Origin of the sequence: Stenotrophomonas sp. 2619, from assembly GCF_040548725.1 — a bacterium.
Classification (GTDB): Bacteria; Pseudomonadota; Gammaproteobacteria; order Xanthomonadales; family Xanthomonadaceae; genus Stenotrophomonas; species Stenotrophomonas maltophilia_AP.
In genome coordinates this window covers 113,007-168,843 of record NZ_JBEPSF010000007.1, presented here as the reverse complement: position 1 = coordinate 168,843, position 55,837 = coordinate 113,007, and the positions used below count along the sequence as shown (strand labels likewise).

The following is a 55,837-nucleotide window of genomic DNA, read 5'->3' as shown; positions in this document are numbered from 1 at the left end:
CGCCGTATGGCACGGCCACCGTGCTGCCGCGCGCGCGCATCCGCTTTGCCGCGTTGACCAATTTCGCCGGCGTGCAGGCCTTCGACTACCAGGTGTGCGACGTGGCCGACCCGGCCATGTGCGCCACCGCTACGGTCACCGTGACCGTGGAGCCGAACGTGCTCACCGTGGTGGATGACGCGATCACGGTGAACAGCACCGCGCCCGTGCAGATCGACGTGTTGGCCAACGACAGCGCCCGCAGCGCACCGCTGGACCCGGCCTCGCTGCAGGTGGTGACCGCACCGGCCCACGGCAGCGTGCAGTGCGCCAATGGCCTGTGCAGGTACACGCCCACCGCAGGCTTTGCCGGCACCGACAGCTTCCGCTACCGGGTCTGCGATGTGTCCATTCCCACCGCGCTGTGCGCCGACGCCAACGTGGCCGTCACCGTGGCCGGCCAGCAGGCCGTGCTGCGCCTGACCAAGGTGGCCGCCAAGCGCAGTGCGCAGATCGGCGACCTGGTGCGGTACACGGTGACCATCGACAACGTGGGCGAGGTGGATGCCAACGGCGCCACCCTGCTGGACACGCTGCCGCCGGGCTTCACCTTCGTCCGCGGTGGCTTCGCGGTGCAGGACGCCGACAACGATGCACGCACCAGCGGCGTGCAGCCGCTGCGCATCGACGGCATCGACATCCCGGTGGGCGAGCGCGCCACGGTGGTGTACTACCTGCGCGTCGGGGCGGGCACCGGCACCGGTGCGCACACCAACCGCATCACCGCCATCGATGGCGAGAACCGCAGCATCGGCAACGTGGCCTCGGCCGACGTGGACATCACCACCGATCCGCTGCTCGACGAGAGCCTGATCATCGGCAGCGTGTTCGACGACCGCAACGGCAACGGCGTGCAGGATCCGGGCGAGCGGGGCATCCCCGGCGTGCGCGTGGCAGCGGTGGAAGGCCTGCTGATGGAGACCGATGCCTACGGCCGCTATCACCTGGTGGGAATCCCGGGCGGCCAGGCACGCGGGCGCAACTTCATCCTCAAGGTGGATCCGTCCACGCTGCCGAGCGGGGCGCGCTTCACCACGCCCAACCCGCTGGTACGGCGGATCACGCCCGGGCTGCCGGCCCGCTTCGACTTCGGCGTGCGCATGCCCGATGGCGCGCTGAGTAGCGCATCGCCCGGCGACGCGACGGCGCCCCGGCCGGTCCGGATCGACCTGGGCGACGCCTTGTTCGCGCCCGGCAGCGCACGCCTGGACGCCAGCCGCGACGCCGTGCTGGACAAGGCGGCACAGGCGCTGGTGACGCGCGGCGGCGGCCGTGTGCTGCTCACCGCGGCCCCGGGCCAGGAGGCGCTGGCCCGGCAGCGTGCACAGGCGGTACAGACGGCGCTGGCCACGCGCGTGCCGGCGGCGATTGCAGCCGCCAGCTACATCGAGGTCGTGGGCGGCGACGGCAGCACGCTGCACCGGCTGCGGCTGGACGATCCACCCGAGCCTCCTCCCGGCGCGGACCGCACCAACCGGGAGGGGCGTTGACCCATGGATATCACCCTGAGCAGACCCTCGACCTGGACCGCGATTCTTCTTCGCCGTGCGCCGCTTGCGCTGGGCACTGCGCTGTTGCTGGCTACCGTGCCGGGCATGGCCCAGACGGCGTTGCCGTCCACTGCACCGGATGCGATCCGCTGCCAGGACGACAGTTGCCGCAGCGACGACGGCCTGTTGCTGCGCATCGGCGATGACGATGCCGCGGTGCTGCCGTTGCCCGGCCGCGTCGATCCGCGCGCGGCCACTGCGGTGCCGCTGGCACCGGCCACCACGCCGGATGTTGCCGGTCCCGGCGGCCAGTTCATGGCCGAACTGCCCAACGGCGGCGTGGTGTGGGCCACCGAAGATCCCACCATGGTGCCGCCCAGCCTGAGCGTGCAGGCGGCGGCCACGGTGCCGTTCGAGAACGGTCGGGTGATTCGCCCGCTGCGCTTCCACAGCTACAACAACTACGCCTCCTTCATCCAGAAGCTCGAGGTGACGCTGTACCGCGGCACCGACACCGACCTGGTCACCCCGCTGGCGCGGATCCCGTTGCCGGCCGATTACGTGGGCGACGCCGAATGGGATGGCACGCTGCCCGAGCAGATCAAGCTGCGTACTGGCGATGACCTGATCTACGTGGCGCGCGCCTACGGTGCCGGCGGCGCGTTCGATGAGACCCGCATCCAGCGCATCCAGCTGGTGACCCCGGCCGACTTCGACCGCGGCCTGCAGGTCACCCGCGAGAACGTGCAGAAAACCCTGGGCCAGGCGCTCGACGGCGACAGCGCGCAGGACCTGCAGGTCAGCAACAGCATCTACGGGCAAAGCACGTTGCGCCTGCAGAACATTCCCATCCATGGCTCACGCGTGCGCCTGTATGGGCGCAACCTGGAACCCAACAGCCGGGTGCGCATCAACGGCCAGGACTTCCCGGTGGACCTGGAGCAGAAGTTCGCCGCCGAGTTCCTGGAGCCGGTGGGCCAGCACCGCTACGACGTGAGCGTGGAGGCACGCGATGCGCCCTCGGCGCAGCGCCAGCTGGACGTGGACGTGACCGGTCGCTACCTGTTCCTGGTGGCCATCGCCGATGTGACGCTGTCCAGGAACAGCGCCAGCGGCAACGTACAGCCGCTGGCCGCCGACGACCGCGACACCGACGGCTTCCTCAGCGACGGCCGGTTGGCCTTTTATCTGAAGGGCAAGATGCGCGGTAAGTACTTGGTGACCGCACAGGCCGATACCCAGGACCGCGAGCTGAAGTACCTGTTCCGCGACTTCACCCAGGCCGATGCACAGGACGTGTTCCGTCGCCTCGACCCGGACCTGTACTACCCGGTGTACGGCGACGATTCCACCACCTACCGCGACGTGGATACGCAGGGCCGGTTGTACCTGCGCGTGGACTGGGACCAGAGCCAGGCACTGTGGGGCAACTACGCCACCGGCATCACCGGGACCGAGTACGGCCAGTACGTGCGTTCGCTGTACGGCGGCGCGTTGAACTGGCGCTCGCTGGAGGCCACGCCATTGGGCGAGGCGCGTTCGCAGTTCAAGGTGTTCGGCTCCGAAGCGCAGTCGGCACCGGGGCACAGCGAATTCCTCGGCACCGGCGGCAGCCTGTACTACCTGCGCCACACCGACGTGCTGCCCGGCTCGGAGCAGGTGGTGCTGGAAGTGCGCGACCGCACCACCGGGCGCACCGAGACCCGCGCCACCCTGCAGGAGGGCGTGGACTATGAGATCGACGACCTGCAGGGCCGCCTGATCCTGACCCGGCCGTTGGCCCAGCTCACCCGCGAGAACGTCCGCAGCATCACCCGTGACATGCCGCTGGACGGGTACGACCAGCTGCTGCTGGTGGATTACGAATACGTGCCGCTGGGCTTCAGCAGCGACGACGTTACCTACGGTGCGCGCGGCCGCCAGTGGATCGGCGACCACGTGGCGATCGGCGGCACCTGGATCGACGAAAACCGCAGCGGCGAAAACTACAGCCTCAAGGGCGCCGACCTGACCCTGCAGGCCGGGCGCGGGACCTACCTGAAAGTGGAACAGACCCGCACCGATGCCACTGCCGCACCCGTCTTCTATTCCGACAACGGCGGCCTGAGTTTCATCCGCCGCAACCCGTACGAAGGGCGACGCTCGGGCACGGCCAGTGCGGTGGAAGCGCGCGCCAACCTGCGCGAGCTGGGTTGGACCGCACAGGACTGGAGCGTGGGCGCGTGGTGGCGCGACGTGGACGCCGGCTTCTCGGTGGCCCGCCAGGACACCGGCCAGCCGATCCAGGAGTACGGCGCGGAGTTCCTCGGTTACCTCACCGACGACTTCAGCCTGTACGGCCGCCACACGCGCACCGAGCAGGGTGAGTTGGCCCTGGAGCAGAGCCAGCTCACCGCCGAGTGGCGGCTGGGCAACGACGGCCAGCTCACCGGTGAACTGCGCCGCGTGCGCGAGGAACAGGCATTGCAGGACGTGTCGGCGATGCTGGCGGCAATCGGCTACCGGCAGCGCTTCGGGTCGTCGTGGGAGTTGTACGGCACCGGCCAGGTGACCCTGGACGATGACGGCGGCGCGTACGAGAAGAACGACCTGCTCACCCTGGGCGCGCGTTACCTGTTCGGCGATCGCAGCAGCGTGGGCGCCGAAGTCAGCGGCGGCAGCCGCGGCAACGGGGCCAAGGTGGACGCCGAGTACCGCATGGCGCCGGACCACAGCCTGTACGGCAGTTACAGCTACAGCACCGACCGCACCGGCACCGACCCGCTGTTCGACACCGGCCTGCAGAGCGGCTGGACGCTGGGCCAGCGCTGGCGCCTGAGCAACCAGGTCAACGTGTACAACGAAAGCCAGTACCTCAAGGACCGCCGCCAGGACAGCGCCGGGCTGGTGCACACCTTCGGCATGGACTTCTATCCCGCGCAGGGTTGGAACCTGGGCTTCACCGTGATGGACGGCGAACTGGAGTCCACCGTGGGCCGCATCGACCGGCGCGCGTACAGCGTCAGCGGCGGCCGCACCGACGCGGTGGCGCAGTGGAACAGCAAGCTGGAGTACCGCCGCGACAGCGGTGCCGAGCAGCGCGAGCAGTGGGTGACCACCAACCGCCTGCTGTACAAGCTCAACGAAGACTGGCGCTTTGCGTTGCGGGCCAACTACGCCGACACCGACGACCGCATCAACCCGGTGGCCGACGCCAAGCTGGTGGAGACCAACATGGGCTTTGCCTGGCGGCCGCACGATGCTACCGGCTGGGCGGGCTTCGGCAAGTTCACCTATCTCTACGACGTGGCCTCGCTGGGCCAGGAAGGCGGCAACCTCTACGACCAGCGCTCGCAGGTGCTGTCGCTGGAGGGCATCCGCCAGCTGGGCGCGCGCTGGGAAGTGGCGGCCAAACTCGCCTCACGCTGGGGCGACTACCGCACCGGCCGCGGCGAAGGCGCCTGGCTGGACAGCCGCGCCGACTTCGCCGCCCTGCAGCTGCGCTACCGCCTGTTCGAGAAGTGGGAAGGGCTGGCCGAGCACCGCTGGCTGAAGGTACGCGACGGCGGCGTCCGCAAGGGTTGGCTGCTGGGCGTGGACCGCCGGGTGGGGGAGAACTTCAAGGTCGGGGTGGGCTACAACTTCACCGAGTTCAGCGATGACATGACCGAGCTGAAGTATGACCAGAAGGGGTTCTTCTTGAATATGGCGGGGTATTACTAGGCTTCGTCCTTGTCGTGCCTGCCACGCATCCGTCTTCGTCATTGTCTGGCCTGCCACGCATGGCGTGGCACTACCGGAGATGGCGGCTTCGGCGAAGAGGGCGGCTTCGGCGGTCGGCTTCGGCGCGCGCGCGTAGCGCCGGGCTCTGCCCGGCTGGGCCACCGGGATGTCTCCGGCCCGTAGCGCCGGGCTCTGCCCGGCTGGGCCGCCGGGATATCTCTCGCCCCGTCGTAGCGCCGGGCTCTGCCCGGCCAAGGGCCACCGACCCACCCGGTCCTCGCTCCCGCGCCGGGCACCGCCGCCCCCTGGCCCGTCGGGCTGAATGCCTGCCAACACTTTCGGCCTGAATGGGGGCGAGGAACGGGCCGTTCAGCGGAAATCGACGCTTCTGCGCCGTATTTACTCGATCAAGTAATTGATTTGAAACGAGTTTTCGTATTTTCCCAACCCTCTCGCCACTGTCATCATTTCGCGGTACGTTATCCAGGTAATCAGTGCCATCGTTGCATGAACAGAACGCTGGAACTTCTTTCCCCTTTAGCAGTCCAAGTTTCAGACTGCTAAGATGAGCCCTATGAGCCAGAACACGTCTACTGCCCTTGTGGCAAACAATCTCCCGATTCCCAGTGCGCTCGGTTCGCTGGACGCCTACATCGGTGCCGTGCACCAGATCCCGGTGCTGTCGGTCGATGACGAGCAGGACCTGGCCCGCCGCTTCCGCGACGAGCTGGACCTGGACGCCGCGCGCGAGCTGGTCCATTCCCACCTGCGCTTCGTGGTGCACGTGGCCCGTGGCTACAACGGCTACGGCCTCGCCTTGGGCGACCTGATCCAGGAAGGCAACATCGGCCTGATGAAGGCGGTGAAGCGCTTCGACCCGGACATGGGCGTACGCCTGGTGTCGTTCGCGGTGCATTGGATCCGTGCGGAAATGCACGAGTTCATCCTGAAGAACTGGCGCATCGTGAAGGTCGCCACCACCAAGGCGCAGCGCAAGCTGTTCTTCAACCTGCGCAAGTCCAAGACCCGTCTGGGCTGGATGAACGCGGCGGAAGTGCGCGCGGTGGCCAAGGATCTGAACGTCTCCGAACGTGAAGTGCTTGAAATGGAATCGCGCCTGTCCGGCCGCGATATCGGTTTCGATGCGCCCAGCGACGAAGACAACGAAAACGCCCCGCCGTCGCCGGCTGCGTACCTGGTGGCCGACGCGGAAGATCCGTCGATGGCCTACGAGCGTGCCGACAGCGAAGACAACAAGCTGCAGCTGCTGCGCGAAGGCATGGCCGAGCTGGATGCGCGTTCGCGCGACATCATCCGCCGTCGCTGGCTGGACGCGGACAGCAAGGTCACCCTGCAGGAACTGGCCGACGAGTACGGCGTGTCGGCCGAGCGCATCCGCCAGGTCGAAGCGAACGCGCTGAAGAAGATGAAGGCGCTGTTTACCGCGTAATGCGGGGCGGCGTTGAGGTGATGAAAGGCCCGGCACTGCCGGGCCTTTTCTTTTCTGGAAGCGCTACGCCTATGTGGGGTCGCTGATCTGTCCGACAGCAAGATGTGCCCTATGCTGATGATCACACCGTACCACTCAGTGGCACGGTATGATCATGCAGCGTGTCTTCCGTACCCGGAGCTTCAACCGCAGCCTGCGACGGCCTGCGCTGACCGACGCGGTGTTGTGCCGCGCGGTGGAGGAGATGCGCCGCGGGCTGGTGGATGCTGACTTGGGCGGCGGCATTTTCAAGAAGCGGGTCGCCTTGCCGGGTCGTGGAAAGCGCGGCAGTGTACGGACCATCATTGCGGCCCCACGGGGCAGTCATTGGTTCTTCCTTTTTGGCTACGAAAAGAACGAACGCGCGACAATCAGCCGTACGGAGCGGGATGTGCTCCTGCTGTATGCAGCGGAATTTTTGGGAATGGGCTCGACACAGTTGAATCACGCCGTGGAATGCGGGGATCTGCAGGAGATCTGTCATGACAAAGGCATCTGAACCCAGGCGCGCGAAGAGCAGGCTTCTGAAGGAGGTACACGATGCTGCCGTGCACCTGCATGCGCATGGCGTCATCGACAAGCGCCGGTTGAGCAGCTACGAAGCGCTTTGCCTGGAGCCGGTGCCCGTGTACAGCAGCGCCCAGATCCGCGCGCTTCGCACGTCGCTGGACCTCAGCCAGCCGGTATTCGCCGGCGTTCTCAACACCAGCGTTTCGACCGTCCGCAGCTGGGAGCAGGGTGACAAGAAGCCCAGTGGGCCATCGCTGAAGCTGCTGAACCTGATTGACCGCAAAGGTCTCGACGCGGTCCTGTAACGCAACGGCCCGGCAATGCCGGGCCGTTGGTGTCACACGCTCCACGCCATGCGTGGATCAGCGCGGCCTCACTTCTCCCGCGCGATTGCCCGCCAGCCGATGTCGGTGCGGTGGAACTCGTTGTCCCAGGTCACCTTCGCCACGCCCGCATAGGCGTTGGCCTGCGCGTCGCCCACGCTGTCGCCCAGCGCCGCCACGCACAGCACCCGGCCGCCGGCGCTCACCACCTGGCCCTGCGCATCCAGCGCCGTGCCGGCATGGAACACCTTGGCCGTGGCCGGCACCGCGTCCAGCCCGTGGATCACATCGCCGCTGATCGGCGTTTCCGGGTACGGCTTGGCGGCCATCACCACGCCCAGCGCCGTGCGCGGGTCCCACCGGGCCTCTACCTCGTGCAGGCGTGCGTCGATTGCCGCCTGCACCAGTTCCACCAGGTCCGACTGCAGGCGCAACATCACCGGCTGCGTTTCCGGGTCGCCGAACCGCACGTTGAACTCGATCACCTTCGGCGCGCCGCTGGCATCGATCATCAGCCCGGCATAGAGGAAACCGGTGAACGGAATGCCGTCGGCGATCATGCCCTGCACGGTCGGGTTGACCACCTCGCGCATCACGCGGGCATGCACCTCATCGGTGACCACCGGGGCCGGCGAGTACGCGCCCATGCCGCCGGTGTTCGGGCCGGTGTCGCCGTCGCCCACGCGCTTGTGGTCCTGCGAGGTTGCCATCGGCAGTGCGGTGGTGCCGTCCACCATGGAAATGAAACTGGCTTCTTCGCCATCGAGGAACTCCTCGATCACCACGCGCGCACCGGCGTCGCCGAACGCATTGCCCGACAGCATGTCGCGCACCGAGTCTTCGGCCTCGGCCAGGGTCATCGCCACGATCACGCCCTTGCCCGCGGCCAGGCCGTCGGCCTTGACCACGATCGGTGCGCCCTTCTCGCGGATGTAGGCCAGCGCCGGCTCGATCTCGGTGTGCACCGCATAGAACGCGGTCGGGATGTTGTGGCGGGCCAGGAAGTCCTTGGCGTACGCCTTGCTGCCTTCCAGCTGCGCGGCGGCGGCGGTCGGCCCGAAGATGCGGTGCCCGGCGGCACGGAAACGGTCCACCACGCCGGCCACCAGCGGTACTTCCGGGCCGACCACGGTCAGGCCGATGCCTTCGGCGGCCACCAGGGCCAGCAGCCCGTCCAGGTCGGTGACCTTGACCGGCACGTTGCGGCACTTGGCCTCGGTCGCGGTACCGGCGTTGCCGGGTGCCACGATCACTTCCTCCACCGTCGCGGACTGGGCCAGCTTCCAGGCCAGGGCGTGTTCACGGCCGCCGGCGCCGATGACCAGGATCTTCAATGCAGTTCTCGCGTGTGGGGGGCAGACCCGCGATTTTACGCGGTGTCGGCCGGCCCTGCATGGGCGTGGCCGCCCGACCGGGCCACCTGGTGCAGCGGCGCCCGGTTACTCGGCGCAGCCCGCGCGCTGCAGTTCCGTCGGTACCGCGTAGCGGCGCGCGCCCGCATCGAACGCGATCAGGTCGTAGCTGTGTGCCGGCCCGGCGCAGTCCTGCCCACGGCTGCGCACGGTCAGCGGCCAGTACCCGTCCACCGCGTCGGCGGCGCCCACGGCGATGCTGAAGTCGACATTGAACGGGGTGTCATCGCAGCCCTTGCCTGCGTCGCCGCAGGCCCGGGCAGCGCTGTTGTCGATGTGTTCGCGCAGCAGCGCCACCTCGCGCAGGCGGTTGGCGTGCACGGCCACATAGGTGCGCGAGGCGAGGGTGACGCCCCGCTGGATCTGGCCATGGGTGATGCGGAACGCGTGGCGGTGCGGGCCAAGCTGCTCGAGCTCGACCGTGCCCGGCGCGCCCCTGCGACCGTACTGGCCCTGCAGGCGCTGGGCGATCACCAGCAGCGGTGCTTCGGTGGTACCAACGGCCGGACCATCGCGCAGCACGTACAGGTCCAGCCGACCCGGTTCCACGCGGGCGGCGGCGTCCAGGGTCTGGCAGACCGCCAGCAGCGTCTGCACCTGCCCATCGGTATCGCGCGTATCACGGGCACACACGCTGCGCGTGACCGGGCGCAGCGCCTCCACCTCGGTGTCGTCCCACTGGTCCTGCCACGGCGCGTCCAGCCGGGCGTTGTCGCCATAGCGCGCATGCAGGAAGCCCAGCAGGCGCTGATCGGCGGTGCCGCTGACCTCCAACGTATCTTCCACCTGCGCGGTGCTGTCGAGCACGCGGCGTGGCTTGCCGGCGTCGGAAGAGGGCGTGGCATCGCCGCACCCGGCGAGCAGGAGGAGCAATGCGGCGGCCAGTGCGAACGGGCGCAGGCAGGGAGAAACGCTGCAGGTCATGACCGACCCCTGTCCTTCTTCCCTGTCACGGCAAGACGATTGGCTTCCGCTTGCAGTTGATGCAGGTCATTGTCCGCTTCGGACTCGGCAAGCAAGGCAGCCACTGAGCGTCTGCGGGCATCGAATGATGCATATCGGGCAGAGATTTCTTCTTCCATCTGCAGGTGTGAAACCTGTCCAGCGTCGCCAAGAATCGCACGCTCATTGAAGTCCAGGAATCGATCTGTCTGCTTGATCCAATCTGCCATTCGAGTTTCGACGCGCCGCTCGGCGCGGTCTTCAGCGAAATCCAGGAACATGGTGACCAGGCGATTGAGCTGATCAAGTTCATGTTGATCTAGATAGTTCTTGGACACCAGCGCGTCCGCCTTGCGCGGTTGGCCCCCAACCCAATGCGTCAAGCCCATGTGGGCCGCATCTGGATCCGCCCGCTGCAGTATCAGCTGAGCTGCCGTTCGACCCGTAACCGCGTACACCAGTTTGTTCTGAATGGTGGCGAAGAAGGTCCGGGCGGTTTCTGCAGTGCCGTCGTAGTCGCTGCTGCTGGCTTTGAAAAGATCGCGAAGCGTCAGGTAGAACCGCTTCTCCGAACTTCGAATATCGCGGATTCGGAGTAGCAGGTCATTGAAATAGTCCGCGCGTTCGGCATCCTTCAGCCGTTGATCGTTGAGAAGGAAGCCCTTCACCAGATAGTCGGCCAGGACCGAACCTGCCCATCGTCGGAACTGGACGCCTCGCGGAGAGCGCACCTTGAAGCCTACGGCCATGATCAGCTCCAGGCGGTAAGTCTTCACATTCCGGCGGACCTCGCGGCTTCCTTCCTGCCGAACCTGTAAGTAATCCTTACAGGTTGCCTCTTCTTCGACCTCGCCGTCGGCGTAGATGCTTCGAACATGCTGGGTAATGTTCTGTGGTGTGGTATCGAACAGCGTCGCCATCTCAGCCTGGGTCAGCCAGACGGTACCGTCTGCTGCTCGCAGGTGAACATCGGTACGCCCGTCGTCCGTGCGGTAAAGGATCAGTTCGCCGGTGCTAGTGGTCATCTGCTCACCTTGGCCTTTGTGCGGGATCTGCACTCTGATCACTGTCACAAGATTACAGATTACCCGTGGAAATGACGCGCTCCCCGGCGGCGCAGCCCCATCACTCGCACCCTTCCCGGTTCAAGACATCCGGGAAGGCGTAGGTCCAGGTCTTCGCGTCCAGGGTGAAGCGATGCTCGCGCCGCACCTGGGTAGCGCCACAGCCCAGGCCGGTTTCCTCGATCACCAGCGGCCACTGCCGTGCGGCCGGGTCGCGGCTGTCGAAGGTAAGGGTGAAATCGAGATCGAACAGGCGCGTCCTGCAGTCCGGTTCGGCGTCGGCAGCATCGCAGTCGTAGGCACCGCTGTTGTCGATGTGGCTGCGCACGCCACCGGCCTCCACCAGCCCGTTCGGGCCGGGCAGCACCAGCGTCTGGGTGATCAGCGAATAGCCCTGGCCGAACCAGCCATGTTCGATGCGGAACCCGTAGAAGTCGCTGCCGGCGCGGATGATCTGCACCGTGCCGGGCTGGCCCTGGCTGCCGAAGTTCTGGCCGGTCAGTTCGGCGGCCACGGCGAAGCGGTCGCCCTCGGGGCGCAGCACGAAGAAGTCGATCGCGCCCGGGTCCGGGTGCGCGCCGTCCAGCGGCCAGCCGCAGACGGCCAGCAGCTGCTGCCAGCTGTCGCCCGTCACCACCGGTTGTTCGGCGCATACGCGCCAGTCGGTGGGGCGGATGTCGCCGTCCTGGCTCCAACTGCCCCGCCAGGTGCCGCCCAGTGTGGCGGTCTTGCCGTAGCGTTCGCTCAGAAAGGCCTGCAGCCGCGCGGTGCGGCTGACGTGGGCCACCGGTGCGGCAGGCGTCTGCGCCGCCACGGGGGCGGCCGGGGCCGCCGGTTCACTGGCCGGGGTGCAACCGACCAGCGCGGCCGCACTGGCAATGGCCAGCGTGGCGAGGGTTTTCATGTGCTGCGGGGACATCCGTGTCGCTCCAGGGGTCAGTGGCGGAAGTGGCGTACGCCGGTGAACACCATGGCCAGGCCGTGTTCGTCGGCGGCGGCGATCACTTCGTTGTCGCGCATCGAGCCGCCCGGCTGGATCACCGCCTTGATGCCGGCCGCAGCGGCGGCATCGATGCCATCGCGGAACGGGAAGAACGCATCGGAGGCCATCACCGAGCCTTCCACCACCAGGTTCGCGTCGGCGGCCTTGATGCCGGCGATGCGCGCCGAGTACACCCGGCTCATCTGCCCGGCACCCACGCCGATGGTGCGGTTGTCCTTGGCATACACGATGGCGTTGGACTTCACGAACTTGGCCACCTTCCAGGCAAACAGCAGGTCGGCGAACTGCTTGTCGGTGGGAGCGAGCTTGCTCACCACGGTCAGTTCGTCGCGCGCCATGCCACGGTTGTCCGCGCTCTGGATCAGCAGGCCCGAGCCCACGCGCTTGGTGTCGTAGTTGTTGCGGCCCTGCCCATGCGGAATGCGCAGCACGCGCACGTTGGCCTTCTTCTGCGCGTATTCCAGCGCCGCCGGTTCGTAGTCCGGGGCGATCAGCACTTCAACGAACTGGCGGTCCAGGATCACCTTGGCGGTGGCGGCATCCAGCGGCTGGTTGAAGGCGATGATGCCGCCGAAGGCGCTGGTCGGGTCGGTGGCGTAGGCCAGCTCGTAGGCATCGCCGTTGCCGGCACCCACCGCCACGCCGCACGGGTTGGCATGCTTGACGATCACGCAGGCCGGCGCGTCGAACTGGCGCACGCATTCCCACGCCGCATCGGCATCGGCCAGGTTGTTGTAGCTCAGCTCCTTGCCCTGCAGCTGCTGGAAGGTGGCCAGCGTGCCCGGCACCGGGTACAGGTCGCGGTAGAACGCGCCGCTCTGGTGCGGGTTCTCGCCGTAGCGCAGGTCCATCACCTTCACGAAGCTGGAATTCATCTGCGCCGGGAATTCGCTGCGTACCGGCACGGCCGCATCACGGGCGGCAACGGCCGACAGGTAGTTGCTGATCGCCGCGTCGTACTGGGCCACGCGGTTGAACGCGGCCACCGAGAAGGCAAAGCGCTTGGCGGCCGAGAGCTGGCCGTCGTTGGCGTCCAGCTCGGCCAGCAGCTCGGCGTACTGCGACGGGTCGGTGGCCACGGCCACGCGCGCGAAATTCTTGGCGGCCGAGCGCAGCATCGCCGGACCGCCGATGTCGATGTTCTCCACCGCGTCGTCCAGCGTGCAGTCGGCCTTGGCGGTGACCGACTCGAACGGGTACAGGTTCAGCACCAGCAGGTCGATCGCGCCGATGCCGTGTTCGGCCATCACCGCCTCGTCCAGCCCGGCGCGGCCCAGCAGGCCGCCGTGCACCAGCGGGTGCAGGGTCTTGACCCGGCCGTCCATCATTTCCGGGAAGCCGGTGACGTCGGACACGTCCTTGACCGCCAGGCCGGCGTCGCGGATCGCCTTGGCGGTGCCGCCGGTGGACAACAGCTCCACGTTGCGCGCCGCCAGGGCGCGGGCCAGGTCGATCAGACCGGATTTGTCGGAGACGGACAGGAGGGCCCGACGAACGGGCAACAGATCAGCAGTCATGGGGACAGGGCAATCGGCAGCGGAGCGGGGCCGATATTGTAGGCGGTGGGGGCCGGTGGCGGGCGCCGCCCGGCCGATATTGCCCTCGGCTGCCGCATCCGGCACACCTGCCAGGCCCCGCAGGCTGGCGGCGCTGGGGTAGGCTGCGCGCTCTGCCAGGGATTTGCAGGTCCGGATCGTGTCGACAGCAACATGGAAGGGGCCGCTGCTGGCCAGCCTGGTGGCGTGGGCCGGGACCGGCACCGCCGTGCAGGCGCAGGAGACGGTCCGCGGGGCGGCCGACGCGCCGGTGCAGGTCGCGGAGATCGCGGCAGTGCCGGTGGCGGTGGATGCCGCCCGCGGGGCCAGCGCACCGGCCGATGCCGAGGGGGCCAGCAGTGACGACCTCGAGCAGCGCGCCTACCAGGCCTACGAAGACCAGGATTGGCCCGAAGCCGGCCGGCTGATCGCGCAGGCCATCGCGCTGGCGCCCGACCAGGCCGGTCTGTACCGCCTGAAGGCCTACATCGCCGCGGCGACCGGCGACGACGCCGGGGTTCTGTCGGCGGCTGCGCAGGCGCTGCAGCGCGATCCGGGCGATGCCGAAAGCCTGCAGCTGCGTGGCAGTGCGCGGGCCAAGGCGGGCGATGCGCAGGGGGCGTTGTCCGACTATGCCGCGGCCTTGCAGGCGGGCTGGCATACCAGCGGCTTCTTCCGCAATTACCTGTACGTGCTCAACCAGCAGCAGGCCAACGCGCGCATGCTGGAGGTTTACGCGGCCTACGAGGACGCCTACCGCCGCGACCCGGAGGGGACCGGGCTGCACCCGGACATTCCCTTCCATGCCGCGCAGGCGTATCAGCACCTGGGCCAGCCCCGGCGCGCGCTGGCGCTGCTGGACCAGGCCATCGCGCAATCACCGCAGGTGGCCGGCTACTACGGCAACCGCGCGCTGGCCCAGCACGCGCTGGGTCGCTCCAGCCAGTCGCTGGCCGACGACGCCCGGGCGATGCAGCTGGACCCCACCGAGCCGCTGTATCCGTACAACCGCGGCGTGACCCGGCTGGACATGGACGACGCGGCCGGGGCGCTGCAGGACTTCAAGGCCGCCGTGGCGCTGGGCAAGGACGACGCCGACACCTGGCTCAACATCGGTGTGGTCCAGGAACGGCTGGGCCACACGCGCGAGGCGCTGGCCGCCTACGACCGGGCGCTGGCCAAGGCGCCGGGCAATGCGAAGGCGCTGACCAACCGCCTGTCGCTGCTGGGCAAGGCGGGCAAGGGCGATGCCGCGGCGGTAGCCGCGCAGGCAGCCAGCCTGCCCACCGAAAAGCAGGCGCAGCTGCTGTTCAACCAGGGCCAGGCGCAGACCCGGACAGGGCAGTGGCAGGCCGCTGCGGATCTGTTCGCGCAGGCGGTGCGGCTGGATCCCGGCCTGGACACCGCCTGGCTCAACCTGGGCGTGGCGCAGGCCCGGCTGGGTCAGCACCAGCGGGCACTGGACACCTTCAACGACTACATCCAGCGCGCCCCGCTCAAGACCTTGGGCCTGCTCAACCGCGCCAACGTGCTGCACGAACTGGGTGACGACGGCGCGGCCGAGCAGGACCTGCTGCGCGCCGCGCAGCTGGAGCCGGGCAACCTCGACATCCAGCAGCGCCTGGCCAGCCACTACAGCCGCACCGGGCAGACCGACAAGGCGCGGCGCTACTACGCCCAGCTGGTGAAGCTGCCCGGCAACCTGTCGCCCGATGCCTTCATCAACTACGCGGCGATGCTGCTGCAGCTGGGCGATAGCCGCGAGGCGGCGGTGGTGGCTGCCAACGGCGTGGCCCGTTTCCCGGACGACTACGGCCTGCGCGTGAACCTGGGCAATGCGTTGGGCGACAGCGGCCAGCACCCGCAGGCGGTGGAGGCCTACCGCGCGGCGATGCGGTTGCAACCCGCGCGTCTGGATGCGCACTACAACCTGGGCAACCTGTACCTGCAGCAGCTCAAGCAGCCGCGCAAGGCCGTGCAGGAATACCGCACCGCGTTGAAGCTGCAGGGCGATCCTGCGTTGGACGCGTCCGGCCAGCGCGAACAGCGCATGGGCATCCACCTCAACCTGGCCAGCGCACTGGCCGACACCGGCGACAGGGACGCCGCGCGCGGCGCACTGCAGGCCGCCATCGATGACGCGCCGGACGATTACCGGCCGTGGTTCAACCGCGCTGCGATGGCCCTGTCGGCCGGCAACCCGGCGGCGGCCACGCCCGACTTCGAGGCGGCGTGGCTGCGCCTGGATGCACTGCAACGCGCGCAGGCGCAGCCTGACCCTGTGCTGCAGGAACATGCCGGCTACGTGCTGTTCCATCTGGGCCGCACCGGCGAGGCGGCCATCCGCATGCAGCAGGTGCTGCAGGCGCAGCCGGACAACATCGACGCGCAGCGCAACTATGGCTACATGCTGCTGGACCTGGGCCGGCCACAGGATGCGAAGCGGTTGTTCGACCAGGCCTTTACCCGCGAGCCGGACGAGGTGGACGGCTGGCTGGGCATGCTGGCCTGCGCGATGCTCGACAGCGACCCGGCGCAGCTTGGCCGGCTGAAGCGACAGTTCGCGCAGCGCTTCGGCACGCGCTATGTGCTCGCGGCCGGGCTGCCGGCGCAATTGATGCGCAGCGAAGGCTACTGGTACTCCGACCGCTTCCTGCAGCTCTGGCAGCAGCTGCTGGTGGCCGAGTGAGTCGATCGCGTCGGCAGGCGTTTCCCAGCATTGGCGCGGACAGGTAGATTAGCGAACGTCAGGAGGACAGTACGGCATGTCGATCTATGCATTGAAAGGGCGCTTCCAGGATCTGCTGCGCCCGGGCGTACGCGGTCTTTACCGCGCAGGCATCACCGCCAATACGGTCACGGTGCTGGCCGCGGTGGTGTCGTTGCTGGTGGCCGCCGCCGTGTGGCGGTGGGCGCCCGCGCGGCCGCTGCTGTACCTGGCGCTTCCGCTGTGGATGCTGCTGCGCATGGCGCTCAACGCCGTGGACGGCATGCTCGCCCGGGAATTCGGCCAGCAGTCGCGCTTGGGCGCCTATCTCAACGAGTTGTGCGACATCGTCGCCGACGCTGCGCTCTACCTCAGCCTGCTCAGCCTGCCGGGGGTGAATTCCACCGCGTTGTGGGCGCTGACGTGGATGGCCGCGGTTTGCGAGTACGCTGGCGTCCTGGGCGTGATGGTGGGGGCCAGCCGGCGCTATGACGGGCCGATGGGCAAGAGCGACCGGGCGTTTGTGATTGGGCTGATCGGCGTGCTGCTCGCGCCGGGCTGGATCGACGGCGGCGTCGTGGGAGGGATCGCGTGGGCAGCGGCCGCACTTTGCGTGCTGACCAGCTGGCGGCGCGTTCGACAAGGATTGGCGGAGATCGGCTGACGTGGCCGCATCCCGTCGGATGCATAACGGAGTGATGCATGCGCGCACAGCAACACCTGCAGTTCCACAGTTTCGATGGCCAGCCGTTGTTCTACCGGCATTGGTCGGCCAACGGGTTGGCGGCCACGCGCCGCGCGGTGGTGCTGCTGCATCGCGGGCATGAGCACTCCGGCCGGGTCGCCCACCTGGTCGATGAGCTGGACCTGCCCGACACCGATGTGTTCGCCTGGGATGCGCGCGGCAATGGCCAGTCGCCCGGCGAGCGCGGCGATGCGCCGGGTTTCGAGGCGCTGGTGCGCGACCTCGACAGCTTCATCGCCCACATCGGCCAGCAGCATGGCATCGCCGTGCAGGACATCGCGATCATTGCCCAGAGCGTGGGCGCGGTGGTCGCCGCCACCTGGGTGCACGACTACGCGCCGCCGCTGCGCGCGCTGGTGCTCGCGTCACCGGCATTCAAGGTCAAGCTGTACGTACCGTTGGCGGTGCCCGGCCTGAAGCTGATGCAGAAGCTGCGCGGCAACTTCTTCGTCAACAGCTACGTCAAGCCGCAATGGCTCACCCATGATCCGGAGCGGGTGGAAAGCTACCGCACCGACCCGCTGATCACCCGGCCGATCTCGGTGCGCGTGCTGCTGGGCCTGTACGAAGCCGCCGATCGCGTGGTGGGCGATGCGCAGGCCATCACCGTGCCCACCCAGCTGCTGGTGTCCGGGTCGGACTTCGTGGTGCACCGCGCGCCGCAGGATCGCTTCTACGAGCGGTTGTCCTCGCCGATCAAGGAACGCCACCTGTTGCCGGGCTTCTTCCACGACACCCTGGGCGAGCGCGACCGTGCGCCGGCCATCGCGGCCATCCGCCGCTTTGTCACCGAGCGGTTCGAGCAGCCGCTGGTGCGGCCCAGCCTGCGCGATGCGCACCGGCACGGCCCCACGTTCGACGAGGCGGAAATCCTGTCCTGGCCGCCGCAGCGCAACAGCGCCAAGGACCTGTACTGGCGCTTCACCCGGGCCGGCCTGCGCTTCGGCGGCACGCTGTCCGAAGGCATCGCGCTGGGCCTGGAAAGCGGCTTCGATTCGGGCAGCACGCTGGACTACATCTACCGCGACAAGGCGCGCGGAAGTGGCCCGCTGGGCCGCATGATCGACCGCAACTACCTGGACGCGATCGGCTGGCGCGGCATCCGCATCCGCCGCACCCACGTGCGCGAGCTGCTGCAACTGGCCGCACTGCACCTGCATGGCGAAGGGCGCCCGGTGCGTGTGCTGGACGTGGCTGCCGGGCATGGCCGCTACGTGCTGGACGCGCTGGCGCAGGGCGAACAACGCGCCGATGCGATCACCCTGCGCGACTTCAGCGAACGCAACGTTATCGACGGGCGCAGGCTCATCAGCGAATTCGGTGCCGATGACATCGCCACGTTCGAACAGGGCGATGCGTTCGATGCGGCGTCGCTGGCCGCACTGCCGGTGGCCCCCACGCTGTCCACGGTGTCGGGGCTGTACGAGCTGTTCGCCGACAACGACGCGGTGCTGCGCTCGCTGCAGGGCATCGCCGCGGCCATGCGCGAAGGCGGCTACCTGGTGTACACCGGGCAGCCGTGGCACCCGCAGCTGGAGTTCATCGCGCGCGCGCTGACCAGCCACCGCGAAGGCGCGGCCTGGGTGATGCGCCGGCGTACCCAGCAGGAAATGGATGAACTGGTGCGCTTGGCCGGGTTCGAGAAGGTCACCCAGCGCATCGACCGCTTCGGCATCTTCACCGTGTCGCTGGCGCGCCGGGTGCTGCCGTGACCGAGGGCGTGCGGCCCTGGCGCCGCGCCCTGCTGTGGCTGGCCCTGCTGGGGCCGTTCTTCTTCCTCAGCTACGGCCTGGCCAACGCGATGGCCGGGCGCCTGTCCTACGTGCCGTCCATCGTGTTCGACTGGGAAGCGGCCATTCCGTTCCAGCCGTGGACCATCGTGCCGTACTGGTCCATCGACCTGTTCTACGTGGCCTCGTTCTTCATCTGCACCCAGCGCGCCGAGCTGGACATGCATGCACGCCGGCTGCTCACCGCGCAGCTGTTGTCGGTGGCGTGTTTCCTGCTCTGGCCGCTGCGCTTCAGCCTGGAGCGCCCGGAAACGTCCGGCGTGTTCGGCTGGCTGTTCGATGTGCTGCTGGGCTTCGACAAGCCGTTCAACCAGGCGCCCTCGCTGCACATCGTGCTGCTGGTGGTGCTGTGGGTGCGCTTCCAGCAGCACCTGCGTGGGTGGTGGCGCGCGGCCCTGCACGTGTGGTTCGCGTTGATCGGTATTTCGGTGCTGACCACCTGGCAGCACCACTTCGTGGACGTGCCCACTGGCGTCGCCGTGGGCTGGCTGTGCGTGTGGCTGTGGCCGGCGCACGGGCGCTCGCCCTTGGCCCACTGGCAGTGGGCGCAGGACGGCACGCGCTGGCGGTTGGCAATGCTGTACGGATTGGGCAGTGCGTTGTGCGCGTCGCTGGCGCTCACCTTCAGCGGCTGGGTGCTGTGGCTGGGCTGGCCGGCGCTGTCGCTGGCGCTGGTGGCGCTGGGCTACGCCGCGGTGGGCACGGCGGTGTTCCAGAAGCAGGAAGACGGCCGGCTGAGCATGGCCGCGCGCTGGTTGCTGGCGCCATACCTGCTGGCCGCCTGGCTGAATTCGCGCTGGTGGACACGGCACGCGCCGCAGCCGCAGCTGGTGATCGATGGCGTGTGGCTCGGCCGCATGCCGGCGGCGGGTGTGTCCCTGCCGATGTCGACCGTGGTGGATGTGTGTGCCGAACTGCCGTTCGCGGGCCAGGTGCGGCACTACCGCAGCGTGCCGATGCTGGACTTGGCCACGCCTACGCCGCAGGACCTGCAGCGTGCTGCCGAGGCCATTGCCCACGGCCATCGCCGTGGGGACGTGCTGGTGTGCTGCGCGCTGGGGTATTCGCGCAGTGCGGCAGCCGTGGCCACGTGGCTATGCCGCAGCGGGCATGCCGACAGTGCCGACGCGGCCATCCGCCTGCTGCAGCTGGATTGCCCGCACATCGTGCTGCATGACCGGCACCGCGATGCGATTGAACAGGCCGTGCGCGACGCCGCCGCGGCCAACGGAAGCACACAGGTGAGCGCATGAGCATGTTGTTCCAGTTGCGGGTCATGACCGCCGTGCTGCGCCAGGCCCGCATGGCCACCGGCCTGTCGGTGTTGCTGGCCGGTGCAGCGTTGGCGCTGCTGTGCCTGTCGATGCCGCCGCTGGCCGTGGCAGTGCCTGCCCTGGTATCGCTGCTGGCCGGCGCGGTGCAGGCGTACTACGCCACCCGGGTCAGCTTCGATGCGGCATTGCTGGAGGCGTTGCAGGTCAGCCATCCCGACGCCGCGCCCGGGGTGATCGATGACGTGCTGCAGAAGCTGGGGCTGCGCGAGGCGACCACCGCCACGCGCGGCTGGCAGCCGCGCTGGCAGGGCATGCGCCGTCTGCTGCGCTGGCAGCTGCTGGCGCTTGGCGCGCAGGCGCTGTGCCTGCTGGGCGCGCTGGTAGTGAAGACGTTGCCGTGATGACACCACCGCCCCCCGCACGGATGCCTGCCCATGTTTGCTGACCTTATCGCGCGCGGCTGCAGCTTTGCCATCCGCGCGCTCACCGGTGCGCGCGCGCTGTGGCAGGGCTGCGCCCCGTCCAGCGACCACCGCGTGTACTACGGCAACCACGCCAGCCACGGGGATTTCGTGCTGATCTGGTCGGCGCTGCCGATCACCCTGCGCCGCCAAGTGCGGCCGGTGGCCGCGGCCGACTACTGGCAGCGTGACGGCCTGCGCCGCTATCTGATCCACGCGGTGTTCAACGGCGTGCTGATCGAGCGCGACCCGGCCAAACGCCATGAAGACCCGATCGCCTGCCTGTGCCAGGCGGTGGACGAAGGCAATTCGCTGATCCTGTTCCCGGAAGGCACGCGCAATCCCGACGAGGGCGTGCTGCCGTTCAAGAGCGGCATCTACCACCTGGCCCGGCAGCGCCCGGAACTGGAGTTCGTGCCGGTGTGGATCGACAACCTCAAGCGGGTGATGCCCAAGGGCCGCTGGCTGCCGCTGCCGCTGCTGTGCACCACCACCTTCGGCGAGCCGCTGCGGTTGAAGGCCGATGAAGACAAGGACCGCTTCCTGGAGCGTGCGCGGCTGTCGCTGATGGCGCTGGACCCGCAGCCGCGCAGGGAACGCGCATGACCGCCTGGCTGTCGACACTGGCCACCGACGTGGCGCAGTTGTCCACGCACGCGCAGACGCGCCTGCTGTTTGCCGGCATCGCAGCCGTGCTGGTGGTGGCCACGCTCATCGCCGAAACCCTGCGCTGGCGCGCGCGACATGCGCCCAGCAGCGTGCTGGCCAACCTGGTCTCGCGGATCCGCGCGTGGTGGGTGATGGCGGCCGTGGTCGCGCTGGCGTTCTTCTTCGGGCGCACCGGCGTGGTGTTGCTGTTCGCGCTGGTGTCGTTGTTCGCGCTGCGCGAGTTCATCACGCTCACCCCCACCCGAGCCGGCGATTACTACGCGTTGCTGGCCGCGTTCTACGTGGTGCTGCCTTGGCAATACTGGCTGGTGTGGACCGACTGGTACGGCATGTACACCTTGCTGATTCCGGTCTACGCGTTCCTGTTCCTGCCGATCCTGGCCACCATCGGCGGCGACACCACCGACTACCTGGAGCGGACCTCCAAGGTGCAGTGGGGGTTGATGATCTGCGTGTTCTGCATTTCACACGTGCCGGCGCTGCTGAACCTCAAGTTGGCCGGGGTGGACCCGGCGCGCAACCTGCTGCTGTTCGCGTTCCTGGTGATCGTGGTGCAGTCCTCGGATGTGCTGCAGTACATCTGGGGCAAGTTGATCGGCAAGCGCCTGATCGCGCCGAAGCTGTCGCCGTCCAAGACCGTGGAGGGCTTCATCGGTGGCGTGCTGTCGGCCAGTGCGCTGGGCGCGGCCCTGTGGTGGCTGACCCCGTTCACGCCGTGGCAGGCGTTCGGCATGTCGCTGGCGGTGAATCTGATGGGTTTCTGGGGTGGCCTGGTGATGTCGGCGATCAAGCGCGATCGCGGCATCAAGGACTGGGGCCACATGATCGAGGGCCACGGCGGCATGCTCGACCGACTGGATTCGGTGTGTTTCGCCGCGCCGGTGTTCTTCCACCTGGTGCGGTATTTCTGGAGCGCGTGACGGCCAGCGCCGTTCGCCCGGACCGGTAGGCATCGACCGTTGGTCGATGCACGGCATCAGGTGGCGATGCCGTATTCCTTCAGCTTCTTGCGCAGCGTGGCGCGGTGGATGCCCAGCATGGCCGCGGCGCGGCTCTGGTTGCCTTCGCAGTGGTTGAGCACTTCCACGAACAACGGGATTTCCATTTCGCGCAGCACGATCTCGTACACATCGTCGGCATCGCAGCCATCCAGGTCGCGCAGGTAGCGTCGGACCGATTGGGCCACGTGTTCGCGCAGCGGTGGCTTCGGCGCGCCACGACTATTGTCAGGACGAGAAAGGACAGCGTTCAAGGAGGTTCCCGGTGCAGATGCCGGGGCGGACAGCAGCCCCGGTCGGAGAATTGTAGGGGGCCAGTCTAGCGCGTGCGTGGGCAGGCTGCCACGCTGGACGCGCCAGGCACGGCTACTGGAACTCGAAGGTGAATGCGACGGTGGAGGCGGCGGGCTCGCGTACGCGGAACGCAATCTGCGCGCTTTGGCCGGGTTCCAATACGCTGTTGGCGTCCAGCGAACGGTCCAGGTAATCGTGCGGGGCAAACACCCCGGTGCCGATCACGCGGCCGTCGGCATCGGACAACGACAGCCGCAGCGCGGGCCAGGCCTGGGCCCAGCGCGCATCATTGCGGAAGCTGGCCTGCACCTGCAGTGCACCGGGCTGGCCCGGCACCGGGCGCACGTCGCGGCTGATCATGCTGAACGCCGCCGGCTCCTGCCACGCAGGCAACGTGCAGCGCAGCACGCTGCACAGCCCGGCAATCCACGGCCGGCTGCCGGCATCGGCGGCCAGGCGCGCGCGGTCCGCCACGGCGATCTGCAGCCCCAGCAACAGCATCAGCCCGGCCAGTACGCCCCATTGCCAGCGCGGGGTGTGCAGGTGCGTGGCGCGCAGCCGCATGAAGCTGGGTGCGGCGGTGCTGCCTGCGCCGATCACCGGTGCAGGCACGCCCAGGTTGCCGTCGTCGTCGGCCGCATCCTGCTGCGGCATCGGGTCGCTGGCGACGTACGCGGTGTCATCGTCAGCGCTGGCCGTCGCGTGCGCCGATTGCCGTTGCGACACGTCCGCCGCGCGCTGCTCCAGCTCATCGCGTTCGGCCGCCGGCGGATCGAACACCGCCACCTCCGGCGGGGTGATCTGCGCAGGCGTATCGCGCGCCGCGTCGTGCACGGCGGGCGGTGCGTCGTCCGGCTGTGGCCGCTCGCGCGCGCCATCGTCCGGGCTCGCGCGCAGGAAGGTGGCCAACGGGCGGCGAGGGGGCGGGGGCGTAGGCTCGGTCATCGATTCGGGGCCGGGCGGCAGGGTCGCGCCCATTCAAGCACGTTCACGACGACTCAGGCGCGGCGCACGCCGGTGATGCGCATCCAGTCTTCGTCCTGCGCGGTTTCCAGCTGCTCGAACCACGGCGCATAGCGCACCAGCAGCTCGTCTTCCTGGCCGTGCAGGATGCCCGACAACGCGATGCGCCCACCGGGTGCCACGCGGGCGGCCAGCACGTCGGCCAGTGCATCCAATGCCGAGGCGAGGATGTTGGCCACCACCACCGGGTAGGTGGCCGGCGGCTCGTCATGCGGCAGGTAGACCTGCAGGCGATCTTCCAGGCCGTTGCGCTGCGCGTTGTCGCCGGTGGCGATCACCGCCTGCGGGTCGTTGTCCACACCCACGGCACGCGCCGCGCCCAGCTTCAATGCCGCCAGCGCGAGGATGCCCGAGCCACAGCCGAAATCGAGCACGGTCTGGCCGTCCAGCACGCCGTCGGCGGCCAGGCTGTCCAGCCAGCGCAGGCACAGCGCGGTGGTGGGGTGGGTGCCCGAGCCGAACGCCAGGCCCGGGTCGAGCCGGATCACGGCGGCGTCGTCGGCCTGCGCGGCCTCGGGCAGGTCGTGGTTCCACGGCACGATCCAGGTGCGCTCGCCGAAGGCCATCGGCTGGAACTGGTCCAGCCACGCGCGCTCCCAGTCTTCATCGGCCACGGCACGGAAGCTGGCATCGGACCAGTCCAGGCCCGGGTCGAACGCCTCCAGCGCGGCCAGCAGCGCCAGTGCGTTGGTCTCGGCCGCGAACAGTGCGGTGAGGACCAGGTCGTTCCACAGCGGGGTTTCGCCCACGCCCGGTTCCAGGATGGCGCGCTCGTTGCTGGTATCGGCATCGGCGTCGAGCAGGGTCACCGCCAGCGCGCCGACATCGTCCAGCGCATTTTCGTAGCGGGGCTGGGTGGATTCGCTGCAGCGGAGGGTGAGTTCCAGGAACGGCATGGGAAGAATTACCTGCGGAAAACCGTGAATGCTAGACCATTGTGGGGGCCTGCGGCCCGTGCGGCGCCCCGGTCCAGTCTCGCGAGGTGGCGAGAATGCCCCGACCACGCAGTTCAGACACGGCCCGGAGGGCTTGCTAAACTTGGCCTTCCGCTGCCCTACGGGCATCTTCCGGTCCTGCGCATGGCGCTCGTGCCTACCCTCAAAACCTGGTTGCTGGTCGTACCGGCCCTGGCGTTGCTGGGGGTGGTGGGCTATCGCGCCGGTGGGCATGTGCGGCATGACGACGCGGTGCCGGGCACGGTTGACGACACCCCGGTGTCGCTGGTGTCGGCCGCGCCGATGCAGGCCCAGCAGCTGGCACGCCAGTTGCTGTCGAGCGAGCGCGGCACCGCGGTGGCGTCCGGCCTGCCGCTGGATATCCGGGCCGACATCGAAGGCGATACCGATCTGTTCGCCTATGCCCAGCGCCTGCAGCTGCAGGCCGCCAACGGCAACGCCGAAGCGGCGTGGATGGTCAGCCGGGTGTACGACTACTGCGCCATCTATGCGATGGACCCGGGCGGCTACCAGTTGGACAACGCGTTGTTGAACGGACTGGGGCTGACCGCCGCGCCGGCCATGGTGCAGGCCCGCGAGCGCGTGGCGCGTCGCTGCGGCGGCTTCGTGGCCAGCGATGGCCTGGGCCGCCCGTTGATCCTCGCCCAGCGCCAACAGGCGGCCAAGGCCGGCAACCTGGCGGCCGAGGCCGCGTTGTTCGCCGACGGCCAGCCGTTGATGACCACCCCGGAATATCGCCGGGGGCTGGTCGAGCGGGTGCTCGATTCCCGCGACCCGGAAGCCTTCATGGCGCTGTCGCCGGCAATGGGGCAACGCGCCAGCGGCGACCGTGCGCTGGAGGGGCTGGTGTCAGGGGACCAGTTCAGTGAACTGGCCTGGCGGCTGGGTGCATGCCAGCTGGGCATGGCCTGCGGGCCGGACAGTGTGCTGATGAACAATTTCTGCGCGAACGGTGGGATCTGTTCGCAGGACGGTGGGCAGGATTTTGCCACCTTCGTCTATGACGCCGCGGTCTCGCGGCAAGGTGCGGGGACAATGAAGGCTTTGGTTGAAGAACTGATCAAGAAGAGGAAAGGGCGATGAATTACCGTCGATTCCTGCACGGTGCCAAGTTCTGGTTCTGGGTGGTGTTGTTCGTGGCCTATTCGGCCGGCGCGGTCGGGCTGGTGATGATCGATACCTATGAGGATCGCTATCGCAACCTGTCCAAGGTGCAGTTGACCTCGGTGAAGACGCAGGAAGACGTGCGGCGCGCCGGTGCCAGCCAGGTGGCTGCGGTGTACCGCGCGCAGAGCGGCATGCCGTTCGCGTCGCTGCCCACCGGCAGCACCTTCCAGGTGGTGTGGCCCGATGGTTCCACCGAGACCATGATGATTGTCGACCCGACCTCGTCGCTGGGCGTGGCGCCGGTCAAGAACAGCCAGGTGACCGCGGCCAACGCGCCGCGTTGATGCCTGCCGCTGCGCGGGGCGTCGTCTCGATGCCCCTGCTGCAGGGTGGTTTGCGTGGTGGGTCGGCACGGGTCCGCAGCGCGCGCTGAGCGCGGCTGCGTGGCCGATCGGATTCGGGGCATGCAGGGCGAACACGTGCGGATGCCGCGCCGGGCGTGATCGCCTCGTGGACGCCAGTGCACGCGGCCTTCGCCCAAGGCTCTCGGCTGTTTCACGCGATGTCGCGCAGCCTGCGCACGTCAGCTGCATTCGCAGCGCACGTGCCGGAGAAACCTGCCCCATGAACATCAGAGGCGAATACGCCAGCCCCGAACCACAGGCCACCGCGACGGTTGCAGTGGTCACCCCGCCCCCCGTTGCACCCCACGACAGCGCCACGTCCTGGGGCGCGATCTTCGCCGGTGCCGCCGCGGCCGCCGCGCTGTCGCTGGTGTTGCTGATCCTGGGCGTCGGCCTGGGGCTGTCATCGGTCTCGCCGTGGGCCTATGAAGGCGTGTCGGCCGAGGCGTTCGGCTGGTCCAGCATCGCCTGGCTCACTTTCACTGCCATCGCCGCCTCCGGTCTCGGCGGCTATCTCGCGGGCCGCTTGCGCAACAAGTGGAGCAACCTGCACGGCGATGAGACCTACTTCCGCGATACGGCGCACGGCTTCCTGTCGTGGTCGGTGGCTACGCTGCTGACCGCCGGCCTGCTCACCACCGCCATTGGCGGCGTGCTGGGCGCTGGCGCCAGGGTGGCCGGTGCCACCGCAGGCGCTGCTGCCACCACCGCCGGTGGCGTGGCTGCCGCTGCCGGTCCGGCCGCCATGGGCGGCGACAACGGCGACCTGCAGTACTGGGTGGATGGCCTGTTCCGCGCCAATCCAAATGCACCGGCCGCACCGGCCGCGCCGATGGGGCCGCCGCCGGCACCCGTTGCCGGTGCTGCACCGCCGGTGCCGCCGTCGCAGGCCGGCACTGCCGCGCCGCCGCCGCGCCCGATGCCGGGTGCAGAACGGGGCCCGGGTCCGGGTCGGGGTGACGTCCGTGGCGAGGTCAACCGCATCGTGGTCAACAGCCTGAAGGGCGATGCGATGGACCCGGCCGATACCCAGTACCTGGCGCAGCTGGTGGCCAACCAGACCGGCATGAGCCAGGCCGAAGCGCAGGCCCGCGTGACCGACATGCAGACCCGCCTGCGCGCCTCGCTGGAGAAGGCCAAGAACGACGCCAAGCAGGCGGCTGACGACGCCCGCAAGGCAACCGCCTACGCCGCGCTGTGGCTGTTCATCACGCTGCTGATCGGTGCCTTCAGCGCCAGCCTGTTTGCTACCTGGGGCGGCCGCCGCCGCGACCTGTAACCCATCGCTCAACGAGGAGGATTCACCATGAGATACCTGCTGCTGTGGTTCCTGGGCATTCCGATCCCGATCCTGCTGCTCATCGCGCTGTTGCGTTGAGGAAGGGGTACCGACCAACGGTCGGTACCTACCGGGGTTGGCGATGCGTACCGACCAACGGTCGATACGCACAACACCGCCCGCCTGCATCACATTCCGGGCAAACAAAAAGGCGGGGCATATGCCCCGCCTTTTTGTTGTAACCCACTACCGCGCGATCAGGTCAACGCAATCGACTTGTTCTTGCGTTCGGCCAGGCGCTTTTCCAGGTAGTGGATGTTCTGCCCACCGGCCTGGAAGCCCTTGTCACGCATGATCCGCTGCTGCAGCGCCACGTTGGTCTTGATGCCATCGACCACCATCTCGCTCAGCGCCACGCGCATGCGCGCGATCGCGGTTTCGCGGTCTGGGCCGTGCACGATCAGCTTGCCGATCATCGAGTCGTAGTTCGGCGGCACGCGGTAACCACTGTAGATGTGGGTATCCACGCGCACACCGGGACCACCCGGCGGATGGAAGGCGGTGATCTGGCCCGGGCTCGGCACGAAGGTTTCCGCGTCTTCGGCGTTGATGCGGCATTCGATCGCGTGGCCGGTCAGCACCACATCGCTCTGCTTGATGGTCAGCTTCTGGCCGGCAGCAATGCGCAGCTGTTCGCAGACCAGGTCGATGCCGGTCACCATCTCCGTCACCGGATGTTCCACCTGCACGCGGGTGTTCATTTCGATGAAGTAGAACCGGCCGTCTTCGAACAGGAATTCGAAGGTACCCGCGCCGCGGTAGCCTATGCGGATGCAGGCTTCCACGCACACCTTGCCGATCTGCTCGCGCATTTCGTCGGTGATGCCCGGTGCCGGTGCTTCTTCGACCACCTTCTGGTGGCGGCGCTGCATCGAGCAGTCGCGCTCGCCCAGGTGGATGGCGTTGCCCTGGCCGTCGGCCAGCACCTGGATCTCCACGTGGCGCGGATTCTCCAGGAACTTCTCCATGTACACCTGGTCGTTGCTGAAGGCTGCCTTCGCTTCGGACTTGGTGGTTTCAATGGCCGCCTTCAACGACGCCTCGGCGTGCACCACGCGCATGCCGCGACCGCCGCCGCCACCGGATGCCTTGATGATGACCGGGTAACCGATCTCACGGGCAATCTTGGTGTTGGCCACAATGTCGTCGGTGAGCGGGCCGCCCGAACCGGGCACGCACGGCACGCCGGCGGCCTTCATCGCACGGATCGCTTCCACCTTGTCGCCCATCAGGCGGATGGTGTCGGCCTTGGGACCGATGAAGATGAAACCGGACTCTTCCACGCGCTCGGCGAAGTCGGCGTTCTCCGACAGGAAGCCGTAACCCGGGTGGATGGCCTGGGCGTCGGTGACTTCCGCCGCGGCAATCAGCGCCGGGATGTTGAGGTAGCTCTCAGACGACGGTGCCGGACCAATGCAGACCGACTCGTCGGCCATGGCCACGTGCTTGAGGTTGCGGTCGACCGTGGAATGCACGGCCACCGTGCGGATGCCCAGGGTGTGGCACGCGCGCAGGATGCGCAGCGCGATTTCCCCTCGGTTGGCAATAACGACTTTGTCGAGCATGGACGAGTCCTTAGCCGATCACGAACAGCGGCTGGTCGAATTCGACCGGCTGGCCGTTTTCGCCCAGGATGGCGACGATGGTGCCGGAAACATCGGCTTCGATCGGGTTGAACATCTTCATCGCTTCGATGATCGCCAGCGTTTCACCGGCCTTGACGGCCTGGCCGACCGACACGAAGGCCGGCTTGTCCGGCGAAGACGACGCATAGAAGGTGCCGACCATCGGTGCGCGCAGCACGTGGCCGTCGGGCAGGGCGTTGCCGGCCTTGGCGGTGCCGCCGGTGGAGGCTTCGGTGGGCGACTGCATCGGCATCGCCGGGGCTGCGGCGGCCTGCGCCGGTGCGGGCGCCATCATCATCTGCGGGGCGGCCTGCATCATGCCGTAGCCGGAGACCGGGGCGCGCGACAGGCGCACGGACTCTTCGCCTTCCTTGATTTCGATTTCGGCGAGGTTCGACTCTTCCAGCAGGTCGATCAGCTTCTTGATTTTGCGGAGATCCATGGGGGCCTCTTGGCTCGTGGTGTCAGTGTGGTGGGAAGCGCGGTGCGCTCGGGTCAAAGCAATTCGTAGAAATCGCGCAACTGGCGGATGCGGTCGCGCGTGAGGGTGGTCAGGCAGCGCATCTGTGCGCCGTTGCGCGCGGTGCCGTCGGAGTTGAACAGGTAGACCGCGTCGCAGTCGTGGTCGCGCAGCTGCACCCAGGCACGCTGCGCCAACACCAGCTGCTGCTCGGCGTTGCGGCACCAGCTGCAGGCACCGCCGTCGGCCGGGGAGCGCAGCTGCTGGCGCGCCTGCGCATACACGGCATTGAGTTCGACGTCGGCAGCGGCGGCCACGTCCGAGGCGCACAGGTCGCTCTCCATCGTGGTGGTCGGCTTGGCGCAGTCGATGCCTTCGTCCTTGCGATCGAACGCCGCGGCGCTGGCGCACAGGCCGGCCGACAACGCCACGCAGGCAAGGGCGCGCAGCAGCGTCATCAGGCGCGCGCGCCCTGCAGGCGGGTCAGGGCGGCATCCATCGCATAGCGGTAGCTGTCGGCGCCGAAGCCGCAGATCACGCCCACCGCCTTGTCGCTGAAATAGCTGTGCTGGCGGAACGGCTCGCGCGCATGCGGGTTGGACAGGTGGATTTCGATGAACGGCACGTCCACCGCGGCCAGCGCGTCGCGCAGGGCCACCGAGGTGTGGGTGAACGCAGCCGGGTTGATCAGGATGAAGGCGGTGCCGTCTCCGCGGGCGGCCTGCACGCGGTCCACCAGGTGGTGTTCGGCGTTGGACTGCAGGCTCTCCACGGCGTGCCCGGCGGCGTGCGCCTGGGCCAACAGGGCCTGGTCGATCTGCGCCAGCGTGGTGTGCCCATACACCCCCGGCTCGCGTGTGCCGAGCAGGTTGAGGTTGGGGCCATGCAGGACCAGCAGTTTCGCCATGGGTGCCACGAAGCGGGAAAGGGCGAAGTCTGGCGGAACCTGCTGATGGTGTCCAGTTCGGCGAAGTTACGAGCGTTTCAATCGCTTGTTTGAAACATGCTGCATTCCCCTGCCCGCCGACATTTCACAGTGCGCGTCCCCCGGGCTTGACCTTCCCAGCGTTGGAACCCCCACGCTTTACTCACCCTACCTTCTTCAAGGGGCAGCCCGATGGCTTCCACCGCACTCCAGAACGACACCCGACTGACCAAACCGCTGGGCGGGCGACTCAGCCTGCCGGTCAGCGGAATGACCTGCGCCTCCTGCGTGGGGCGCGTGGAACGCGCCATCAGCGCCATCCCCGGTGTGAAAACGGCCTCGGTCAACCTTGCCACCGAGCGTGCCGACGTCACCTTCATCGGGGCGGCCGATCCGCAGGCGGTTGTCGAGGCGATCGAACGTGCAGGCTACGCCGTCCACGAAGAAACCACCGAGCTGGCGATCCAGGACATGACCTGCGCGTCCTGCGTGGGTCGGGTGGAGAAGGGCCTCCGGCAGGTGCCCGGCGTCATCGAGGCCAGTGTGAACCTGGCCACCGAACGTGCCCGCGTGCGGCATCTGGCGGGCGTGGTCACCATCGCCGACCTGGAGGCGGCCATCGAAAAGGCCGGGTACACCTCGCGCCGGGTAGCGGCAGCCGCTGGCGGCGCGGGCGACCAGGAGGCCGAACGCCGCGAGGCCGAAGGGCGCGAACTGCAGCGCTCCCTGCTGATCGCCGCAGCGCTCACCCTGCCGGTGTTCATCCTTGAGATGGGCTCGCACCTGGTGCCGTCCATGCATCACTGGGTAGTGCACACGCTGGGCCTGCAGACCAGCGGGTACATCCAGTTCGCGCTGGCCACGCTGGTCCTGTTCGGGCCCGGGCTGCGCTTCTTCCGCAAGGGCGTCCCGGCACTGCTGCGGGGCGGTCCGGACATGAACTCGCTGGTGTCGGTCGGCACGGCGGCAGCGTATGGCTATTCGGTGGTGGCCACCTTCGCGCCCGGCGTGCTGCCGCAGGGAACGGCGAACGTCTATTTCGAAGCGGCCGTGGTGATCGTTACGCTGATCCTGCTGGGGCGCATGCTGGAAGCCCGGGCCAAGGGGCGCACCTCGCAGGCAATCAAGCGGCTGGTGGGCCTGCAGGCCAAGACCGCACGGGTCGAGCGCAACGGCGCCACCGTGGAGATCCCGCTGGAGCAGGTGACCACCGGCGATGTGGTGCTCGTGCGTCCGGGTGAAAAGGTTCCGGTCGATGGCCAGGTGGTTGAGGGCGCCTCGTATGTCGATGAGAGCATGATCACCGGCGAACCGGTGCCGGTGTCCAAGGGGGTGGGCGCCGAGGTCGTCGGCGGCACCCTCAACAAGACCGGTGCCTTCAGTTTCCGTGTCACCCAGGTGGGCGCCAATACGGTGCTGGCGCAGATCATCCGCCTGGTGGAAGAGGCGCAGGGGTCCAAGCTGCCGATCCAGGCGATGGTCGACAAGGTCACCATGTGGTTCGTGCCGGCGGTGATGGCCGCGGCCGTGCTGACCTTCCTGGTCTGGCTGGTGTTCGGCCCGTCGCCGGCGCTCACGTTTGCATTGGTCAATGCAGTGGCCGTGCTGATCATCGCCTGCCCGTGCGCGATGGGGCTGGCCACGCCAACCTCGATCATGGTGGGCACCGGCCGCGCGGCGGAGCTGGGGGTGCTGTTCCGCAAGGGCGAAGCACTGCAGGCACTGCGTGACGTCAGCGTGGTTGCACTGGACAAGACCGGCACGCTCACCAAGGGGCGCCCCGAACTGACCGACCTGGTGCCGGCCGACGGCTTTGCGTATGACGAAGTGCTGGCGCTCGTGGCGGCGGTGGAAACCCGTTCGGAACACCCGATCGCCGAAGCGATCGTCGCCGCTGCTGGACAGCGTGAGCTGACGTTGGCGCCTGTTGAGGGCTTCGAGGCGATGCCGGGGTACGGTGTAACCGCGACGGTGTCCGGCCGAACGGTTGCAGTGGGTGCCGACCGTTTCATGACCCGGCTGGGTCTTGATGTCAGCACGTTCCTGCCGGCGGCGCAGCGGCTGGGTGAAGAGGGCAAGAGCCCGTTGTATGCGGCTATCGATGGCCGCCTGGCCGCGGTGATCGCGGTGGCCGACCCGATCAAGGACACCACCCCGGAGGCGATCCGCGCGCTGCACGCGCTGGGCCTGAAGGTGGCCATGATCACCGGCGACAACGCCGCCACCGCGGCAGCCATCGCGCGGCAGCTGGGCATCGATGAAGTGGCCGCCGAAGTCCTGCCTGATGGCAAGGTGGCCGCGCTCAAGAAGTTCCGCGCCAACGGCGCGCGGGTGGCCTTTGTCGGCGATGGCATCAACGATGCACCGGCGCTTGCCGAAGCGGATGTGGGCCTGGCCATCGGCACCGGTACCGACGTCGCCATCGAGGCGGCCGACGTGGTGCTGATGTCCGGCGACCTGCGCGGGGTGACCAACGCGATTGCACTGAGCCAGGCGACCATCCGCAACATCAAGCAGAACCTGTTCTGGGCGTTCGCCTACAACGCCGTGCTGATTCCAGTGGCGGCCGGCGCGCTGTATCCCCTCAACGGCATGCTGCTGTCGCCGATCTTTGCCGCTGCGGCAATGGCGCTCTCCAGCATCTTCGTGCTGGGCAACGCGCTGCGGCTCAAGCGCTTCCGCGCGCCGATGCGCATCGAGGCCACCGCATCGAGCCCGGTGAACGGCCATTGATGCCGGGCACGCGCAATTGTCGCCCGGACGCCAGACCCGCCTGAAGGAGGCCGCCATGGTCATCACATCCCAACCGCCCGTCATTCTTTACACGACGCCCGCATGCCCCGACTGCCATGCGCTGAAGGCCTGGCTCGATCGTGAGGGGATCATCTTCGACGAGCGCGATCTGTCCATCCGCGAGGTCATGGAGGAGGCCAAGGCACGCACGGGCGTGCGCGTCGCGCCGATCACAGTGGTGGGTGATTCGGTCTTCTACGGCACGTTTCTGACGCAGAAGCCGCTGTTGACCGTGGCGCTCGGCCTGACCGGCCGGCCATGATCCTCCAGCGCGCCAACCGGCCCACGGTGGCGCGCAAGTCGCCGCGCTTCGGCATGGATACGCCCGCCTCATCGTGCGTGCGCAACGCCACGGCAAGCACGACGTAAGGCAGCGCGGCACTGCATTGACGTGATCCATACCGAATCGCGGTTGTGGGGCCTGCATGTGCGCGTTGTTGCGTGCCTGTGGCGTCGACAAGGTGAACGGAACCCGAGGGACAGACCGATCTCCACGTCTGTTGATTGACATTGCCACGCTGTCAACGCCCAACGTGGCCAGCGCACCACTCAATCAGGAGATCAACATGCTTCAGTTCCACATTCCAAACATGACGTGCGGTTCCTGCGCCAGGCCGGTGAAGGACGCTTTGCTGAGCGTCGACCCCCTGGCGCAGATCGAAACCGACACCCCGGCGCGACAGGTACGGGTAGAAACGGCGCTGGACGAAGCAGCCTTCCTCGCCGTACTGGCAGAGGCTGGGTACCCCCACCAGCCGCTGGCAAGCCGGTAAGCCCTACCTACGGAGAAACGTCCCATGTTCATGAAACAGCTTCTCACCTTTGGCGTGGCTGCGATCGGTACGGCGGCATTGCCAGCCTCGGCCTCCGCTGCAGCCTTGAAAGGTGCGTTTGCGCTTTCGGGAACGACCGAACGGGTCAGCGCCGAACTTTCCATCGAGAAAACCGGCGCGCTTTCCCGCGAGTTGTTGATCACATTCGCCGACAAGACCACGGGCAAGCCCATCGTGCATTTTGACGAAGAGCTGACCCAGCCGCTGCACGTCCTGGCCACCGACAGCACCTTCTCCAGCTTCCTGCACGAACACCCGGGCAAGGCAGGGCCGGACGGTCGTTTCCGGGTCGCGATGCACTTCCCCAAGGCTGGCGTTTACCACGTCTTCGCGGATGCGGTGCCCACCGGGCTGGGGCAACAGGTGGTTCGCTTCGACGTTTCCGTGGAGGCAACCGCCGGTGCGGAAGCCGTCGCGCCGCTCACGGCGCCCAAGGAAGGGACCGATGGACCCTATACGGTCCAGTTGGAGCAGTCGGGTCTGCAGGCCGGCAAGGAGAGCATGGTGCACCTGACGGTTCTGAAGAATGGAACGCCGGCGCAGGACCTGGGCCTCTACCTTGGCGTGCCGGCGCACGCGGTGTTCGTGGGCACCGATGACCTGGCGTATGTCCACGCGCATGCGATGTCAGCGGGTGCAGCCAACGCCGCGCACGGGTCGCACGGCTCGGCGCACGACCCGGCGGGCCCGGTCAGCGCACAGATGATGCTCCACGCAACGCCGCCTCACGCGGGTCGCTATGCACTCTGGATCCAGTTCATGGCCGACGGTGACATCCGAACGGTGCCGTTCGTTGTCGATGTTGCGCCGGGCGCGTGAGCAACGGGCGGTAGCGTCGCCCTGGCCGTGGTTGGGGAATTCCTGGCCACGGCATGCCGGCGGGGAGACAATCGATGGCGGGCATATGCCTTCAGCAGGAGAGCGCATGAACGCCGTCATCTACCACAACCCCAATTGCGGCACCTCGCGCAACACGCTGGCGATGCTCCGGCACGTGGGCATCGCGCCGGAGGTCATCGAGTACCTCGTCCACCCACCGAGCCGCGCGCGCCTGATCGAACTGATTGAAGCAGCCGGCCTGGGCGTTCGTGATGCGATCCGGCAAAAGGGCACACCCTATGACGCGCTCGGGCTGGGCAACCCTGCGCTCGACGACGACGCGCTGCTCGATGCAATGCTGGCCCATCCGATCCTGATCAACCGGCCATTCGTGCAGACGCCATTGGGGACCCGGTTGTGCCGCCCCTCGGAGGTCGTTCTGGAGATCCTGCCGCCGATGACGCGTTCTTTCACCAAGGAAGACGGCGAGGTGATCGAGGCAGGGCAAGGCGGCTGAGCGATCACGATGCAGCAAACGACCAAAGGGTTGCCATGACCATCGGGGGTTTCCGCTGCGCGCCCGGTGTACCAGCATCGCGTCCAGGCAAGGCACCCGCCATTGCAGGGAGGCAGCATGATCGGACGCATCGGCGGTATCTTCATTCTCGGGCTGTGCAGTGCCAGCGCGCTGGCCGCCGCATCGGGCTACCAGCCCTCCTTCCACCCGGAGCAGTTGAAGGGCCCGCCGGCGGGCCGGCCCAACGAGGTGCTGGTGCTGGGCTCGCCGCATCTGTCGGGGTTGCCGGACACCTTCGCACCGGCCCAGCTGGAACCGCTGCTGGCGCGTCTGGCCGCCTGGAAGCCGGAGGCGATTGCGGTTGAGGCCGTGCCCGGCCTGCAGTGCGATTACATGCGCCGCAATCCCGCGCGTTATGCCGACAGCGTCAGCAGCTACTGCGTGGATACCGGTCCGGCGCAGGCCGCAACCGGCCTGGACGTGCCCGCCGCCAACGCCGAGGCCGAGCGCCTGCTGGCACAGTGGCCCGCCACTCCCAGTGCGGCGCAGCGGCGACGGCTGGCAGCGGTATGGCTGGCCGCCGGTGAGCGAAACTCCGCGGTGGTGCAATGGCTGCGCCTGCCCGCCGAACAACGCATTGCTGCCGATGGTCTGACCGAGGCGCTGGTGGCCTTCCTGGACCAACGCCTGCAGCGGCGCGACGAGTCCGTGCTGGTGGCCGCCACGCTGGCCGCACGGCTGGGGCTGGAGCGGGTGTGGGCGGTGGATGACCACACCGCCGATTCGCCCACGCCGAAGGAGGTGGAGAAGGCGGCGGCGGATGCGATCCGGAAGGCGTGGGACAACCCGCATTCCAAAGCCCGCCACGCGGCGGACGATGCGCTGAACGCCACGTTGACCCAGCCGGACGGCATGCTCACGATCTACCGAGCGTACAACACCCCGGAAAGCGCGATGCACACCTACCGCAGCGATTTCGGCGCAGCGTTGGTGGAGCCTTCGCCGCAGGCGTTTGGCCGCAACTACGTGGGCTACTGGGAAACCCGCAACCTGCGCATGGTCGCCAACATGCGCGACGTGCTGGGACAGACCCCCGGCGTGCGCATGCTGACCATCGTCGGCGCGTCGCACAAGCACTACTACGAGGCCTACCTCCACCTGATGCACGATGTGCAGCTGGTGGATGCCGAAGCCGTGCTGCGCTGACGCCGCACGCATCTGGTCAGCACACGCGCTACCGGCGTTGGGACACGACGGTAGCGCGGCGTCCATGGGTGGTTGTCACGCGACGGCTCGGCTCCCGGGACAACTTCCGGCCTATATCGCGGGCTTCCATGGCCATGCTAGGTTGCGCTGCCCAACACTGCCGTGGGCATCCATCCAGAGGCCTGCCGTGCGTGTCAGTCGATCCGTCCTGTTGATTGCGATCATCGCCACCGCGTGGGCCATGCAGCCCTCCGTCGGCCGCGCCCAACCCGCCCGTACGTCACCCGCAGATCGCCACGCGCAGGTGGATGCCCTCTTTGCCCCGTGGAACAGCACCACCACGCCAGGCTGTGCGGTCGGAATCTCCCGCGACGGCGTGCTCGATTACGCGCGCGGTTACGGCATGTCCTCTCTCGAGTACGACATCGCCCTCTCCCCGGAATCGATCTTCCTCGTCGGGTCGGTCTCCAAGCAGTTCACCGCCTTCTCGATCGCCCTGCTGGCGCAGGACGGCAAGCTGTCGCTGGACGATGACATCCGCACCTACCTGCCGGAGATGCCGGATGTTGGCCACAGGATCACCATCGCGCAGCTGATCCACCACAGCAGTGGCCTGCGCGAGCAGGGGCAGTTGCTGTACCTGGCCGGGTGGCGCAGCGACGACGTCATGACCCAGCGCGACATGCTGGCGATTGCCACCCGGCAACGCGGGTTGAACTTCACGCCGGGCAGCGAGACGCTCTACAACAACCTGGGCTACACACTGTTGGCCGAGATCGTGCAGCGCGTCTCCGGCAAGCCGCTGTGGACCTTTGCCGATGAGCGCATCTTCAAGCCGCTGGGCATGACCGACACCCACTTCCAGGACAACCACACCGAGATCGTGCGGGGGCGGGCCGCAGCGTACCAGGCCGATGGAAAGGGCGGCTGGACGATCAGCATCCCGGCATCGGACTACTACGGTCCAACCGGTCTGTTCAGCACCGTGGGCGACCTGCTGAAGTGGCAGGCCAACCTCGTCGACGGGCGCGTGGGTGGGACAGCCCTGGTGGCGTCCCTGCAGCAGTCGGCTGCGCTGGACAGCGGCGCCGCAAGTGGCTACGGCGGTGGCGTGTTCGTGCAGACCTACCGCGGCCTGCGCACGATCGGCCACGATGGCCTGCATGCCGGTTACCGGGCCGACGCGGTGGCATTCCCCGACCAGCGGCTGGCGATCGTGACGCTGTGCAACGGCAGCACGGGCACACCCACCGAGCTCAACCGGAAGATCGCGGCGGTGTATCTGGGGGACCAGATGACGCCCATTGCCTCCCCGGTGAAGGTGCCGGAAGCAGCGTTGTTGCCGCTGGCGGGCTTGTATTGGAGTGCAGTGACCGACGAGGTAGTGCGGGTGGAAGTGAAGGACGGTGCACTGCGTCCGTTCGGCGCGTCGACGCCTTTGGAAGCACTCGGCGGTGGGCTGTTCCGTTCGGGTGAGGTGGCGCGATGGCAGTTCGGCACCGCCACCCCGGCGCCGCATGGCACGCGTGAGCTGCGCATCTGGGATGCCTGGCCCACGCCGCGTGTCTTCTCGCGCGTCAACGCGCCGATGCCCACTGCCGGGGCGCTGGCGGCATTGGCAGGGCAGTACCGTATCGACGAGGTCGGCATGACCTATACGGTGCTCATGGTGGACGGCAAGCTGGCCGTGCGCTGGCCGCGCCAGAGTGACCTGGTGCTCGACGCCGTGGGCGGTGACCGCTTCGTCAGCGGTCCATGGACGGTGACATTCACGCGCACGGCGCAAGGGGCGGTGGATGGCTTGACCCTCACCGCGCGCCGGCTGCGACGCCTGCGGGCCGAGCGGATCACCACGCCCGAGGTGCCGGCGGTAGCGGCTACCCGCATAGGCGCCGGGCACGCGCGCTGACGCCCGATCCTCCACCGCCGCCGGACTGGCTTATGATCCACCCACTTCAACTCCTGCACCGGCATCATGGACCGATCCCGTACGCACCTTGCTTGGCCACCGCGCGTGTTGGCCGTGCTTGCGCTGCTGCTGTGCTGCACCGCGCCTGCGCTGGCGCAGACGGCACGTAAACCCTCACCGTACGAGTACCGGCCAGGCAGCGAGGCCGCTGCAACGCCCACCGAAGGGCCGGACTACCTGTCGCGCATCGACAACCGCGCGCAGTTCATGCAGCTGGCCCGTGTCTACAACGCCGGTACCGCGCTGGAGATGCCGCACCTGATCTTCGTGATCGACCGGCAGAACGCCGCGCGCATCTACTACATCAACACCCCGCGCATTGCGCTGCACGAGCAGTTCGTGCGCCGCCAGCGGCTGGTGCGCAGCCTGGACAAGGCCACGCTCAACGCGCAGTACCGTGACCCCGAGCGGCGGTTCCTGTTTGGCACGCTCAGCTGGCAGCGCGATCTGCCCGGCTACACCTACGAGTTCTGGGAGGGCGACAAACTCACCGCGCCCCTGCTGCGGCAGACCGACGCGGTGGTACGCGCGTCGTTCCGCGAGCCGATCCGCTTCAAGACCAACTCCACCCAGCACGAGCAGCTGGCCACCGCCATGGGGCTGGCTTACGTCAGCCAGGAAGCGCTGCTGCGCGAGCAGCGCTTCCTGCCGTTGAACACCGGCCGCGCCGAGGGGCGGCTGCGCATCGTGCGCTCGGAGGCGCAGCTGCGCACGCTGTCACCGGGCGACATCCCGGTGCTGGACGAGGTGCCCATCGCGCTGGCACCGGTGGCCGGCCTGGTCACCCAGCGTCCCTCCACCCTGCTGTCGCACGTGAACCTGCTGGCCAAGGGCTGGGGCATTCCCAACCTCTACCTGCGCGACGCCCAGGCGGCCCTGCGCCCGTACGACGGCCAGTGGGTCGCCCTGGAGGTCACCCACAACAACTACCAGGTCACCCGCCTGACGCGCCCGGCACGCACGCCGTCGGCCCCGGCGGCGCGCCCCACGGTGCGCAACCTGCCACGCCCGGACCTGAGCGTGGTCGCGCTCAAGCCGCTGGCCGCGCTGCGCGCCCGCGACAGCGGCCACTGTGGGGTGAAGGCGGCCAACCTGGGCACGCTGAAAACCGCGCTGCCGCCCGCCGCGCGCGTGCCCGACGGCTTCTGTATTCCGTTCGCCCACTACCAGGCGATGATGCAGCGGCTGCACATTCCCGAGCGCCTGCAGGCGCTGCAGCGTCGCCCCGGCTTCAGTACCGACGCAGCCATCCGCCGGGACGCGTTGGCAGCGCTGCGTGCCGAGATCGCCAACGCCGCACCCGATCCAGCCTTCGTGCGCAGCCTGGACAGCCAGTGGCGGGGGCAGTTGCAGGCCAGCGCGGTGTTCGTGCGCAGCTCGTCCAACTCCGAGGACCTGCCGGGTTTCAGCGGCGCCGGGTTGTACACCACCGTCCCCAACGTGACCCGCGCCGACGACGTAGCCAAGGCCGTGCAGACGGTGTGGGCGTCGGTGTTCAACTTCGAGGCGTACGAGGCCCGGACGGCCGCCGGCCTGCGCCAGGACGCGGTGGCCATGGCGGTGCTGGTGCAGCGCGCCGCGCCTTCGGACAGTTCCGGCGTGATGATCACGCGCGACCCCTTCGACGCTGCCCGCCGCCACATCACCTACATTTCGGCCAAGCGCGGCCTGGGCATCCGCGTGGTGGAAGGCAAGCGCCAGGCCGAGCAGGTGATGTACTCCACCTGGTCCAAGGCGGTGCAGGTGCTGAGCCGGTCGGCGGAAGATACCCAGCTGGTGGCCAACGCGGCCGGCGGTGTACGCGAAGTGCCCATTACCGGCTCACGCCAGGTGCTTACCGACGCGCTCATCGCGCGGTTGGCCCGGGTGGGCGCCAGCACCAAACAGGCGCTGGGCGGCGTGGACCAGGATATCGAGTGGGCCGTGGTGGGCGATGAGGTGCTCATCCTGCAGTCGCGGCCGTACGTGGATGGCAGTGCGCGGTAACGGTGCACTGGTGTGCACCGGTTGAACCCCACAACAGGAGCATTAGATGTCCCTACGAAGCATTCCGCTGATCACATTCTTCATCGCGCTGGTGGTCTGTGCCCCGGCACGGGCCGGACGCAACGTGGCCAACGATGTCCAGGCGATCGAGCACGTGATGGACGCGTTCCAGGCAGCGCTGATCCACAAGGACAAGGCGGCCTACATGGACCTGTTCTTCTCGGACGCGCCCGCCGATATCGGCTGGCAGTTCGTGTCCGAAGATGTTCGCCTGGCGAAGATCCGCACGACCAAGCCCGACGCGATCAAGGCGCGCCATCTTCCGTCGAACACCTTTGTCGCCCTGATCGACGAAGTGGTGGCGACCACCGAGCCGCGCGCGGAGGAATTCTCCAACGTGAAGATCGACACGGACGGTGATGTCGCGTCGGTGTCGTTCGATTACCGGTTCCTTGCCAACGGCGCGACGACCAACTGGGGCAGGGAGATGTGGCAGCTGGTGCGAACCGAGCGCGGCTGGAAGATCTTCTCGGTGGTGTACTCGATCCACGACAGATTGAGCGTTGCAGGCGACAGATAATCCATTCTGTTGGCTGCGCCAGCATGGGCGCAGTGCCGCCCTTGCATGGTTTCCCGCGATGGTGCCATTCGGCCCATCGCCCGGCTCAAAAGGAAATGTTGATGCATGCACTTGACCGCTCCCAGAAGTGGTACGCCGATCAGTGTGATGGGGACTGGGAACATTCCTTTGGCATAAGGATCGACACGCTGGATAACCCGGGCTGGACGCTGACCGTGGACTTGACCGATACGGCGCTTGAGCACACACCCTATACCCCCATCCACCGGGGTGATTCGGAGGCGAGTGCGGATTGGCTTTACTGCAAGGTGGCTTCGGGCAGGTTTGAAGCCGCCGGTGGCATTGCATGCCTGCCAGACATGCTGGAGCAGTTCCTTTGCTGGGCAGGTTACTGAGCGTGCTGTCCCGCTGGCCTTTGGGGCCGCTGACCAAACGTCCACGTACGGCTTAGTGCACGCCTGTGCGTTGCGGGGAACTCAATCCCCTCTTCAACGTGCAGGAACACATGCATGACGCCACGAACGGTCAGGGTTCCTGGTAGTCGCTCTCATCGTAGTTGCCCATCACCGTGCAGGTCAGCGACGAACTGCCTTCGCCCTGCATGAGCTCACCCATCGTCGTCGTGCGTCCAGCATTGGCTGCGAGCTTTGCCGCCTTGCGTACAGCAGCGGCGCTGGCGTTGAACGCGGCGGTGTAGCTTTCGCCCAGTTCACCGTCCGGATCGATATAGATGGACACCTCGCGTACCGGCAAGCCGAACACGGTAAAGGGGGCCGGGGGCGTGATCGGCGTGAACTCACCGGACGCGCTGCGGGCAAGGGCCTTCCACGCAGCACTGTCCGTGTCGGGTTGCGTCCTGCATTCCAGGGCAGCCTGTATCGCCGGGGCAACGGCACGCCATTGCGCGGCATCGAGCGCCTGTGCCGCCGGGGCGGCGAACAGGCCAGCAAGCAGCGGTGCGATGTACTTCACGCGGGCACCGCGCGACTGCGTCATCCATTGACCAACGATCATTCCCTGTTACTCCGGTTGCGCTTCAGGGTGTCAACGCCGACGGACCACGATGGTCGCTTCCCTGGCTGGCCAAGTTTACGATCTGTGCTTGAGCCGGCCAACCTTTCGGTGAGCACGCCATGGCAAGGACCTGTGAATCTTCCCTGCACCGCAAGCAGCTGCTCGCAAGCGATGTGGCGGCCTGTTACTACTGCTTCGCCGAATTTCCGCCTGCCGCGGTTGTTGCGTGGTGCGACGGCCAACAGCAGGATCAAACCGCACTGTGCCCACAGTGCGGAGTGGACGCCGTTGTGGGGTTCACCGGCACCGTGGATGTGGCATGGCTGCGGCACGCCCATGAGCAGGGCTTTTCATAGAGCGCCGCCGTGCGCCCACCCGACCGGTCAAGCTGTGCCCGGATCGATGCGCGGCACCTGACGCAATCAACGTCATCAAGACCCCATCGAACAATCCCGCCGCATCAACAAAAACTAGCGATTGCCCATCCTCAACATCAACGCACATGGTGGTCACCGGAGCGTAGAAACGCCTCATGCGCGAAAGTTGGACGTCCTTTGTCGGGAGGGTGGCTAATACAACACCCTCGTGGAAATACGCCCGCTGGGACGGCACGACGGGCCAGCCGCATCGCGCGGCTGACCCGCCATGTGCCGTTGGACTCAGGCCGCAGGATGGGTGTGGTAGATCTTGCTCACCACGGTCCAGCGACCGTCCACCTTGAGCAGGTTGAAGAAGTCGGTGAAGCGGTAGCCGGAGATGCCATCGGTATCGATGCGTGCGCTGGCCGCGGTACCGACGATGTCGATGCGTGCGATGGCGGCGCGTGCATCGGGCGACGGACGGAACGCGGTGTCGATGGTGTCGAACAGGCCCTGGATGGGACCGCCCACCAGCGCGTTGTCCGCGTCCACGCCGAAGATCGTCGCCTGCGCATTGAAGGCCGGCTTCATGATGCTGCTGTTGGCTTGTTTGCCGCCTTCGTTGTACTGGTTCAGTACCTCGACGATGGCGGTGTAGTCCTGCACGTAGGTTGCATGGGTCATGGGAATTCCTTTACGGGGGTGGAGTTGCAGGGAGGGAACGGGGTGGCCGGCGAGGGTGCGCCGGGCGCGGCCGGCATGCGTCGTGGATGCAGGGCACCAGCCGGCAGGCACCGGTGCGGGTAGGGCGATCAAGGTGAGGCGGGTGGCCAGTCGGTGTAGCCGGCGGCACCGCCGCCGTAGTAGGACGCGCGCGGTGCGACGGCCAGCGGCATGCCGCGCTGCAGGCGTTCCACCAGGTCCGGGTTGGCGATGAACAGACGACCGAAGGCCACCGCATCAATACGGCCTTCGGCGCGGCGCGCGATGGCCAGGTCGAGGTTGTAGTTGTTGTTGCCGATGAAGGGTCCGTTGAACTGCGCACGCAGTGCATCCAGGTCCACGCCGTCGGGAACGCTGCGCGAGGTGGCCGTGGCCCCTTCGACGAAATGCAGGTAGGCCAGATTGAAGCGGTTGAGCTGCTGGATCAGATGACCGTAGGTGGCCATGACGGTGCTGTCCGGCGGGGTGTTGCCTGCATCCGGGGTGACCGGCGACAGGCGGATGCCCACTCGATCGCTGCCCCAGATGTCGACCACCGCCTGGGTGACTTCAAGCGTCAGCCGGGCGCGGTTTTCGATGGAACCGCCATAGCGGTCGGTGCGGTGGTTGGTGGAGTCGCGCAGGAACTGATCAAGCAGATAGCTGTTGGCGGCGTGGACTTCGACGCCATCGAATCCGGCGCGCTGCGCATTGCGTGCGGCGAGCGCGAACTGCGCAACGATGCCGGGCATTTCATCGGTGTCCAGCGCGCGCGGCATGGATACCGGCACGAAGCCGTCGGTGGTGTAGGTATCGCCTTCGGCCTGGATGGCAGACGGCGCAACCGGGGCCTGGCCATTGGGCTGCAACGCCACATTGGAGAAGCGACCCACGTGCCAGAGCTGGCTGACGATCTTTCCGCCCGCGGCGTGCACCGCGTCGGTGACCTGCTTCCAGCCCGCTACCTGTGCCTCGCTCCAGATGCCCGGCGTGGCGGCGTAGCCACGGCCCTGGGGGGAAATGTTGGTGGCTTCGGCCACGATCAGCCCGGCGCTGGCGCGCTGCGCGTAGTAGGTGGCGTGCAGGTCGTGGGGCACGCCGTCTTCGCCGTAGCGGCTGCGGGTGACCGGGGCCATCACGATGCGATTGGCCAGCTGGAGGGCGCCCAGGGCAGTGGGCGAGAACAAGTCGGTACGGGGGCTGATGTCTGTCATGAGAGGTTCGAGATAATTGACCGGTCGTCTAGTAAATGGGCAAAACAACATCACGCCAGCAGGCGGCGCGATGCGGCCAGAGCGGTGTCGAACGCGGCGGTGGAGTCGTTGAGCTTGGCCAGCAATGACGCGCCCAGCCACAGCTGGTAGAGCGCTTCGCCAAGCTCGGCTGCCGGCACCGTGGTGGGAATGGAGCCGTCGGCCTGGCCGTGCTCGGTGCACCGGGTGATGCGCTGGATGATGGCGTCGGTGCCGGTCCTGAGCACCGAACGCATGTCATCGGAGAGATCGCACATCTCCGGCCCCAGCTTGACCACCAGGCACTTGTCGTCCGGGAAGTCGGAGCCCTGGGTGTCCTTCCAGTAGGCGAAGTAGGCCATCAGGCGCTCGGCGCCGGATCCCCCCGCGCCCAACAGGCGGTCCACCGTGGCCAGGTAGGCGGAGAAGTACTCATCCAGCAGCGCCAGGCCGAACTCTTCCTTGGATTTGAAGTAATAGTAGAAGGACCCCTTCGGTACCTCGGCAGCGGCCACAACCTCGGCCAGACCCACGGCGGTGTAGCCCTTGCGGGTCATCAGCGCGCGGGTGACGTCGAGGATGTGCTGGCGGGTTTCATGGGCGGGCTTCTTCATGGCCGCTACGATACGCAGAAACTGACCAGTCGTCTAGTAAGTCGGATGGGAGGTCTCTGTAGTGTTCAGGATCACCCTCCGGGTCACAGCGGCAGCCACCTTGCTGCCAGCGGCCGGGGCGCTGGACGGCTACTGGTAAGACCCCGCCGCCGCGTCGAGCGCGTTCATCAGGTGGGCTTCTTCAAGCGGCTGCGGCGATTGGCCCGCCTCCATCTCCCACACCTGCAGGGGCGCGTTGCGTTCGGCGAACATCCTGACGATGTCGCGGATCTCGCTGTCACGCTGCACATGGTCGTTGCCATACAGCGCGCAGGTGTAGAAGGTGCCGCTGCTCCCCTGCGCCAGGTGCCCGCGTACATGCGCCAGCGGAAGCGCCAGCCGGCGGTGCAGGAATGCCACCAGGGGCAGGTCGGTGGTGGGCAGCAGGGAGGCGAGGGCGATCTTCATGCGCAGCAGTATGACCGGCCGGATCACCCAGGCGGCGCTGCTAAGATCGGCACCTCGATCGATTCCCTGCCGATACCTCCCGTGCTTTATCACCTGAGTCTGAAAGGCAACGACTCGCACATGATCGGCTCGTGCGACGAAGTGGACCCGAGCAGTGGCGTTCCCACGTGTTCCACCTGCGGTTACCGCACCGATCCGGACTTCACCAACCCGGGGTTCCGGTTGCGCAGGCGTCGCCTGGACCTGTCCTGTTGCTATGACGGTGCGGTGATTGTCAGCGACCGCTTTCGCGCCCTCCATGCATCGCTGGGTGGACGCAACCTGCGCTTCGTGGACCTGCCGAAGGCGCCCGGTTTCTACCACCTTACCTGCATCACGCCGGTTGCCCTGGACTATGCCGCCATGGGCACGCAGTGCCTGCGGCTGTGCGCCGGGTGTGGCCGCCACCTGGATGTTGTGGGCTGCGGCACCATCGTGCTCGCTCGCGATGCGGCGCTGGCCGACCATGAGCTGGCGTTCTCGGACCGGTACTTCGGCTCGCACAACGAGGCCATCCCGCTGCTGATATGCGGCGAAAGGCTGGCCAAGGCACTTGCCGACGCGGGTGTGGCCGGCATCGATACCTGCGAACCGGTGATGCGCCAGGATGCGGTGGGAACGCTCGAAGGCCTTGAATCACCCTGACGCGTCGCGCTGTGCCGACCGTGTCTGGAAACAGAGGTTCCGGCACGTGCGTGGCTGACAGTTCGCGTCGCGGGACAACGCATCCGCTGGCCGATACGCGACGCGCGGCAGGCGTGGCCGCTTCGGTCCGAAGCCAACGTTGTTATCGCAGCCACGCCATGAAGATGCTCACGCGCGGCGTGATGTTCGCTCAGTAGCACGCGTTCTCATGGAGACCGAAAGAGTGAAGCTGAAGCGATGAAGATCGCTCTTCACGCTCTCTCCACGTCTTCCAATCGCAGCTGAAAGCCGGTCATGGCTCTGGCGAAAAGGCCGCTATAGTCCGGGTTCCCCAGACGAAGGAGGGAGTGCAATGTTCCTCACCAAGCAACAGCTCAACGCCGCCCGTACGCTCACCGTGGCAATTGTCGCCACCGTCGGTCTCAGTGCTTGCGCCACCTATAAAGACGAATTTGCAACGATCAACTCACGCCTCGACCAGCTCGACGTAAAGGTGCAGGGTGCGGCCCAGAGTGCCGAGTCTGCCAACCAGTCCGCACAGCAGGCCAACCAGCGTCTGGATCAGATTGAAGGCCGCGTCCAGCAGCTTGAAAAGGCACCTCGCCGCACGCCGCGCGGTTAACCGGAATCGGGTTCCGGTGGCCGTTGCAGGCCACCGGCGTCCCGTGATCACACCGTTTTCATAGCAAGGAACTGTCCCATCCTTACGTATTCATCTCCTGCATTCCGGGCTGCAGCTGGCGCGCTGGCGTTGGCATTGGCATTGGCCAGCACCAATGTCGCCCATGCCAAAGATTCCGTTGCCGAGCCGGTTGCGGCCGTCGATGAGCTTCCGCAAGGCCAGGAAGTGTCCGACACCGTGATCGAGCTGGCGGGCTGGGTTGTCGCAAGCAAGGACAGCCAGGGCTATCCGTTCGCGGTGCTGGACAAGGCCGCGGCCCAGATTCTGGTGTTTGGTGGTGACGGCAAGCTTCGCGGCGCGGCGCCGGCACTGATCGGCTCGGCCACCGGCGATCATTCGGCCCCCGGCGTTGCCGGTCTTGCGCTTCGCGCCATTCCCGGACGCGATCGCACGACACCTGCCGGTCGCTTCATCGGCGGCTACGGCCCCTCCATCGACGCCGGGCGCGTGCTGTGGGTGGACTACGAGTCGGCCGTTTCCCTGCATCCGACCCCGCCTGGCACCCCGGCCGAAAAGCGCGCCGAACGCCTGGCCTCGCCGTCGCCCGACGACAACCGCGTTACCCACGGCTGCATCAACGTCTCTTCCGGCTTCTACGATCAGATCGTCCGCACCACGTTCGAGCGCGGCGGCGTGTTCTACATCCTGCCCGACAAGGCGACGATCGCCGAGACCTTCCCGGCCTTCGCGGAGAGTCGCGCGGCTGCGCAGGGCGGCGACGGCAAGCAGGCACGTTCCGCGCGCAAGTGAGGCACGCATCGCCGTGTTGCCGTCTGCCCGCCTGACGGTGTATTGAAGGTCGCACGCAGCGCATTCCGCCCTGCCTGGCAGAGGAAGCGCCATGAAACTTGTCGCCGCACAACTGCGTGGGCTTGCCGGTGATATCGACGGCAACATTCAACGGCACATCGCGGTCATCGAACGGGCCGCGTCCCACGGCGCGGCGGTGGTGGTCTTCCCCGAGCTCTCGCTTACCGGTTACGAACCCCGCATGGCGCAGCGGCTGGCGATGTCCTGCGACGATCCGCGTCTGGAAGTATTCCAGGCCCTCAGCGACCGGCACCAGATGCTGATCGCGGTCGGCGCACCGAACAGAGGCCAGGAGGGCATCGAGATCGGCATGTTCGTGTTCCGCTGCCGGGAATCGCCGGTGGTGTACGCCAAGCAGATGCTGCATGCCGACGAACAGCCGTACTTCCATCCGGGCGACCGGCCGATGGTCTTCCCGCTGCACGGTGCAGTGATCGCGGCAGCCATCTGCTACGAATCGCTGCAGGCCGTGCACGCCGATGCCGCAGTGGCGCGTGGGGCAACGGTCTACCTGGCCAGCGTGGCCAAGGCCGCGCGGGGCGTCGATACTGGCTACCGGCATTACCCTGCCATCGCGCAGCACCACGGGCTGACCGTGATGATGGCCAATGGTGTGGGACCGGCCGATGATTTCGTCATGGCGGGCCGTTCTGCCGTGTGGCGCACTGACGGCACGCAGGTGTGCAGCGCTGATGCCGAGGGCGAGGCGCTGGTGGTGTACGACCTGGCCACGCAGGTGGCCGAGGTACTGCCGATGGGCGACGCTGTGGGCGCGGCACACGACCGCTGAAGCGCTCGATGTCCGAGACGACGGGTCTGACGCCCAAGGCGTACGTGACCGCCATACCATGCTGGGCGCGCGCGACCGGACCCGCGCGGTGTCTAAGGCGATTACCCTGCGGGTGATCTGAAGGCGGATGCAGGAACTACAGCGTGGTGCTGTCCACCAGCTGCCGCCCGGCCTGGGTCAGGTCGATGTCGCCGTCTTCGGCCTGCGCGGCGTAGCCGGCGGCAACTGCCCAGTTCGCCTCGGCGTCCGATACCGGGCGGGTGGCGTTGATGTCATCCAGGATGCGGCGTTGCTCGGCGGTCAGGCTCACGTGGTCGGCCCGCTGGACCCCATCGCGGCACCGCCCTGTCGGGCACGGATGGCGCGGCGGTGGTTCACCCACCACACCAGCCCGGGCAGCCCATACAGCAGGGCCCCGACCAACAGAAATATCTTGAATGCGGTATTCATGGTGTGCCTTCGATAGCAGCCTGCCGGGCGTCCGACGGAGGGAAGGCGGAATGATCTTCCCAGGCGACAGCTGCAGTTCAGCAGATGGCACGTGAAGCCGCTGTCCATCCGAAGCGGCAATGCCGTGACGCGGGCCACAACGACCGCACACTTCATGCCCAGCCCACACACGCTTTGTACCCTCGTTGCCTGCGCCCCACTGGAGCAACGATGCGACCGGATTCACCGATTCCCTCTTCTGCCAGCGCGCCCTCACCGGCCCGCCGGCTGCGTCGCTGGCTGGTCCGCCTGCTGCTGCTGGCCATCTGCGTGGTGGCCGTGGGCGCCCTGTGTAACAGCCGCTGGGCGCAGGTACCGCGGGCGATGTGGACACTGGCGCGGATGCCGCCGCCCACTGCACTGCCTGTTCCCGTGGACGGGGTGACGGCCCGGCGCATTGCCGATACGTTTGGCGCGCCCCGTGGCCGCGACCGCACCCATGCCGGCATCGACATCTTCGCCAGGCGCGGCACGCCGGTGCGCAGCGTGGGCGACGGGGTCGTGATGGATGTCCGCGACGGCGGGCTGGGCGGTCGGCAGGTGTGGGTGCTGGGGCCGGCCCGGGAGCGCTATTACTACGCTCATCTGGAGGGATGGCGCGACGGCCTGGTGCGCGGCGAGGTGGTGGCGGCCGGCACCGTGCTCGGGTACGTGGGCGACAGCGGCAATGCCAAGGGCACGCCGCCGCACCTGCATTGGGGCATCTACGGGGCCGACGGGGCTTACGACCCGCTGCCCTTGCTGCGTGCGTGGACGCCGGCCCCGCGCACAACCCCGGCCGCGCGGCGATGACGCTGGGCGTGCGCTAGCGGGTCGCGGGCGCGCCGGTTCCCGCTGCCAACGTGTCGCCAAACAGCTGCAGCGCCTGTGCGATGGCCGCTGCGTGGGCTGCGGCCTGGGGCGCCTCCGGTGGGCACAGCGTGGCCAGGCGCTGGCGGCCGAGCGGCGTGCAGGCCGCCAGGAATTCGTAGTGGCCTACTTCGGGCAACGTGCGCAGCGTCGCCTGCGGTGCGAGCGCTGCCAGCACCTCGCCATTGGTGGATGGCGGCGCCACCGCATCGGCGTCGCCGAGCAGAATCGACACCGGCTGCGGCAGTGCGCGCAGTTGCGCCGGCGTAAAGGCCTGCACGATGGCCGGTGCCATCAGGAAGGCGGCCCGCACACCGGGGACGCGATGGTCATCGCCTGCCTGCGCCATGTAGGGCGCCAATGCGGGCGTCGCTGCGGCATCGATGCGGGCCTGCAGCGTGGACGCAGGCATTTCCAGTTGCGGCTGGCACACCCCGTCCTCCGGGGTGGCGCGGCAGAACGCCAGCAGGTGGGCCATGTCCACGCGGGCACCGGCAGCGGCCAGCGCGGTGAAGCCGCCGGCGGAGAAGCCGGCCACTCCCAGCCGCGTGGCATCCACGTGCACGCCGAGCTGCGGGTCGGCCTGGACGGCAGCCAGCGCGGCCTTGAGGTCCTCGGCGCGTTCCCAGATCAGGATGCTGCCGGCCAGCGTCATCGGCTCCACGCCGTTGTTGCCCGGGTGGTCCACGGCGATGACCAGGTAGCCGGCCCGCGCCATGGCAATGCCGAACCAGCCCATCATCCGCGCGCTGCCGCCATTGCCGTGCGACAGCAGCAGGGTGGGCAGGGCACCCGGCGCGATCGGGGCATCGATGGCGGCGCTGCCGACGTCGAACAAGGGCGCGTCCGGGGGCCTGATGGTGATCGGCCGTTCGCGGGCGCCGGGCGCGGCCGGGTACCACACGGTGTAGCGCAGGCCGTCGTGCTGTGCGGCATCGCGCACCGCAGCGCTGGCACTGCGGGTCTGCCCATGGCGCTCACCGACGACCGTCGGTGCGGGGGCTGCCAGCGAGACGGCGCTGGCCATGCAGAGCAGCAGGGTCAGGTAACAGGCGGGCAGTGTCATGGGCGGTCTCTCATGTAGGGTCGGTGTCGGCCAGCGGCAGCCAGATTTCCATGCCGCCGTGGCCGGTGTGCGCGTCAAAGCGTGCGTCGTAACGTTCCAGCTCCGGCGCATCGGCCAGGCTCAGTCCCGACGCGGGCAGGTAGTGGTTCAACAGCCAGTACCAGGTGGAGCGGATCGCCGAGATGTGGCCGGCGTGCCACGCCACCACGTAGCGGTGGGCGGGAATGCGCACGGCCTGCCAGCCGTCCGGCAGCGCCGCGAAGCCGGTCACGCCGATACCGGCGATGTAGTCGAAGCTGCCGTCCTCGTCGCTGTTGCAGCACACCCCGTAGCTCACCTCCGGTGCGGTGGGGCATTGCTGTGCCAGCCGCTGCCATTGCGAAGGAATGGCGGCCACCGAATCGCCGTGGTGGCGCGCACCGATGCCGGCCACCAGCAGGGTGTCGGCGCTGACGATGCGCGGGGGGTGCGCGCAGGGCAGGGCATCGTCGTGCAGCTTGATCGCCTCCACCAGCGCGATGCTGCCCAGTCCCTGCGCGCGCACCTGTTCCGGCGGGCGGCCGAACTGCTCGGAGAACGCGCGGGTGAAGGTGGGGTGCGAGGCATAGCCTGCCTCCAGCGCAACCTGCAGGATGTCTGGCGCGCCGCCGGCCAGTTGCCGCGCCGCTTCGCTCAGGCGTCGCCCGCGCAGGTAGCGCACCAGCGATGTGCCGGTGCTGGCCTGGAACAAACGCGACAGGTGGAACGGCGACACCCCCACCACGCGTGCCACGTCGGCCAGTGCGATCGGCGCGGCGTGGTGGCTTTCGATGTACCACAGGGCCCTGCGTGCCGCGCTCATGCCGCCTTCCGGATCGGGACAGGCACGCAGCGTAGCCCAGCACCGCCACGGCCGCTTGGCCGTTCTTGCTACAGCGTGAGGTTCAACGACACGAACAGACTGCGCCCGGGCGCCGGCGAGAACATCGGCTGGTCATCGCCGCCCCAGAAGAAATTGTCGTACCACGCGTAGGCGTAGGTGCGGCCGGTAAGGTTTTTCACCTGCAGGTCCACGCTGAGCCGGTCCGACAACGCGTAGCCGGCGCTGGCGTCCAGCACGGCGAAGCCGCCATAGCGCCCGTGCTGGTTGCTCTCTTCCACGTAATAGCCGCCTTGCCGGCGGCCCTGAATGCCGAAGCGCCAGCGCGCATCGGGGCGGTAGTCGGCCCCGATGTTGGTGATGTGGCGTGGCGTGGCCAGCACCTCGTTGCCGGCCAGTGAGCGGCCGTCGGCAGTGAACGCGCTGACCACCTTGGCCTGCTGGATGGCGTGCGATGCCCAGAGCGTCCAGTGCGCACTCACGCGGGCGTTGACCTGCAGGTCCACCCCGCGTCGCCGGGTCTGGCCCAGGCCCACGGTGGTGCCGGTGGCGGGCATGTTGGCCACTTCATCGGTGGCATCCTGCTGCCAGACCGCAACACGGGCCTGGGTGCCGTCGGCCGGGCTGACGTTGATGCCCAGTTCCTTGCCGGTGTTGATTGACGGGCGGAAGGCGGCCTGCCCGGGGGTCAGGTAGGCCGGGGCGGTGGACCCGGTCAACACCTGGAAGGTGCGGCCCCAGTTGGCATACACGTTGAGCGAGGGGGTGAACGCGTACGCCACGCTGAGCTTGGGTTGGTCTATCCAGCCGGAGCGCTGCAACGGTGCGCGGATGTCCCCGGGCAGATGGGTGTCGCCGGAGAACCGATCCACGCGCCACGCCGGAATGATCTTCAGCGCCGGTGTCGGCTGGATCACGGCCTGCAGGTAGCCGCCGACGTTGTCCAGGGAATAGCGGTCATCGTTCTGGATGCGCGCCGGTACCGCGTCGAAGTCGGTCGGGATGCCGTAGGCGTAACGCAGCCGTCGGTACGCGTTGTCCTGTTGCTCGGCGTTGATGCCTCCGGCCAGGGTGAGCCGCTCGCTGGCGCGCCAGGTGAGGGTGCTCAGCAGCCCGGTCTGCCGTTCGTCCCACTGCCGGCGCTGGCGCGGCGCGTTGCCGGGCCGGTAATCGGTGAAGGTCACCTGGCGATCGTCCTCGTACCGGTTGTAGTACACCCGGTTGCTGAGCTGCAGGGTGTCGGTGAGGCGCAGGTCCACGTGAGCGCCCAGGGTGCGCATGTCGCGCACATCGCCATCGTTGGCATTCTTGCGCGGCGATGCGCGCCGTGCGCTGGCCAGTTCGGTGGCGGTGTGGAAGCCGGGTTCGTCGGCAACGTGGTGGTACACGCGTGCGACCAGACCGGCCTTGAGCACATCCTCGTCGCTGCCAATGAACCATTTGCCGCCCAGCGAATACTTGCGCGACCGGTCGTGGTCGCGATAGCCGTCCGAGGCCTGGGTGCCGATGAAGTAGTTCTGCGCCACGCCGTTGGCTTCGCGGCCGACGGCGAGCTGCACCTCGCGGCTGTCGAAACTGCCGTAGCTGAGCCGGGCATCGGTGTAGGTGCCCCCCTGGCGGGTGCCGACGTTGATGTTGCCGCCGATGTTGTGCAGGCCGTAGCGCGGGTCGTTGGTGCCGCGCACTACTTCGATGTAGTCGATGTCCAGCGGGAAGATCATGTCCACGAAGCGCTGGTTGCCGCTGTTGACGTTGCTCGGAATGCCGTCGATCAGGATCTTGATGCCGTTGATGTAGCCCTCGCCGTTGAACGCACGGAAGCTGGCCTTGCCGGACTCGGCACCCTGCCGGGTTTCGGTGAGCTGGATGCCCGGCATCTGCCCCAGCAGTTCCCAGCTGTTGCCGACATTCTTGTCCGCGATCTGGTCGGCAGCCAGCACATCCACCGAGGTGAGCACCTGGCGCGACGCCAAGGGGCCGGTGCTGCCCTTGCGGGCGTCCACGCTGCCGAGCGTGACGGCCGAGGGAGAGGGCGGGCTGGCCGCCGCGTCGGGTGCGCACAGCGTGGCCAGCAGGGCGGAGGCCAGGGCGTGGGTTTTCATGAGGAAGGGGCGTCAAACAGGCTTGGGTGCGGAATGATATAACATTGCATTCAATGCAGCGGGTCAGTGGCGCCGCCGCCCCAACGGGCCTGCAAGGTCACGTCATCCCGTGCCGGTTTGCGTGCGCAGGCTCACGCCGCCCCGCGCAGCCACGCCGCGATCGCCTCATGCAGGCGCGGGTGCGCGGGCACCGTGATGCCGAACGCATCGCGCAGCACGGTCAGCACATCGTCGGCGTCGTTGAGCAGGCGGCGTTCGCTGGGCTGCCCGCGGCGGTGCACGGTGTAGGCGCCGGCACCGAGCGTGCGGCGTCCGTCCGGCACGGCCAGGGCAACCCGCAGCTGTCCGGGAAAGGACGAATGCGGGTGCGTGCACACGTACCAGTTGCCCACCTCATGGTCGATGGGCGCCTGCACCTGCAGGTCGAAGTGGTAGAGCGGCCGCCACTCGCCGGCGATGTCCACCTGCAGCAGGAACTGGTCGTGCTGCGGGTCCAGCCGGTAGTGCTCGTGCGGGGTGGCCTGGGCGAAACGATGGTCCAGCCGCAGCGGACCGGTGGGGGTGTTGCCGCCAAAGCCGACGTCGGCGATGTAGTCCACTGCGTCGATCCGCACCAGCACCAGCATGTGGGTGCGTGCGGTGGGGGCGTCATCGGTGCGTCCCATGACCACGCGCGCGGCGAGGGCGCGGGCGTCGAAACCGAGGTGCTGCAGCAGCGCCAGGAACAGTCCGTTGAGCTCGTAGCAATACCCACCGCGTCCTTCGCGCAGCAGCTTGTGCGCCACGCTGGGCAGGTCGATGGCCACCGCATCGCGCAGCAGCGTGGTGAGCGTCTCGAACGGGAACGTGGCGTTGTGACGTTCCTGCAGCAGCGCCAGCGTGGCCAGGGTAGGGGGCGGTGGCGCCGCCACGCCGAGGCGGGCCAGGTAGTCGCGACAGGTTTCCGGGTCCATGGGCAGGGGCCGTGCGGGAAGGTGGGGCCACTGTGGTGGCTCAACCGTGGTTGAGGTCAAGCGGGGGCGATCGAACGCTGAATCGCGCCCGCGGAATGCCCGCCACCGTCATCGTGCCGTCGCTTCTGCCCGCTACAAGGGGCAGGCAGGGCACCGGGTCGCGGCCACCGCGAAAAAATACCCTAAAGACCACGCGTTTCCGGCCGATACCGATGCGTCATTCCGCCTGGAGCATGTGATGTCGGCCGTCCCCCGCCGCCCGTTGTCTTCGTTCGCCCGCCTGGGTGAGCGCGTTGTCCTGCCTTGGTTCACCCGTGCCGCCGTGTCGGCGCGCCGCCTGAGTGTCGCACGCAAGCTCAAGGCCGCGCTGCTGGTCTGCGGCAGCGGCCTGCTGGTGGTGGCGTTGGTCTACGCGTGGACCCGCTACAGCAGCGAACGCGCCACCGCCCGCTACGCGGCCCACCAGCAGGACGCGGCCCTGGCCGCCACGCTGGCCACCCAGGTGGCCGATGCGCGCCGCCTGCAGACTCGCTACGCCATCACCTTCGAGGACACCGACCGTGCCGCCCTGCAGCAGGGCCAGGCCCAGTTGCAGACAACCCTGCAGGCGCTGCAGCGTACCCCGCACGAGCCGGGCACGGCGGCCGCGCTGCGCGCGCTGGCGGCCCGTGCACAGGAATTCGCCGACGGGATTGCGGCGTTGAATGCCCGCGCCGATGAAATGGGCCGCGGTGACGCCGGGCTGCGCGCACAGCTGGACGCCAGCGCGGCCGCGCTGGACGGCCTGCTTGCCGGAGCCGATCGCCTGGCGTTGGCCGTGCAATGGCAGGCCATGCGACGCCAGGAAGCACTGCTGCTGCTCACCGGTGATGCACAGCACACCGATCGTGCCAGCGAAGCCAAGTTGCCGTTCGACCTTGCGCTGTCGGCGTCGGGCCTGCCGGCAGCAACGCAGGACGCCCTGCGCGCCGGCATGGACGCTTACCAGGGCGCGTTGCTGGCCTACACCGCCGCCCGGGTGGGGCTGGACGTGGAAGCGCAGTCGTTGGCCGATACCGCCGCGCAGATTGCTCCGGCACTACAGGCGCTGCACCAGGCGCAGGCGGCCGCGCTGGACGCCGCGCGTGCCCGCCAGCAGGCGCAGGCACGCGCGATGACCGTGCTGTTCGGGTTCACGCTGGCGCTGGTGGCGGCGG

Annotated in this window: 54 protein-coding genes (2 of these 54 only partly in view); 31 read left to right on the top strand and 23 right to left on the bottom strand. The window is 67.8% G+C overall.

The window, feature by feature from the left end; translation table 11 throughout:
* The 5 genes from ABIA71_RS09285 to ABIA71_RS09265 all read left to right on the top strand — a co-directional run.
* Positions 1-1,529 carry the final stretch of an Ig-like domain-containing protein gene (locus ABIA71_RS09285; protein ID WP_354284970.1) on the top strand. The gene continues 10,786 nt to the left of window position 1, outside the view, so the window shows 1,529 of its 12,315 coding nt (coding positions 10,787-12,315); the start codon falls outside the window, past its left edge; it ends in the stop codon at positions 1,527-1,529.
* A gap of 3 nt (positions 1,530-1,532) precedes the next feature.
* Positions 1,533-5,231, top strand: coding sequence for a TonB-dependent receptor (locus ABIA71_RS09280; protein ID WP_354284968.1), 3,699 nt, complete (start codon positions 1,533-1,535; stop codon positions 5,229-5,231).
* Between the two features lie 574 nt (positions 5,232-5,805).
* Complete coding sequence (gene rpoH, locus ABIA71_RS09275) at positions 5,806-6,681, top strand: RNA polymerase sigma factor RpoH (RefSeq protein ID WP_038685839.1); 876 nt, start codon at positions 5,806-5,808, stop codon at positions 6,679-6,681.
* Between the two features lie 154 nt (positions 6,682-6,835).
* On the top strand, positions 6,836-7,219 hold the full coding sequence (locus ABIA71_RS09270) for a type II toxin-antitoxin system RelE/ParE family toxin (RefSeq protein ID WP_354284966.1): 384 nt from the start codon (positions 6,836-6,838) through the stop codon (positions 7,217-7,219).
* Positions 7,203-7,535, top strand: a complete 333-nt coding sequence (locus tag ABIA71_RS09265) for a helix-turn-helix domain-containing protein (RefSeq protein WP_354284964.1) — start codon at positions 7,203-7,205, stop codon at positions 7,533-7,535. The genes ABIA71_RS09270 and ABIA71_RS09265 overlap by 17 nt, the downstream gene beginning before the upstream one ends.
* 68 nt (positions 7,536-7,603) lie before the next feature.
* Here ABIA71_RS09265 and purD read toward each other — a convergent pair whose 3' ends face one another.
* The 5 genes from purD to purH all read right to left on the bottom strand — a co-directional run bounded on the left by purD (position 7,604) and on the right by purH (position 13,491).
* Positions 7,604-8,887, bottom strand: a complete 1,284-nt coding sequence (gene purD / locus ABIA71_RS09260) for a phosphoribosylamine--glycine ligase (protein WP_354284962.1) — start codon at positions 8,885-8,887, stop codon at positions 7,604-7,606.
* A 105-nt stretch (positions 8,888-8,992) separates the two neighbouring features.
* The gene (locus ABIA71_RS09255) at positions 8,993-9,889 is read right to left on the bottom strand and encodes a hypothetical protein (RefSeq protein WP_354284960.1); all 897 of its coding nucleotides are present in this window, start codon (positions 9,887-9,889) and stop codon (positions 8,993-8,995) included.
* On the bottom strand, positions 9,886-10,932 hold the full coding sequence (gene rhuM / locus ABIA71_RS09250) for a RhuM family protein (RefSeq protein WP_354284958.1): 1,047 nt from the start codon (positions 10,930-10,932) through the stop codon (positions 9,886-9,888). Before rhuM ends, ABIA71_RS09255 begins: the two co-directional genes overlap by 4 nt.
* Positions 10,933-11,032: 100 nt before the next feature.
* A complete protein-coding gene (locus ABIA71_RS09245) occupies positions 11,033-11,890 on the bottom strand; it encodes a hypothetical protein (RefSeq protein WP_354284956.1) in 858 nt (285 codons plus the stop codon).
* Between the two features lie 17 nt (positions 11,891-11,907).
* The gene (gene purH / locus ABIA71_RS09240) at positions 11,908-13,491 is read right to left on the bottom strand and encodes a bifunctional phosphoribosylaminoimidazolecarboxamide formyltransferase/IMP cyclohydrolase (protein WP_354284954.1); all 1,584 of its coding nucleotides are present in this window, start codon (positions 13,489-13,491) and stop codon (positions 11,908-11,910) included.
* Between the two features lie 178 nt (positions 13,492-13,669).
* On the opposite strand from purH, the gene ABIA71_RS09235 reads away from it, so the two are divergent.
* From ABIA71_RS09235 to ABIA71_RS09205, 7 genes are all read left to right on the top strand, one after another.
* Entirely contained in the window at positions 13,670-16,198 is a 2,529-nt protein-coding gene (locus tag ABIA71_RS09235; RefSeq protein ID WP_354284952.1) for a tetratricopeptide repeat protein, read from the top strand.
* A 76-nt stretch (positions 16,199-16,274) separates the two neighbouring features.
* On the top strand, positions 16,275-16,880 hold the full coding sequence (locus ABIA71_RS09230) for a CDP-alcohol phosphatidyltransferase family protein (RefSeq protein WP_354284950.1): 606 nt from the start codon (positions 16,275-16,277) through the stop codon (positions 16,878-16,880).
* 38 nt (positions 16,881-16,918) lie between these two features.
* Positions 16,919-18,673 (top strand): bifunctional alpha/beta hydrolase/class I SAM-dependent methyltransferase, encoded by a 1,755-nt coding sequence (locus ABIA71_RS09225; protein WP_354284948.1) that lies wholly within the window; start codon positions 16,919-16,921, stop codon positions 18,671-18,673.
* Entirely contained in the window at positions 18,670-20,004 is a 1,335-nt protein-coding gene (locus ABIA71_RS09220) for a phosphatase PAP2/dual specificity phosphatase family protein (RefSeq protein ID WP_354284946.1), read from the top strand. The genes ABIA71_RS09225 and ABIA71_RS09220 overlap by 4 nt, the downstream gene beginning before the upstream one ends.
* The gene (locus ABIA71_RS09215) at positions 20,001-20,426 is read left to right on the top strand and encodes a hypothetical protein (RefSeq protein WP_128096280.1); all 426 of its coding nucleotides are present in this window, start codon (positions 20,001-20,003) and stop codon (positions 20,424-20,426) included. Before ABIA71_RS09220 ends, ABIA71_RS09215 begins: the two co-directional genes overlap by 4 nt.
* Positions 20,427-20,459: 33 nt before the next feature.
* Positions 20,460-21,092: a lysophospholipid acyltransferase family protein gene (locus ABIA71_RS09210; protein ID WP_354284943.1), complete on the top strand. Its 633-nt coding sequence runs from the start codon at positions 20,460-20,462 to the stop codon at positions 21,090-21,092.
* Positions 21,089-22,075 (top strand): phosphatidate cytidylyltransferase, encoded by a 987-nt coding sequence (locus tag ABIA71_RS09205; RefSeq protein WP_038685851.1) that lies wholly within the window; start codon positions 21,089-21,091, stop codon positions 22,073-22,075. The genes ABIA71_RS09210 and ABIA71_RS09205 overlap by 4 nt, the downstream gene beginning before the upstream one ends.
* Positions 22,076-22,131: 56 nt before the next feature.
* Here ABIA71_RS09205 and fis read toward each other — a convergent pair whose 3' ends face one another.
* The 3 genes from fis to prmA form a co-directional block, all read right to left on the bottom strand.
* Complete coding sequence (gene fis / locus ABIA71_RS09200; protein WP_038685853.1) at positions 22,132-22,407, bottom strand: DNA-binding transcriptional regulator Fis; 276 nt, start codon at positions 22,405-22,407, stop codon at positions 22,132-22,134.
* Between the two features lie 112 nt (positions 22,408-22,519).
* Positions 22,520-23,392, bottom strand: coding sequence for a DUF3426 domain-containing protein (locus ABIA71_RS09195; RefSeq protein ID WP_354284998.1), 873 nt, complete (start codon positions 23,390-23,392; stop codon positions 22,520-22,522).
* Between the two features lie 53 nt (positions 23,393-23,445).
* Positions 23,446-24,366, bottom strand: coding sequence for a 50S ribosomal protein L11 methyltransferase (gene prmA / locus ABIA71_RS09190; RefSeq protein ID WP_354284941.1), 921 nt, complete (start codon positions 24,364-24,366; stop codon positions 23,446-23,448).
* A gap of 183 nt (positions 24,367-24,549) precedes the next feature.
* Between prmA and ABIA71_RS09185 the strand changes: the two genes are divergently transcribed.
* From ABIA71_RS09185 to ABIA71_RS09175, 3 genes are all read left to right on the top strand, one after another.
* Positions 24,550-25,509 carry a hypothetical protein gene (locus ABIA71_RS09185; protein ID WP_354284939.1) on the top strand — a complete coding sequence of 320 codons (960 nt, stop codon included), beginning with the start codon at positions 24,550-24,552 and terminating at the stop codon, positions 25,507-25,509.
* Positions 25,506-25,877, top strand: a complete 372-nt coding sequence (locus ABIA71_RS09180) for a hypothetical protein (RefSeq protein ID WP_354284937.1) — start codon at positions 25,506-25,508, stop codon at positions 25,875-25,877. The genes ABIA71_RS09185 and ABIA71_RS09180 overlap by 4 nt, the downstream gene beginning before the upstream one ends.
* A 280-nt stretch (positions 25,878-26,157) precedes the next feature.
* Positions 26,158-27,216, top strand: coding sequence for a hypothetical protein (locus ABIA71_RS09175; RefSeq protein ID WP_354284935.1), 1,059 nt, complete (start codon positions 26,158-26,160; stop codon positions 27,214-27,216).
* 257 nt (positions 27,217-27,473) lie between these two features.
* On the opposite strand, the gene accC is transcribed toward ABIA71_RS09175, so the two are convergent.
* From accC to aroQ, 4 genes are read right to left on the bottom strand one after another with little or no spacing between them, the layout of a single operon-like run.
* Positions 27,474-28,841 (bottom strand): acetyl-CoA carboxylase biotin carboxylase subunit, encoded by a 1,368-nt coding sequence (gene accC, locus ABIA71_RS09170; protein ID WP_128096635.1) that lies wholly within the window; start codon positions 28,839-28,841, stop codon positions 27,474-27,476.
* A 10-nt stretch (positions 28,842-28,851) separates the two neighbouring features.
* A complete protein-coding gene (accB, locus tag ABIA71_RS09165) occupies positions 28,852-29,343 on the bottom strand; it encodes an acetyl-CoA carboxylase biotin carboxyl carrier protein (RefSeq protein WP_128096636.1) in 492 nt (163 codons plus the stop codon).
* A 53-nt stretch (positions 29,344-29,396) separates the two neighbouring features.
* Positions 29,397-29,819 (bottom strand): lysozyme inhibitor LprI family protein, encoded by a 423-nt coding sequence (locus tag ABIA71_RS09160; RefSeq protein ID WP_354284932.1) that lies wholly within the window; start codon positions 29,817-29,819, stop codon positions 29,397-29,399.
* On the bottom strand, positions 29,819-30,268 hold the full coding sequence (gene aroQ, locus ABIA71_RS09155) for a type II 3-dehydroquinate dehydratase (RefSeq protein ID WP_354284930.1): 450 nt from the start codon (positions 30,266-30,268) through the stop codon (positions 29,819-29,821). The genes ABIA71_RS09160 and aroQ overlap by 1 nt, the downstream gene beginning before the upstream one ends.
* 210 nt (positions 30,269-30,478) lie before the next feature.
* On the opposite strand from aroQ, the gene ABIA71_RS09150 reads away from it, so the two are divergent.
* From ABIA71_RS09150 to ABIA71_RS09105, 10 genes are all read left to right on the top strand, one after another.
* Positions 30,479-33,019: a heavy metal translocating P-type ATPase gene (locus tag ABIA71_RS09150; protein WP_354284928.1), complete on the top strand. Its 2,541-nt coding sequence runs from the start codon at positions 30,479-30,481 to the stop codon at positions 33,017-33,019.
* 55 nt (positions 33,020-33,074) lie between these two features.
* Complete coding sequence (locus tag ABIA71_RS09145) at positions 33,075-33,341, top strand: glutaredoxin family protein (protein ID WP_354284926.1); 267 nt, start codon at positions 33,075-33,077, stop codon at positions 33,339-33,341.
* Between the two features lie 304 nt (positions 33,342-33,645).
* On the top strand, positions 33,646-33,852 hold the full coding sequence (locus tag ABIA71_RS09140) for a heavy-metal-associated domain-containing protein (RefSeq protein WP_128096946.1): 207 nt from the start codon (positions 33,646-33,648) through the stop codon (positions 33,850-33,852).
* Positions 33,853-33,876: 24 nt separating this feature from the next.
* Positions 33,877-34,731 (top strand): DUF8832 domain-containing protein, encoded by an 855-nt coding sequence (locus ABIA71_RS09135; RefSeq protein WP_354284924.1) that lies wholly within the window; start codon positions 33,877-33,879, stop codon positions 34,729-34,731.
* 106 nt (positions 34,732-34,837) lie between these two features.
* The gene (gene arsC, locus ABIA71_RS09130; RefSeq protein WP_354284922.1) at positions 34,838-35,248 is read left to right on the top strand and encodes an arsenate reductase (glutaredoxin); all 411 of its coding nucleotides are present in this window, start codon (positions 34,838-34,840) and stop codon (positions 35,246-35,248) included.
* A gap of 117 nt (positions 35,249-35,365) precedes the next feature.
* The gene (locus ABIA71_RS09125; protein ID WP_354284920.1) at positions 35,366-36,454 is read left to right on the top strand and encodes a DUF5694 domain-containing protein; all 1,089 of its coding nucleotides are present in this window, start codon (positions 35,366-35,368) and stop codon (positions 36,452-36,454) included.
* Positions 36,417-38,363, top strand: a complete 1,947-nt coding sequence (locus tag ABIA71_RS09120) for a serine hydrolase domain-containing protein (RefSeq protein WP_354284918.1) — start codon at positions 36,417-36,419, stop codon at positions 38,361-38,363. Before ABIA71_RS09125 ends, ABIA71_RS09120 begins: the two co-directional genes overlap by 38 nt.
* 66 nt (positions 38,364-38,429) lie before the next feature.
* Entirely contained in the window at positions 38,430-40,409 is a 1,980-nt protein-coding gene (locus ABIA71_RS09115) for a PEP/pyruvate-binding domain-containing protein (protein ID WP_354284917.1), read from the top strand.
* A gap of 46 nt (positions 40,410-40,455) precedes the next feature.
* Positions 40,456-40,989, top strand: coding sequence for a Cif family virulence factor (locus ABIA71_RS09110; RefSeq protein ID WP_354284915.1), 534 nt, complete (start codon positions 40,456-40,458; stop codon positions 40,987-40,989).
* 101 nt (positions 40,990-41,090) lie between these two features.
* The gene (locus ABIA71_RS09105; protein WP_354284913.1) at positions 41,091-41,384 is read left to right on the top strand and encodes an immunity 53 family protein; all 294 of its coding nucleotides are present in this window, start codon (positions 41,091-41,093) and stop codon (positions 41,382-41,384) included.
* Positions 41,385-41,514: 130 nt separating this feature from the next.
* Here the strand turns inward: ABIA71_RS09105 and ABIA71_RS09100 are convergent, their stop codons facing one another.
* The 5 genes from ABIA71_RS09100 to ABIA71_RS09080 form a co-directional block, all read right to left on the bottom strand.
* Positions 41,515-42,003 carry a hypothetical protein gene (locus ABIA71_RS09100; RefSeq protein ID WP_354284911.1) on the bottom strand — a complete coding sequence of 163 codons (489 nt, stop codon included), beginning with the start codon at positions 42,001-42,003 and terminating at the stop codon, positions 41,515-41,517.
* Between the two features lie 659 nt (positions 42,004-42,662).
* Positions 42,663-43,046 (bottom strand): nuclear transport factor 2 family protein, encoded by a 384-nt coding sequence (locus ABIA71_RS09095; RefSeq protein ID WP_354284909.1) that lies wholly within the window; start codon positions 43,044-43,046, stop codon positions 42,663-42,665.
* A 128-nt stretch (positions 43,047-43,174) separates the two neighbouring features.
* Entirely contained in the window at positions 43,175-44,278 is a 1,104-nt protein-coding gene (locus ABIA71_RS09090; protein WP_354284907.1) for an alkene reductase, read from the bottom strand.
* A 50-nt stretch (positions 44,279-44,328) separates the two neighbouring features.
* Positions 44,329-44,910, bottom strand: a complete 582-nt coding sequence (locus tag ABIA71_RS09085) for a TetR/AcrR family transcriptional regulator (protein WP_354284905.1) — start codon at positions 44,908-44,910, stop codon at positions 44,329-44,331.
* Between the two features lie 129 nt (positions 44,911-45,039).
* The gene (locus ABIA71_RS09080) at positions 45,040-45,357 is read right to left on the bottom strand and encodes a hypothetical protein (RefSeq protein ID WP_354284903.1); all 318 of its coding nucleotides are present in this window, start codon (positions 45,355-45,357) and stop codon (positions 45,040-45,042) included.
* Positions 45,358-45,477: 120 nt separating this feature from the next.
* Here ABIA71_RS09080 and ABIA71_RS09075 point away from each other — a divergent pair, with 120 nt between their 5' ends.
* The 4 genes from ABIA71_RS09075 (at position 45,478) to ABIA71_RS09060 (ending at position 48,323) form a co-directional block, all read left to right on the top strand.
* On the top strand, positions 45,478-46,041 hold the full coding sequence (locus ABIA71_RS09075) for a hypothetical protein (RefSeq protein WP_354284901.1): 564 nt from the start codon (positions 45,478-45,480) through the stop codon (positions 46,039-46,041).
* Between the two features lie 352 nt (positions 46,042-46,393).
* Entirely contained in the window at positions 46,394-46,663 is a 270-nt protein-coding gene (locus ABIA71_RS09070) for a hypothetical protein (RefSeq protein WP_128096802.1), read from the top strand.
* Positions 46,664-46,792: 129 nt separating this feature from the next.
* Complete coding sequence (locus ABIA71_RS09065) at positions 46,793-47,473, top strand: hypothetical protein (RefSeq protein WP_354284899.1); 681 nt, start codon at positions 46,793-46,795, stop codon at positions 47,471-47,473.
* 91 nt (positions 47,474-47,564) lie between these two features.
* Entirely contained in the window at positions 47,565-48,323 is a 759-nt protein-coding gene (locus ABIA71_RS09060) for a carbon-nitrogen hydrolase family protein (RefSeq protein ID WP_354284897.1), read from the top strand.
* Between the two features lie 136 nt (positions 48,324-48,459).
* Here ABIA71_RS09060 and ABIA71_RS09055 read toward each other — a convergent pair whose 3' ends face one another.
* Together ABIA71_RS09055 and ABIA71_RS09050 are read right to left on the bottom strand one after the other, a co-directional pair.
* Positions 48,460-48,633: a hypothetical protein gene (locus tag ABIA71_RS09055; protein WP_181393972.1), complete on the bottom strand. Its 174-nt coding sequence runs from the start codon at positions 48,631-48,633 to the stop codon at positions 48,460-48,462.
* Complete coding sequence (locus tag ABIA71_RS09050; RefSeq protein ID WP_181393973.1) at positions 48,630-48,773, bottom strand: hypothetical protein; 144 nt, start codon at positions 48,771-48,773, stop codon at positions 48,630-48,632. The genes ABIA71_RS09055 and ABIA71_RS09050 overlap by 4 nt, the downstream gene beginning before the upstream one ends.
* A gap of 210 nt (positions 48,774-48,983) precedes the next feature.
* Here ABIA71_RS09050 and ABIA71_RS09045 point away from each other — a divergent pair, with 210 nt between their 5' ends.
* Positions 48,984-49,604, top strand: a complete 621-nt coding sequence (locus ABIA71_RS09045; RefSeq protein WP_354284895.1) for a M23 family metallopeptidase — start codon at positions 48,984-48,986, stop codon at positions 49,602-49,604.
* A gap of 13 nt (positions 49,605-49,617) precedes the next feature.
* Here the strand turns inward: ABIA71_RS09045 and ABIA71_RS09040 are convergent, their stop codons facing one another.
* The 4 genes from ABIA71_RS09040 to ABIA71_RS09025 form a co-directional block, all read right to left on the bottom strand.
* A complete protein-coding gene (locus ABIA71_RS09040) occupies positions 49,618-50,727 on the bottom strand; it encodes an alpha/beta hydrolase family protein (RefSeq protein WP_354284894.1) in 1,110 nt (369 codons plus the stop codon).
* Between the two features lie 10 nt (positions 50,728-50,737).
* The gene (locus tag ABIA71_RS09035) at positions 50,738-51,568 is read right to left on the bottom strand and encodes an AraC family transcriptional regulator (protein ID WP_128096806.1); all 831 of its coding nucleotides are present in this window, start codon (positions 51,566-51,568) and stop codon (positions 50,738-50,740) included.
* Between the two features lie 68 nt (positions 51,569-51,636).
* Complete coding sequence (locus ABIA71_RS09030; protein ID WP_354284893.1) at positions 51,637-53,688, bottom strand: TonB-dependent receptor; 2,052 nt, start codon at positions 53,686-53,688, stop codon at positions 51,637-51,639.
* A 131-nt stretch (positions 53,689-53,819) separates the two neighbouring features.
* A complete protein-coding gene (locus ABIA71_RS09025) occupies positions 53,820-54,641 on the bottom strand; it encodes an arylamine N-acetyltransferase family protein (protein WP_354284892.1) in 822 nt (273 codons plus the stop codon).
* Between the two features lie 238 nt (positions 54,642-54,879).
* Between ABIA71_RS09025 and ABIA71_RS09020 the strand changes: the two genes are divergently transcribed.
* Positions 54,880-55,837 carry the 5' end (the start) of a methyl-accepting chemotaxis protein gene (locus tag ABIA71_RS09020; RefSeq protein WP_354284891.1) on the top strand. 1,607 nt of this gene lie beyond the right edge of the window, so 958 of the gene's 2,565 nt are visible here — the first part of the coding sequence; it begins with the start codon at positions 54,880-54,882; its stop codon lies off the right edge, out of view.

Bases quoted from the DNA above. Each gene is read 5' to 3' on its own strand.
- ABIA71_RS09185 (WP_354284939.1), top strand. From the start codon at position 24,550: ATGGCGCTCGTGCCTACCCTCAAAACCTGGTTGCTGGTCGTACCGGCC.
- accB (WP_128096636.1), bottom strand. From the start codon at position 29,343: ATGGATCTCCGCAAAATCAAGAAGCTGATCGACCTGCTGGAAGAGTCG.
- ABIA71_RS09050 (WP_181393973.1), bottom strand. From the start codon at position 48,773: ATGAATACCGCATTCAAGATATTTCTGTTGGTCGGGGCCCTGCTGTAT.
- ABIA71_RS09115 (WP_354284917.1), top strand. From the start codon at position 38,430: ATGGACCGATCCCGTACGCACCTTGCTTGGCCACCGCGCGTGTTGGCC.
- ABIA71_RS09035 (WP_128096806.1), bottom strand. From the start codon at position 51,568: ATGAGCGCGGCACGCAGGGCCCTGTGGTACATCGAAAGCCACCACGCC.
- ABIA71_RS09075 (WP_354284901.1), top strand. From the start codon at position 45,478: ATGATCGGCTCGTGCGACGAAGTGGACCCGAGCAGTGGCGTTCCCACG.
- rhuM (WP_354284958.1), bottom strand. From the start codon at position 10,932: ATGACCACTAGCACCGGCGAACTGATCCTTTACCGCACGGACGACGGG.
- purH (WP_354284954.1), bottom strand. From the start codon at position 13,491: ATGACTGCTGATCTGTTGCCCGTTCGTCGGGCCCTCCTGTCCGTCTCC.
- prmA (WP_354284941.1), bottom strand. From the start codon at position 24,366: ATGCCGTTCCTGGAACTCACCCTCCGCTGCAGCGAATCCACCCAGCCC.
- ABIA71_RS09255 (WP_354284960.1), bottom strand. From the start codon at position 9,889: ATGACCTGCAGCGTTTCTCCCTGCCTGCGCCCGTTCGCACTGGCCGCC.
- ABIA71_RS09045 (WP_354284895.1), top strand. From the start codon at position 48,984: ATGCGACCGGATTCACCGATTCCCTCTTCTGCCAGCGCGCCCTCACCG.
- ABIA71_RS09080 (WP_354284903.1), bottom strand. From the start codon at position 45,357: ATGAAGATCGCCCTCGCCTCCCTGCTGCCCACCACCGACCTGCCCCTG.
- ABIA71_RS09040 (WP_354284894.1), bottom strand. From the start codon at position 50,727: ATGACACTGCCCGCCTGTTACCTGACCCTGCTGCTCTGCATGGCCAGC.
- ABIA71_RS09270 (WP_354284966.1), top strand. From the start codon at position 6,836: ATGCAGCGTGTCTTCCGTACCCGGAGCTTCAACCGCAGCCTGCGACGG.
- rpoH (WP_038685839.1), top strand. From the start codon at position 5,806: ATGAGCCAGAACACGTCTACTGCCCTTGTGGCAAACAATCTCCCGATT.
- ABIA71_RS09280 (WP_354284968.1), top strand. From the start codon at position 1,533: ATGGATATCACCCTGAGCAGACCCTCGACCTGGACCGCGATTCTTCTT.
- aroQ (WP_354284930.1), bottom strand. From the start codon at position 30,268: ATGGCGAAACTGCTGGTCCTGCATGGCCCCAACCTCAACCTGCTCGGC.
- ABIA71_RS09110 (WP_354284915.1), top strand. From the start codon at position 40,456: ATGTCCCTACGAAGCATTCCGCTGATCACATTCTTCATCGCGCTGGTG.
- ABIA71_RS09265 (WP_354284964.1), top strand. From the start codon at position 7,203: ATGACAAAGGCATCTGAACCCAGGCGCGCGAAGAGCAGGCTTCTGAAG.
- ABIA71_RS09105 (WP_354284913.1), top strand. From the start codon at position 41,091: ATGCATGCACTTGACCGCTCCCAGAAGTGGTACGCCGATCAGTGTGAT.
- ABIA71_RS09160 (WP_354284932.1), bottom strand. From the start codon at position 29,819: ATGACGCTGCTGCGCGCCCTTGCCTGCGTGGCGTTGTCGGCCGGCCTG.
- ABIA71_RS09145 (WP_354284926.1), top strand. From the start codon at position 33,075: ATGGTCATCACATCCCAACCGCCCGTCATTCTTTACACGACGCCCGCA.
- ABIA71_RS09100 (WP_354284911.1), bottom strand. From the start codon at position 42,003: ATGATCGTTGGTCAATGGATGACGCAGTCGCGCGGTGCCCGCGTGAAG.
- ABIA71_RS09070 (WP_128096802.1), top strand. From the start codon at position 46,394: ATGTTCCTCACCAAGCAACAGCTCAACGCCGCCCGTACGCTCACCGTG.
- ABIA71_RS09120 (WP_354284918.1), top strand. From the start codon at position 36,417: ATGTGCAGCTGGTGGATGCCGAAGCCGTGCTGCGCTGACGCCGCACGC.
- ABIA71_RS09245 (WP_354284956.1), bottom strand. From the start codon at position 11,890: ATGTCCCCGCAGCACATGAAAACCCTCGCCACGCTGGCCATTGCCAGT.
- ABIA71_RS09215 (WP_128096280.1), top strand. From the start codon at position 20,001: ATGAGCATGTTGTTCCAGTTGCGGGTCATGACCGCCGTGCTGCGCCAG.
- ABIA71_RS09095 (WP_354284909.1), bottom strand. From the start codon at position 43,046: ATGACCCATGCAACCTACGTGCAGGACTACACCGCCATCGTCGAGGTA.
- ABIA71_RS09180 (WP_354284937.1), top strand. From the start codon at position 25,506: ATGAATTACCGTCGATTCCTGCACGGTGCCAAGTTCTGGTTCTGGGTG.
- ABIA71_RS09140 (WP_128096946.1), top strand. From the start codon at position 33,646: ATGCTTCAGTTCCACATTCCAAACATGACGTGCGGTTCCTGCGCCAGG.
- ABIA71_RS09030 (WP_354284893.1), bottom strand. From the start codon at position 53,688: ATGAAAACCCACGCCCTGGCCTCCGCCCTGCTGGCCACGCTGTGCGCA.
- ABIA71_RS09205 (WP_038685851.1), top strand. From the start codon at position 21,089: ATGACCGCCTGGCTGTCGACACTGGCCACCGACGTGGCGCAGTTGTCC.
- accC (WP_128096635.1), bottom strand. From the start codon at position 28,841: ATGCTCGACAAAGTCGTTATTGCCAACCGAGGGGAAATCGCGCTGCGC.
- ABIA71_RS09195 (WP_354284998.1), bottom strand. From the start codon at position 23,392: ATGACCGAGCCTACGCCCCCGCCCCCTCGCCGCCCGTTGGCCACCTTC.
- ABIA71_RS09225 (WP_354284948.1), top strand. From the start codon at position 16,919: ATGCGCGCACAGCAACACCTGCAGTTCCACAGTTTCGATGGCCAGCCG.
- ABIA71_RS09025 (WP_354284892.1), bottom strand. From the start codon at position 54,641: ATGGACCCGGAAACCTGTCGCGACTACCTGGCCCGCCTCGGCGTGGCG.
- ABIA71_RS09125 (WP_354284920.1), top strand. From the start codon at position 35,366: ATGATCGGACGCATCGGCGGTATCTTCATTCTCGGGCTGTGCAGTGCC.
- ABIA71_RS09085 (WP_354284905.1), bottom strand. From the start codon at position 44,910: ATGAAGAAGCCCGCCCATGAAACCCGCCAGCACATCCTCGACGTCACC.
- ABIA71_RS09150 (WP_354284928.1), top strand. From the start codon at position 30,479: ATGGCTTCCACCGCACTCCAGAACGACACCCGACTGACCAAACCGCTG.
- ABIA71_RS09060 (WP_354284897.1), top strand. From the start codon at position 47,565: ATGAAACTTGTCGCCGCACAACTGCGTGGGCTTGCCGGTGATATCGAC.
- arsC (WP_354284922.1), top strand. From the start codon at position 34,838: ATGAACGCCGTCATCTACCACAACCCCAATTGCGGCACCTCGCGCAAC.
- ABIA71_RS09175 (WP_354284935.1), top strand. From the start codon at position 26,158: ATGAACATCAGAGGCGAATACGCCAGCCCCGAACCACAGGCCACCGCG.
- ABIA71_RS09210 (WP_354284943.1), top strand. From the start codon at position 20,460: ATGTTTGCTGACCTTATCGCGCGCGGCTGCAGCTTTGCCATCCGCGCG.
- ABIA71_RS09230 (WP_354284950.1), top strand. From the start codon at position 16,275: ATGTCGATCTATGCATTGAAAGGGCGCTTCCAGGATCTGCTGCGCCCG.
- ABIA71_RS09135 (WP_354284924.1), top strand. From the start codon at position 33,877: ATGTTCATGAAACAGCTTCTCACCTTTGGCGTGGCTGCGATCGGTACG.
- ABIA71_RS09090 (WP_354284907.1), bottom strand. From the start codon at position 44,278: ATGACAGACATCAGCCCCCGTACCGACTTGTTCTCGCCCACTGCCCTG.